52 protein-coding genes and 1 pseudogene (1 of these 53 cut by a window edge) are annotated in these 55,531 nt (G+C 75.6%); 36 read left to right on the top strand and 17 right to left on the bottom strand.

All coding sequences use genetic code 11. The features are described from left to right. A protein-coding gene (locus AB0L25_RS35320; RefSeq protein ID WP_500177265.1) for a hypothetical protein crosses the window boundary here: on the bottom strand, positions 1-775 show its 5' portion. Its footprint begins 191 nt before the window's first position; the window shows 775 of its 966 coding nt (coding positions 1-775); it begins with the start codon at positions 773-775; its stop codon lies beyond the left edge, outside the window. A 389-nt stretch (positions 776-1,164) separates the two neighbouring features. On the opposite strand from AB0L25_RS35320, the gene AB0L25_RS35315 reads away from it, so the two are divergent. Then, positions 1,165-2,328: an alkaline phosphatase PhoX gene (locus tag AB0L25_RS35315; protein WP_500177263.1), complete on the top strand. Its 1,164-nt coding sequence runs from the start codon at positions 1,165-1,167 to the stop codon at positions 2,326-2,328. A gap of 6 nt (positions 2,329-2,334) precedes the next feature. Here AB0L25_RS35315 and AB0L25_RS35310 read toward each other — a convergent pair whose 3' ends face one another. Both AB0L25_RS35310 and AB0L25_RS35305 read right to left on the bottom strand, forming a co-directional pair. Then, entirely contained in the window at positions 2,335-3,276 is a 942-nt protein-coding gene (locus AB0L25_RS35310; RefSeq protein WP_500177261.1) for an MBL fold metallo-hydrolase, read from the bottom strand. A gap of 83 nt (positions 3,277-3,359) precedes the next feature. Continuing rightward, the gene (locus AB0L25_RS35305; RefSeq protein ID WP_500177268.1) at positions 3,360-4,640 is read right to left on the bottom strand and encodes a DUF1015 family protein; all 1,281 of its coding nucleotides are present in this window, start codon (positions 4,638-4,640) and stop codon (positions 3,360-3,362) included. A 162-nt stretch (positions 4,641-4,802) separates the two neighbouring features. Here AB0L25_RS35305 and AB0L25_RS35300 point away from each other — a divergent pair, with 162 nt between their 5' ends. Beyond that, positions 4,803-5,234, top strand: coding sequence for a tetratricopeptide repeat protein (locus tag AB0L25_RS35300; RefSeq protein ID WP_500177259.1), 432 nt, complete (start codon positions 4,803-4,805; stop codon positions 5,232-5,234). A 59-nt stretch (positions 5,235-5,293) separates the two neighbouring features. Further along, the gene (locus tag AB0L25_RS35295; RefSeq protein ID WP_500177258.1) at positions 5,294-6,298 is read left to right on the top strand and encodes an HAD-IIA family hydrolase; all 1,005 of its coding nucleotides are present in this window, start codon (positions 5,294-5,296) and stop codon (positions 6,296-6,298) included. Here AB0L25_RS35295 and AB0L25_RS35290 read toward each other — a convergent pair. Next, complete coding sequence (locus AB0L25_RS35290) at positions 6,295-6,636, bottom strand: SCP2 sterol-binding domain-containing protein (RefSeq protein ID WP_500177256.1); 342 nt, start codon at positions 6,634-6,636, stop codon at positions 6,295-6,297. The genes AB0L25_RS35295 and AB0L25_RS35290 overlap by 4 nt on opposite strands. 115 nt (positions 6,637-6,751) lie before the next feature. On the opposite strand from AB0L25_RS35290, the gene AB0L25_RS35285 reads away from it, so the two are divergent. The 11 genes and pseudogenes from AB0L25_RS35285 to AB0L25_RS35235 all read left to right on the top strand — a co-directional run bounded on the left by AB0L25_RS35285 (position 6,752) and on the right by AB0L25_RS35235 (position 20,649). Beyond that, entirely contained in the window at positions 6,752-7,054 is a 303-nt protein-coding gene (locus tag AB0L25_RS35285; RefSeq protein ID WP_500177254.1) for a hypothetical protein, read from the top strand. After that, a complete protein-coding gene (locus AB0L25_RS35280; RefSeq protein ID WP_500177252.1) occupies positions 7,051-7,857 on the top strand; it encodes a TlyA family RNA methyltransferase in 807 nt (268 codons plus the stop codon). The genes AB0L25_RS35285 and AB0L25_RS35280 overlap by 4 nt, the downstream gene beginning before the upstream one ends. A 121-nt stretch (positions 7,858-7,978) precedes the next feature. Next, positions 7,979-8,860 (top strand): annotated as a pseudogene (locus AB0L25_RS35275) (NAD kinase); the annotation flags it as partial. Positions 8,861-9,086: 226 nt separating this feature from the next. Continuing rightward, positions 9,087-10,784, top strand: coding sequence for a DNA repair protein RecN (gene recN, locus AB0L25_RS35270; protein WP_500177250.1), 1,698 nt, complete (start codon positions 9,087-9,089; stop codon positions 10,782-10,784). A 203-nt stretch (positions 10,785-10,987) separates the two neighbouring features. Then, the gene (gene steA, locus AB0L25_RS35265) at positions 10,988-12,226 is read left to right on the top strand and encodes a putative cytokinetic ring protein SteA (protein WP_500177247.1); all 1,239 of its coding nucleotides are present in this window, start codon (positions 10,988-10,990) and stop codon (positions 12,224-12,226) included. Then, entirely contained in the window at positions 12,223-13,179 is a 957-nt protein-coding gene (locus tag AB0L25_RS35260) for a copper transporter (RefSeq protein ID WP_500177245.1), read from the top strand. The genes steA and AB0L25_RS35260 overlap by 4 nt, the downstream gene beginning before the upstream one ends. Positions 13,180-13,183: 4 nt before the next feature. Continuing rightward, positions 13,184-14,176 (top strand): hypothetical protein, encoded by a 993-nt coding sequence (locus AB0L25_RS35255; protein ID WP_500177243.1) that lies wholly within the window; start codon positions 13,184-13,186, stop codon positions 14,174-14,176. 52 nt (positions 14,177-14,228) lie between these two features. After that, on the top strand, positions 14,229-15,848 hold the full coding sequence (murJ, locus tag AB0L25_RS35250; protein ID WP_500177241.1) for a murein biosynthesis integral membrane protein MurJ: 1,620 nt from the start codon (positions 14,229-14,231) through the stop codon (positions 15,846-15,848). Then, positions 15,838-17,106 (top strand): glycosyltransferase family 4 protein, encoded by a 1,269-nt coding sequence (locus tag AB0L25_RS35245; protein WP_500177240.1) that lies wholly within the window; start codon positions 15,838-15,840, stop codon positions 17,104-17,106. The genes murJ and AB0L25_RS35245 overlap by 11 nt, the downstream gene beginning before the upstream one ends. Before the next feature lie 235 nt (positions 17,107-17,341). Then, complete coding sequence (locus AB0L25_RS35240) at positions 17,342-18,373, top strand: TerC family protein (RefSeq protein WP_500177238.1); 1,032 nt, start codon at positions 17,342-17,344, stop codon at positions 18,371-18,373. Positions 18,374-18,450: 77 nt separating this feature from the next. Then, positions 18,451-20,649, top strand: coding sequence for an acyl-CoA dehydrogenase family protein (locus AB0L25_RS35235; RefSeq protein ID WP_500177237.1), 2,199 nt, complete (start codon positions 18,451-18,453; stop codon positions 20,647-20,649). 111 nt (positions 20,650-20,760) lie between these two features. Here the strand turns inward: AB0L25_RS35235 and AB0L25_RS35230 are convergent, their stop codons facing one another. Continuing rightward, positions 20,761-21,117 (bottom strand): hypothetical protein, encoded by a 357-nt coding sequence (locus AB0L25_RS35230; RefSeq protein WP_500177235.1) that lies wholly within the window; start codon positions 21,115-21,117, stop codon positions 20,761-20,763. A gap of 204 nt (positions 21,118-21,321) precedes the next feature. Between AB0L25_RS35230 and AB0L25_RS35225 the strand changes: the two genes are divergently transcribed. From AB0L25_RS35225 to AB0L25_RS35215, 3 genes are read left to right on the top strand one after another with little or no spacing between them, the layout of a single operon-like run. Further along, positions 21,322-21,747, top strand: coding sequence for a hypothetical protein (locus AB0L25_RS35225; RefSeq protein ID WP_500177234.1), 426 nt, complete (start codon positions 21,322-21,324; stop codon positions 21,745-21,747). After that, entirely contained in the window at positions 21,744-22,652 is a 909-nt protein-coding gene (locus AB0L25_RS35220; RefSeq protein ID WP_500177232.1) for an AAA family ATPase, read from the top strand. The genes AB0L25_RS35225 and AB0L25_RS35220 overlap by 4 nt, the downstream gene beginning before the upstream one ends. A 1-nt stretch (position 22,653) precedes the next feature. Next, positions 22,654-24,045, top strand: coding sequence for a vWA domain-containing protein (locus tag AB0L25_RS35215; RefSeq protein WP_500177230.1), 1,392 nt, complete (start codon positions 22,654-22,656; stop codon positions 24,043-24,045). Here the strand turns inward: AB0L25_RS35215 and AB0L25_RS35210 are convergent. Then, positions 24,042-25,427, bottom strand: coding sequence for an MFS transporter (locus AB0L25_RS35210; protein WP_500177228.1), 1,386 nt, complete (start codon positions 25,425-25,427; stop codon positions 24,042-24,044). The genes AB0L25_RS35215 and AB0L25_RS35210 overlap by 4 nt on opposite strands. 134 nt (positions 25,428-25,561) lie before the next feature. Here AB0L25_RS35210 and AB0L25_RS35205 point away from each other — a divergent pair, with 134 nt between their 5' ends. Then, a complete protein-coding gene (locus tag AB0L25_RS35205) occupies positions 25,562-26,056 on the top strand; it encodes a winged helix-turn-helix transcriptional regulator (RefSeq protein ID WP_500177226.1) in 495 nt (164 codons plus the stop codon). Positions 26,057-26,083: 27 nt separating this feature from the next. Here AB0L25_RS35205 and AB0L25_RS35200 read toward each other — a convergent pair whose 3' ends face one another. Beyond that, positions 26,084-26,704: a TetR/AcrR family transcriptional regulator gene (locus AB0L25_RS35200; RefSeq protein ID WP_500177224.1), complete on the bottom strand. Its 621-nt coding sequence runs from the start codon at positions 26,702-26,704 to the stop codon at positions 26,084-26,086. 67 nt (positions 26,705-26,771) lie between these two features. Next, complete coding sequence (locus tag AB0L25_RS35195) at positions 26,772-27,110, bottom strand: SPW repeat protein (protein ID WP_500177223.1); 339 nt, start codon at positions 27,108-27,110, stop codon at positions 26,772-26,774. 161 nt (positions 27,111-27,271) lie between these two features. Here AB0L25_RS35195 and AB0L25_RS35190 point away from each other — a divergent pair, with 161 nt between their 5' ends. Next, entirely contained in the window at positions 27,272-28,894 is a 1,623-nt protein-coding gene (locus AB0L25_RS35190) for an adenylate/guanylate cyclase domain-containing protein (RefSeq protein WP_500177221.1), read from the top strand. A gap of 42 nt (positions 28,895-28,936) precedes the next feature. Here the strand turns inward: AB0L25_RS35190 and AB0L25_RS35185 are convergent, their stop codons facing one another. Both AB0L25_RS35185 and AB0L25_RS35180 read right to left on the bottom strand, forming a co-directional pair. Further along, entirely contained in the window at positions 28,937-29,566 is a 630-nt protein-coding gene (locus tag AB0L25_RS35185) for an MBL fold metallo-hydrolase (RefSeq protein ID WP_500177219.1), read from the bottom strand. Next, positions 29,566-30,651 carry an S-(hydroxymethyl)mycothiol dehydrogenase gene (locus AB0L25_RS35180; RefSeq protein WP_500177217.1) on the bottom strand — a complete coding sequence of 362 codons (1,086 nt, stop codon included), beginning with the start codon at positions 30,649-30,651 and terminating at the stop codon, positions 29,566-29,568. The genes AB0L25_RS35185 and AB0L25_RS35180 overlap by 1 nt, the downstream gene beginning before the upstream one ends. A gap of 238 nt (positions 30,652-30,889) precedes the next feature. Between AB0L25_RS35180 and AB0L25_RS35175 the strand changes: the two genes are divergently transcribed. After that, on the top strand, positions 30,890-32,176 hold the full coding sequence (locus AB0L25_RS35175) for a hypothetical protein (RefSeq protein ID WP_500177215.1): 1,287 nt from the start codon (positions 30,890-30,892) through the stop codon (positions 32,174-32,176). Between the two features lie 15 nt (positions 32,177-32,191). Here AB0L25_RS35175 and AB0L25_RS35170 read toward each other — a convergent pair whose 3' ends face one another. Together AB0L25_RS35170 and AB0L25_RS35165 are read right to left on the bottom strand one after the other, a co-directional pair. Continuing rightward, on the bottom strand, positions 32,192-32,764 hold the full coding sequence (locus tag AB0L25_RS35170) for an AAA family ATPase (RefSeq protein ID WP_500177214.1): 573 nt from the start codon (positions 32,762-32,764) through the stop codon (positions 32,192-32,194). Positions 32,765-32,885: 121 nt separating this feature from the next. Beyond that, the gene (locus tag AB0L25_RS35165; protein WP_500177212.1) at positions 32,886-33,551 is read right to left on the bottom strand and encodes an MBL fold metallo-hydrolase; all 666 of its coding nucleotides are present in this window, start codon (positions 33,549-33,551) and stop codon (positions 32,886-32,888) included. 206 nt (positions 33,552-33,757) lie between these two features. Here AB0L25_RS35165 and AB0L25_RS35160 point away from each other — a divergent pair, with 206 nt between their 5' ends. The 3 genes from AB0L25_RS35160 (at position 33,758) to AB0L25_RS35150 (ending at position 38,918) form a co-directional block, all read left to right on the top strand. Beyond that, on the top strand, positions 33,758-34,264 hold the full coding sequence (locus AB0L25_RS35160) for a hypothetical protein (protein WP_500177210.1): 507 nt from the start codon (positions 33,758-33,760) through the stop codon (positions 34,262-34,264). Between the two features lie 3 nt (positions 34,265-34,267). Further along, a complete protein-coding gene (locus AB0L25_RS35155) occupies positions 34,268-38,143 on the top strand; it encodes a tetratricopeptide repeat protein (RefSeq protein ID WP_500177208.1) in 3,876 nt (1,291 codons plus the stop codon). Positions 38,144-38,222: 79 nt separating this feature from the next. After that, positions 38,223-38,918, top strand: coding sequence for a Crp/Fnr family transcriptional regulator (locus tag AB0L25_RS35150; protein WP_500177206.1), 696 nt, complete (start codon positions 38,223-38,225; stop codon positions 38,916-38,918). Here the strand turns inward: AB0L25_RS35150 and AB0L25_RS35145 are convergent. Continuing rightward, positions 38,915-39,667 (bottom strand): maleylpyruvate isomerase family mycothiol-dependent enzyme, encoded by a 753-nt coding sequence (locus tag AB0L25_RS35145; protein WP_500177204.1) that lies wholly within the window; start codon positions 39,665-39,667, stop codon positions 38,915-38,917. The genes AB0L25_RS35150 and AB0L25_RS35145 overlap by 4 nt on opposite strands. Positions 39,668-39,735: 68 nt before the next feature. Here AB0L25_RS35145 and AB0L25_RS35140 point away from each other — a divergent pair, with 68 nt between their 5' ends. Further along, positions 39,736-40,530, top strand: coding sequence for an MBL fold metallo-hydrolase (locus AB0L25_RS35140; protein WP_500177203.1), 795 nt, complete (start codon positions 39,736-39,738; stop codon positions 40,528-40,530). Between the two features lie 144 nt (positions 40,531-40,674). On the opposite strand, the gene AB0L25_RS35135 is transcribed toward AB0L25_RS35140, so the two are convergent. Beyond that, entirely contained in the window at positions 40,675-41,100 is a 426-nt protein-coding gene (locus AB0L25_RS35135) for a PPOX class F420-dependent oxidoreductase (RefSeq protein ID WP_500177201.1), read from the bottom strand. Positions 41,101-41,150: 50 nt separating this feature from the next. Between AB0L25_RS35135 and AB0L25_RS35130 the strand changes: the two genes are divergently transcribed. Beyond that, positions 41,151-41,765, top strand: a complete 615-nt coding sequence (locus tag AB0L25_RS35130) for an alpha/beta hydrolase family protein (protein WP_500177199.1) — start codon at positions 41,151-41,153, stop codon at positions 41,763-41,765. 139 nt (positions 41,766-41,904) lie between these two features. On the opposite strand, the gene AB0L25_RS35125 is transcribed toward AB0L25_RS35130, so the two are convergent. Then, a complete protein-coding gene (locus tag AB0L25_RS35125) occupies positions 41,905-42,108 on the bottom strand; it encodes a DUF5999 family protein (RefSeq protein ID WP_026401870.1) in 204 nt (67 codons plus the stop codon). Between the two features lie 353 nt (positions 42,109-42,461). Here AB0L25_RS35125 and AB0L25_RS35120 point away from each other — a divergent pair, with 353 nt between their 5' ends. Genes AB0L25_RS35120 through AB0L25_RS35110 form a run of 3 tightly spaced genes read left to right on the top strand, consistent with a single transcriptional unit; the run spans position 42,462 to position 45,309 of the window. After that, positions 42,462-43,190 carry a (Fe-S)-binding protein gene (locus AB0L25_RS35120; RefSeq protein ID WP_500177197.1) on the top strand — a complete coding sequence of 243 codons (729 nt, stop codon included), beginning with the start codon at positions 42,462-42,464 and terminating at the stop codon, positions 43,188-43,190. After that, positions 43,187-44,671 (top strand): lactate utilization protein B, encoded by a 1,485-nt coding sequence (locus tag AB0L25_RS35115; protein WP_500177195.1) that lies wholly within the window; start codon positions 43,187-43,189, stop codon positions 44,669-44,671. Before AB0L25_RS35120 ends, AB0L25_RS35115 begins: the two co-directional genes overlap by 4 nt. Then, positions 44,668-45,309, top strand: a complete 642-nt coding sequence (locus tag AB0L25_RS35110) for a LutC/YkgG family protein (protein ID WP_500177194.1) — start codon at positions 44,668-44,670, stop codon at positions 45,307-45,309. Before AB0L25_RS35115 ends, AB0L25_RS35110 begins: the two co-directional genes overlap by 4 nt. 24 nt (positions 45,310-45,333) lie before the next feature. Here the strand turns inward: AB0L25_RS35110 and AB0L25_RS35105 are convergent, their stop codons facing one another. Continuing rightward, entirely contained in the window at positions 45,334-45,903 is a 570-nt protein-coding gene (locus tag AB0L25_RS35105; RefSeq protein ID WP_500177192.1) for a TetR/AcrR family transcriptional regulator, read from the bottom strand. A 215-nt stretch (positions 45,904-46,118) separates the two neighbouring features. On the opposite strand from AB0L25_RS35105, the gene AB0L25_RS35100 reads away from it, so the two are divergent. The 4 genes from AB0L25_RS35100 (at position 46,119) to AB0L25_RS35085 (ending at position 49,434) form a co-directional block, all read left to right on the top strand. Then, on the top strand, positions 46,119-46,535 hold the full coding sequence (locus AB0L25_RS35100; RefSeq protein WP_500177190.1) for a plectin: 417 nt from the start codon (positions 46,119-46,121) through the stop codon (positions 46,533-46,535). Between the two features lie 227 nt (positions 46,536-46,762). Then, positions 46,763-47,509 carry a maleylpyruvate isomerase N-terminal domain-containing protein gene (locus tag AB0L25_RS35095; protein WP_500177188.1) on the top strand — a complete coding sequence of 249 codons (747 nt, stop codon included), beginning with the start codon at positions 46,763-46,765 and terminating at the stop codon, positions 47,507-47,509. A gap of 101 nt (positions 47,510-47,610) precedes the next feature. Beyond that, a complete protein-coding gene (locus AB0L25_RS35090; RefSeq protein ID WP_500177187.1) occupies positions 47,611-49,032 on the top strand; it encodes an MFS transporter in 1,422 nt (473 codons plus the stop codon). 153 nt (positions 49,033-49,185) lie between these two features. Next, the gene (locus AB0L25_RS35085; protein WP_500177185.1) at positions 49,186-49,434 is read left to right on the top strand and encodes a metallothionein; all 249 of its coding nucleotides are present in this window, start codon (positions 49,186-49,188) and stop codon (positions 49,432-49,434) included. A gap of 15 nt (positions 49,435-49,449) precedes the next feature. On the opposite strand, the gene AB0L25_RS35080 is transcribed toward AB0L25_RS35085, so the two are convergent. Continuing rightward, positions 49,450-49,953, bottom strand: a complete 504-nt coding sequence (locus AB0L25_RS35080; protein ID WP_500177184.1) for an NUDIX domain-containing protein — start codon at positions 49,951-49,953, stop codon at positions 49,450-49,452. Positions 49,954-50,246: 293 nt separating this feature from the next. Here AB0L25_RS35080 and AB0L25_RS35075 point away from each other — a divergent pair, with 293 nt between their 5' ends. From AB0L25_RS35075 to AB0L25_RS35060, 4 genes are all read left to right on the top strand, one after another. After that, positions 50,247-52,364, top strand: a complete 2,118-nt coding sequence (locus AB0L25_RS35075; protein ID WP_500177182.1) for a molybdopterin oxidoreductase family protein — start codon at positions 50,247-50,249, stop codon at positions 52,362-52,364. A gap of 101 nt (positions 52,365-52,465) precedes the next feature. Next, the gene (nirD, locus tag AB0L25_RS35070; RefSeq protein ID WP_500177180.1) at positions 52,466-52,942 is read left to right on the top strand and encodes a nitrite reductase small subunit NirD; all 477 of its coding nucleotides are present in this window, start codon (positions 52,466-52,468) and stop codon (positions 52,940-52,942) included. After that, positions 52,926-54,149: a uroporphyrinogen-III synthase gene (locus AB0L25_RS35065; RefSeq protein WP_500177178.1), complete on the top strand. Its 1,224-nt coding sequence runs from the start codon at positions 52,926-52,928 to the stop codon at positions 54,147-54,149. Before nirD ends, AB0L25_RS35065 begins: the two co-directional genes overlap by 17 nt. 165 nt (positions 54,150-54,314) lie before the next feature. Further along, positions 54,315-55,511: an esterase-like activity of phytase family protein gene (locus tag AB0L25_RS35060; protein ID WP_500177177.1), complete on the top strand. Its 1,197-nt coding sequence runs from the start codon at positions 54,315-54,317 to the stop codon at positions 55,509-55,511. Positions 55,512-55,531: the final 20 nt, after the last annotated feature.

Below are 55,531 nucleotides of genomic sequence, written 5' to 3'. Positions count from 1 at the left end.
AGCGGTCCTTCCGGGCGAGCACCGTGCCGGCGGCGGGCTCGGCGGAGCCGCCTCCCAAGAGGTTGTAGACGCCGTGGACGTCCGCCGCGGTGATGTCGCGCACGGGGGTGAGCACGAGCGGCCAGCACGCGGGATCGTCGGAGTCGTCGACGTCCTCGGGCACTTCGGGGGATCGCCCGCCGAGCGCGTTCACCCGCCACTCGCCGATCCCGGTCGCGCGGCTTATCTCGGCCACGGGGACACCGGCGCGGGCCGCGTGCGCGGCCAGCGCCTCCGTCTCGGTGAGACCATCGCGCCCGCGCTCGGCCGCTCTCGCGGCTTCGCCGGCCGTGCGCAGCCAGTGGCCGGGGTCGCAGGTGTCCGGTACCGGGTCGCCGAGGTGGTCGGCGCAGCGGCTCCCGGGGCCGGCGGGCGCCTCGTTGGTACAGAAGGAGTGCCCGCACAGCTCGATGACCCGCTGGGTGCCCAGCTCGGGGTCGAAGCGGGTGCATGCCCGGAACGTCCGTCTGGGCCTGCCGCCCGTGGCGGTGAAGAACCGTATGCGCTCACTCCGCTCGGCGCGCTCGACCTGGAACGTCCTCACCTCCCAGGCGGAGAGGACATGCCCGGCCATGGCGATCGCCAGGGCCGGGAAGGGCCGGAAAGGCAGGGAGCTGGATTCGTCGAGGGTCGGGATCTCGGTGAACGGACGGCGGGTGTCGGCGTCGTCGAGGTGTCGGAGCGCGAGCGCCAGGAGTTGCGCGGCGTCGACGTGCGTGCCGTCGGCTTCGGTCATGCGCTCTCCGTTCAGGGGTACGGCGGCCGGGCCGTGAGCAGGCTGGACCGGAGCGTACTCGGCAGGCCTCCGGTCACCGAAGCGCTTTTCAACGGGGTCCCGGGGCCGTAGGGCTCCGCACTCGGACTGCCCCCAGTCGTCGATGCCCCGGCGCACGGCCAACCGCAGATCGTTGGAGCCCCTGTCCGGGGCGGGCGGACGGTGGCCGTGAGGTCACCGCGCTCGCGTCCACTGAGCCTTCGCGTCGCCCCCGACCCCGGCCCGCGTCCGCGTCCGCTTGAGGCCGGTATTGACGGACGTGATCTTTCATTCGATAGTCACGGGACCGTTGCCGTTCGGGGGGATTCGTCGGGATATGTTCCCGGCGTTTCCGACTCCTTGGGAGCATCATGTCCCTTGATCGACGCAAGTTCCTGTACGTCGCGGCGGCGGCCGGTGGTGCGGCCGCGCTCCCGGGGGCGCTGTGGCGCCGGGCGTTCGCCGACGGTCCCGCGCAGCCCGGCACGAGCCCGTACGGGCCGCTCCGGGCGGCGGACGCGAACGGGCTGCAGCTCCCGGAAGGGTTCAGCAGCCGGGTCGTGGCGCGGTCGCTGCAGCGGGTGGAGGGCACGCGGTACACGTGGCATCCGGCGCCGGACGGGGGCGCGTGCTTCCCCGACGGGGACGGCTGGATCTACGTGAGCAACTCGGAGGTCCCGGTCGTGGGCGGCGCGTCCGCCGTGCGGTTCGAGGCGTCCGGGCGGGTGACGTCGGCGTACCGGATCCTGAACGGGACGACGCTGAACTGCGCGGGCGGCGGGACGCCGTGGAACACGTGGCTGTCGTGCGAGGAGCACGACTGGGGCCTGGTGTTCGAGACCGATCCGCGCGGGGAGGACGACGCGGTGGCGCGGCCCGCGATGGGGCGGTTCAAGCACGAGGCCGCCGCGTGCGACCCGGACCGGCACGTCGTGTACCTCACCGAGGATCAGGGGGACGGCTGCTTCTACCGGTTCGTCCCCGAGACGTGGGGCGACCTGTCGGCCGGGACGCTGCAGGTGCTCGTGGGCTCCGGGCCGGGGGCCGTCCGGTGGGCGGACGTGCCGCGGCCGGAGTTCTGGTGGACGCCGACGCGGGACCAGGTCGAGGGCGCGATGCGGTTCGACGGCGGCGAGGGCTGCCACTACAGCGACGGGACCTGCTACTTCACGACGAAGGGCGACGGGCGCGTGTGGGCCTACCGCGCGGCGGCCGAGCGCCTCGAGATCGTCTACGACGACGACCTGGTGACCGGCGAGGCCCCGCTGACGGGCGTCGACAACGTGACGGCGTCGACGTCCGGCGACCTGTACGTCGCCGAGGACGGCGGCAACATGGAGATCAACATCATCACGCCGGACGGGATCGTCGCGCCGGTGCTGCGGGTCGTCGGGCACGACGAGTCCGAGATCACGGGGCCGGCGTTCAGCCCGGACGGGTCGCGCCTGTACTTCTCGTCGCAGCGCGGAGAGAGCGGGTTCATCGGCGGAACGGACGGGCGGACGTACGAGGTCACCGGCCCGTTCCGCCGCTGACGGACGTCACGCGCGCCGGTCGAGGGCGTGCATGATCCCGGCGACGTTGCTCTCGGCGCTGCTGAGCACCTCGTACTTGGCGGCGATCTCCGGGTCGACGTCCGGGCGGGACACCGCGTAGCGGTCGCGGGTGCGCTCCACGACCATCGCGACGGCGTGGTCGAGGTCGAGCCCCTGGTCCCGGGCGTCCTTGACGTGGTCGACCCAGACGCGCAGCTCCTCGGCGGAGCGCTCGAGCGTGTCCTCGACCTCGGTGACGGGCCCGTAGTGCGCGAACAGGAGCCGCTGCGGGCCCAGCGCCCGGAACTTGCCGAGGGACGCCAGCGTGGTGTCGAGGTCGAAGTCCGGCGGCGGCGTCGCGGGGCGCACGTCGGCCGTCTCGGGGATGTACACGCCCGCGGCGTCGCCGACGTAGAGGTCGCCGGTCTGGGAGTCCATCAGCCCGACGTGGTGCTTCGCGTGGCCGGGCGAGTAGTGCGACTCGAGCCGCCGCCCGCCGCCGAGGTCGATCGTCCCGGTCTCCTCGACGGCGCGGATGCGCGCGGCGTCCGTCGGCTTCAGCTCGCCGAACAGCGTGTCGAGGCTGTCGCCGTACACCATCCGGGCGCTGCGCATGAGCCGCGACGGGTCCGCCAGGTGGCGGGCGCCCTTCTCGTGGACGACGACCTCGGCGCGCGGGTACATCCGGGCGATGTCGCCGACGCCGCCCGCGTGGTCGAGGTGGATGTGCGTGACGACGACGGTCGCGAGGTCGTCCGCGCCGACGCCGAGCTTCCGCAGGGCGGCCTCGACGACCGGGGCGGACCCGGACGTCCCGGGCTCCACCAGGCACGGCCGGTCGCCCAGGATCAGGTACCCGGCGGTGATGCCGCTGTAGCCCGCCATTCGCGTGTCTATCTCGTACACGTCGCCGCCGAGCGGCGTGATCGTGGTCGTGGTGTCCTCCATCCGTCGATCATCGCCCCGCACCCCTGCTCCCCGCCACTTCTCCCCGCGATCACCGGGCGATCACCTCGGACGCGGCGGCCGGGTCAGTGCTCCGTTGCCAGGAGGCGGAGGACGAGGCCGGTGCGGGGTTTCGGGCCGAACGACGTGGACTTGCGGGGGACGCGTTCGCCGCGGTCCGCTACCGCGAGGACGTCCTCCACGCGCAGCGGGTTGAGGACGACCGCGGTGCCGCCCGTCCGGCGGGCGCGGTCGATCGCGGCGGACGGGTCGTCGTGCACGACCTCGATCGCGGTCTCGTTCGCGGGCACGTTCCAGGCGTCCTCGATGAGCAGGTGGTCGAGGACGGCGGTGTCGAGGCGGCGCCACTGGGGGGAGTGGTCGGACGGCATGACGCGGGCGAGCGCGCGCGGGTCGGGGTCGGTGAGCAGGCGCGGGACGTCGCCGCCGCCGAGCAGGAACGCGGGGCGCGGCGCCTCGGCGAGCGCGCGGACGGCGGCGGCCTCGCCGGGCACGTCGGTGACGCGGAAGACCTTGCGGGCGCGTTCGGCGGCGTCGTCGGGGCGGAGGCCGGGCAGGACGCGGTGGATCGCGCCCAGGTGCGGCGGGTAGCGGGTGGAGTCGACGAGGAGGGCGAGGCCGCGGTCCCACGGGCCCGGGCCGTGGCCGGCGGCGCGGTGGCGGGCCTGCAGGGCGCGGTAGGTGGCGTAGCGGTGGTGGCCGTCGGCGATGAGCGCGCGGCGCCCGCGCAGGTCGGCGGCGACGCGGGCGTGCCGGGACGGGTCGGTGACGCGCCAGAGCCGGTGCGTGAGGCCGTCGGCGGCGATCTCCAGGAGGGGATCGGTGAGCGCGGCGTCGTCGACGACGCGCGCGGCGTCCGCGCCGCCCTCGTAGACCAGGAAGATCGGCTCCAGGTTGGCGCCGGTGGCCGCCATCAGGGCGAGGCGGTCGCGGACCGGGCCGGGGAAGACGTTCTCGTGGGGCAGCACGGTCCGGTCGGCCTCCGCGCGGACGCCGAGGCCGCCGATGAGGCCGCGCTGCAGGACCGTCCCGTCCCGGGCGGCCTCGTAGACGTACAGGGCCGGTTCGGGGTCGATCGCGAGCGCGCCGTCGGTGAGCCAGCGGCGGAGGGTGCGGCTCGCGTCGGCGTAGCTCTCCCCGGTGGCGCGCGGCATGTTCAGCCGGACGATGTTGTGCCCGCCGCTCGCCAGCAGCCGCCGGACGGCCGTGTCGTCGATCAGGTCGTAGGGCGGGGTGGTGACGGCGGCGAGGTCGCCGGCGACCTCGGGGACGAACCGGACGCCGCGGAACGGCGCGAGTTCGAGGCCGCCGGACGGGCCGGACGCGAACCCCGCCGAGCCGAACACGCGGGCGCTGAACTCCTCGGGCCCGATGTCGTCCGGGATGCCCGGGATGTCTCCCGGGGGTTCGTCCACGGTGCCGTCCACCGGTTGCATGGTAATCGCCTGGAGGCGGTCTGCATTCCAGTGGGTACGTTCAAAGGGGCGTATGTGCGAGGGGAGGTCCACGTGAGTGTTCAAGGACCGGGCAGGCCGGACGATTCCCCCGGCGAGGAACCCGCCGCCCCGGCGGGCGGCGTCTACGAGTGGTACACCCGAGGGCTGGAGCTGCTGCGGGCGGGCAGTGCGGGCGCGGCCCTGCAGTTGCTGATGCGGGCGGCCGAGGCGGAGCCGGGGTCCCACAGCATCCGGGAGGCGCTCGGACGGGCGCAGTTCGGGGCGCGGCAGTTCGGGGCGGCGGCCGAGAGCTTCCAGAGCATCGTGGAGGAGGAGCCCGCCGAGGACTACGCGCGGTTTGGGCTCGGGCTGTCGCTCAGCCGGATGGGCGACTTCGAGGGCGCGGTGCAGCAGCTGGCGCTGGCCGCGGCGATGCGGCCGGGGAACAAGGACTACGAGCGGGAACTGCGGCACGCCCGGGCCACCTTGAAGGCCAGACGCTGACTACCGGTGAGTAGCCCCGCACCGTACGATCGTCCGGGTGTGCGACCGGAGGGAGTGCGATGAAGGGCAGTGACCGGCCCCTGTGCGAGGTGTACGACGTCGCCCTGCTGGACCTGGACGGCGTCGTCTACATCGGCCGCCGTCCCGTCCCGGCGGCGGCCGAGGCGGTGGCGAAGGCCCGCGCGGCGGGACAGCGCGCGGCGTTCGTCACCAACAACGCGTCCCGGACGCCGTCGGCGGTGGCGGCGCTGCTCACCGAGGTCGGCGTCCCGGCCGCGCCGGAGGACGTGGTGACGTCGGCGCAGGCGGCGGCGCGGCTGCTGGCCGAACGGCTCCCGGCGGGCGCGGAGGTGCTCGTCGTCGGCGGCATGGGGCTGCGGCACGCCCTGTACGGCGAGGGCCTGCGCCCGGTGTCGGTCGCCTCGGAGCGGACCGCGGCCGTGGTGCAGGGCTACGACCCCGGGCTCGGGTACGGGCTCCTCTCGCAGGGCGCCCAGGCGGTGGCGCGCGGGGCGCTGTTCGTCGGGTCGAACGGCGACCTGACGATCCCGGGCGGCGACGGCCCCCCGCATCCGGGGAACGGGTCGCTGCTGCGGGTGATCGCGGGCGCCACCGGCGTCGCGCCGATCGTCACGGGCAAGCCGGAACGGCCGCTGCACCGCGAGTCGATCCGCCGGACGGGCGCGCGGCGGCCCCTCGTCGTGGGCGACCGGCTCGACACCGACATCGAGGGCGCGCACAACGGCGGCGCCGACAGCATGCTGGTGCTGACCGGGGTGACCGACCCCCTCGGCGTGCTGACCGCGCCGCCGCACCGCCGCCCGTCCTACCTGGCGCCCGACCTGACGGGCCTGCTCGTCCCGCACCCCGAGGCGACGGCGTCCGCGGACGGGCACCGCTGCGGCGGCTGGACCGCGCGGCGGGACGGCGACGCGTTCGCCGTCACCGGCTCCGGCGACCCCTACGACGGCCTCCGCGCGCTGGCGTCCGCCGCCTGGAGCAGCCCGGAGCCCCCGCCCGCGGACGGCCTCACCGGGGCGCTGCGGGCGATCGGCCTCGGCTAGAGCAGCTTGCGGAGCCGCAGCAGGTCGCCGATGCTCGCCTCGATCTTGAGGCGGCCGGTCGCCCACGCCTTCGCGGGGTTCAGTTCGTCGTCCGCGAGCGCGACCAGGTCGTCGCTGCCGACCGTCAGCCTGACCTGGGCGCTCCCCGGGTCGTCGTCCGGCCGGACCGGGTCGAGGCCGTCCGCGTGCAGGCGGGTCCGGTAGGCCAGCCCGAGGTCGGGGACGCGGCAGCTGATCGTCCGCTCGACGACGTGCTCGGCGAGCCGGTCGGCGTCCACCTCCGCGAGCCGCGCGACGATCTTGTCCAGCGCCGCCCGGCAGTCCTCGTCGTTCGCCATGGTCAGGCCGTTCCCCGTTTCCGTCCGCAACGATCCGTTCAGTGGGACGGTAGCGTTCTGAGCGAGCCCGAGGCGACTCGAGGCGCGCCGGGGAAGTTGCAGGGAGGTAAAGGTGATGTCCGACGAGGCCGCGGAGGCCGTCGAGGCGGCGGAGCGGCCGCCGGAGCCGGAGTTCCCGGCGGTGCCGCCGCCCGAGCCCACCGGCGACCCGCGCGTGGACGCCGTTCTCGCCCGGCTCGGCGACCTGGCCGGACGGCCCGTCCCCGAGCACGTCGAGGTGTTCGAGGACGTCCACCGGAGCCTCCAGGAGCTGCTCATCTCCGCCGAGAGCGCCCCGGAGGGCGGGGCCGGCGACGCGGGACGCCCCGTGCCGCCGCCCCGTGCCGCGTTCCCCGACGCGCTGCGCCCCCGCGCATGAGCGCACGCCGGCGGCTGGACGCCGAGCTGGTGCGGCGCGGCCTCGCGCGGTCGCGGGAGCACGCGACGGAGCTGATCGGCGACGGGCGGGTCCGGGTCGGCGGGCAGCGGGCCGCCAAGGCCGCGACGCAGGTGGAGACCGGCGCCGCGATCGTGGTGGACGAGGCCGGCGGCGGGCCCGAGTACGTCTCGCGCGGCGGCCACAAGCTCGCGGGCGCGCTGGCGGCGTTTCCCGGCCTCGCGGTCGCGGGCCGCCGCTGCCTGGACGCGGGCGCCTCCACGGGCGGGTTCACCGACGTGCTGCTGCGCGCCGGCGCCGCGCACGTGTTCGCCGTGGACGTCGGGTACGGGCAGATCGCGTGGTCGCTGCGCACCGACGACCGCGTCACCGTGCTCGAGCGGGTGAACATCCGCGACCTGGAGCCGGGGATGCTGGGGGACGGGCCGCCGCCCGACCTCGTGGTCGGCGACCTGTCGTTCATCTCCCTCAAGCTGGTCCTGGACCCGGTGCGGCGCTGCGTCGCGCCCGACGCGGACTACGCCGTCATGGTGAAGCCGCAGTTCGAGGTCGGCAAGGACCGCGTCGGCGCCGGCGGCGTCGTGCGCGACCCCGAACTGCGCGCGGACGCGGTGCGCGGCGTCGCGGCGCACGCGGCGACGCTCGGGCTGGGCGTGCGCGGCGTGACCGCGAGCCCGCTGCCCGGCCCGTCCGGCAACGTCGAGTACTTCCTGTGGCTGCGGGCGGGCGCCCCCGCCCTGGACGAGGACGCCCTCGCGAAGGCCGTCGCGGAGGGCCCGCAGTGAGCGCCCGGTCCGGGCGGGACGTCACGAAATCGGTACGGCCGGCCGTTCCGGGAACGCCCGGCACGGACACGTTCGTCAACACGTCGGTACATCGCGGCGCGGCGGGGAGTGGGGCGAGAGCATGAGCACGAGGTCGGTGCTGGTCGTGGCGCACACCGGACGGCCCGAGGCGGTCCGCAGCGCCCAGCTGGTGATCGAGCGGCTGTCGCAGGCCGGCATCGCGGTGCGGGTGCTGGCGGACGAGGCCGACGACATCGGCTGCCGGGACGTGCAGGTGATGCCGCACGCCACGGCCGCCGAGGGCGCCGAGGTCGTCGTGGTGCTGGGCGGGGACGGGACGCTGCTGCGCGCCGCCGACCTGACCCGCGCGTCCGGGACGCCGCTGCTGGGCGTCAACCTCGGCCACGTGGGCTTCCTCGCGGAGGCCGAGCGCGAGGACCTCGCCGCCACCGTCGACCGGGTGTGCACCCGCCAGTACGAGGTGGAGGAGCGGATGACGATCGACGTCACCGTCCGCCGCAACGGCACGGTGATGGGCACCACGTGGGCGCTGAACGAGGCGAGCATCGAGAAGTCCGAGCGGGAGCGGATGCTGGAGGTCGTCGCCGAGATCGACGGCCGCCCGCTGTCCAACTGGGGCTGCGACGGCGTGGTGTGCGCCACACCCACCGGGTCGACCGCGTACGCGTTCTCGGCGGGCGGGCCCGTCGTGTGGCCCGAGGTCGAGGCGATGCTCGTCGTGCCGATCAGCGCGCACTCGCTGTTCGCCCGCCCGCTGGTGGTGTCGCCCCGCTCGTCGGTCGCCGTGGAGGTGCTGGCCGACACGCCGGGCGCGGTCTTGTGGTGCGACGGGCGCCGCACCCTCGACCTGCCGCCGGGCGCGCGCGTGGAGGTGCGGCGCGGCGCCGAGCCGGTGCGGCTGGCCCGCCTCCACCTGACCCCCTTCACCGACCGGCTGGTCACCAAGTTCGGCCTGCCGGTGACGGGCTGGCGCGGCCGCGTCCGGCAGCCCGCGCACCCGACGCCCCCGACCGAGGATCGGCAGGTCATGCGGGTCCCGGACGGGTGCGGCGACGGCCCGTCCGGCGAACCCGGCGACGCGCCGGGCGGCGGTCGTCCGGACGGCGCCGCCGGAGCGCCCGGGGAGGCGGCGGGGGAGCAGAAGGGATAATCTCCACAGGCGCCGATCGGGGAATCGTTTGCGGAGGGTTGTGACGCTGGTGCGTCCGATGGTCGATGAGGTGCGGATTCAGGGCCTCGGGGTGATCGACGAGGCCGTGCTCGATCTGTCGCCGGGTTTCAACGTCGTCACCGGTGAGACCGGGGCCGGCAAGACGATGGTGGTGACCAGCCTGGGGCTGCTGTTCGGGGGCCGGGCCGACCCGCAGCGGGTCCGGCCGGGCGCCGACCGGGCCACCATCGAGGGCCGGATCGTCGTCGACCCCGGCGGCCGGGTCGTCGAGCGCGTCGAGGAGGCCGGCGGCGAGCTGGACGACGACGCGCTGATCGTCACCCGGTCGGTGTCGGCGGAGGGCCGCTCCCGGGCGTTCCTCGGCGGCCGGTCCGTCCCGGTCAGCCTGCTGATCAACCTCGCCGACGACCTGGTCGCCGTGCACGGGCAGTCCGACCAGCAGCGGCTGCTGCAGACCGCGCGGCAGCGCGCCGCCCTGGACCGGTACGCGGGCGGGTCGCTCACCAAGCCGATGCGCGCCTACACGAAGACCTATCAGCGGCACCGGAAGGTCGCGGCGCTGCTCGAGGAGATCACGACGCGGGCGCGGGAGCGCGCGCAGGAGGCCGAGATGCTCCGGTTCGGCCTGGAGGAGATCGAGAAGGCCGACCCCCGCGAGGGCGAGGACGTCGAGCTGGCCGCCGAGGAGGAGCGCCTCGGGCACGCCGACGCGCTGCGCGGCGCCGCCGACACCGCCCACGAGGCGCTGCTCGGCGACCCGGCGGCCGCGTTCGAGGCCGCGAACGTCACGAGCCTGCTCGGGCAGGCCCGCAACGCGCTGGACGCCGTCCGCGAGCACGACCCGGAGCTGGCGGCGCTCGCCGACCGGCTCGCCGAGGCCGGCTACCTGATCTCCGACGTCGGCACCGACCTCGCCGCCTACGCCGAGTCCGTCGACGCCGACCCGGCGCGGCTCGCGATAGTCCAGGAGCGGCGCGCCGAGCTGACCGCGCTGACCCGCAAGTACGGGGAGAACCTAGCCGAGGTGCTGGAGTGGTCGCGGCGGTCGGCGGCGCGGCTCACCGAGCTGGAGGGCGACGACGACCGGATCGAGGAGCTGACGGCCGAGCACGCCGAGCTCACCGAGCGGCTCGCCGCCGAGGCCGCCGAGCTGACCGCCGTCCGGACCCGCGCCGCCGAGCGGTTCTCCGCCGCCGTCACCGACGAGCTGACCGCCCTGGCCATGCCGCACGCCCGCGTCGAGGTGACCGTCGCCGCGACCGGCGACTACGGCCCGCACGGCGTGGACGAGGTCGAGGTGCGGCTCGCGCCGCACCCGGGATCGCGGCCGCTGCCGCTGCACAAGGGCGCCTCCGGCGGTGAGCTGTCGCGGGTCATGCTCGCGATCGAGGTGGTGTTCGCGGGCGCCGACCCCGTCCCCACGTTCGTGTTCGACGAGGTCGACGCCGGCGTCGGCGGCAAGGCCGCCGTGGAGATCGGCCGCCGGCTCGCCCGGCTGGCCCGCAACGCGCAGGTGATAGTCGTCACGCACCTGCCGCAGGTCGCCGCGTTCGCCGACCAGCACCTGCTGGTGGAGAAGTCCGACGACGGCACCGTCACCAGCAGCGGCGTCACCGCCCTGGACCGCGAGGGCCGGGTGCGGGAGCTGTCGCGGATGCTCGCCGGGCTGGAGGACTCCGAGCTCGGCCGCGCCCACGCCGAGGAGCTTCTGGCGATGGCCGCGGACGAACGGTGACGGCGCGCGCCCCCGCCGGCGGGACGGGCGAACGGTGACCGAACGATGATCGAACCCGGGCGTCCCGGGCGGCGTCAAAGACATCGGGGGCGCGGTACGCGCCTCGACGAAGCCCCAAAGACTACAGAGGGTGCGGGAACGGACACGCCTGGACACTCGTCCTTACCGTCGTTCGCGCCCGTGCTCTGGCAGGATGGCAAGCGATGAACGACCCGTCACCCACCACCGAGCGTCGCGCCGGTCTCGCCCAGCGGCTGCCGCGCCGCGTGCTCGCGCTGGGCCGCGGCCGCGACGACGGCCGGCAGGGGGTCAGCGCCACCGTCCGGCTCGACCGCCGCACCAAGAACCTCACCAAGCGGCTCCAGGCCGGCGACGTCGCCGTCATCGACCACGTCGACCTCGACCGGGTCAGCGCCGAGGCGCTGGTGTCCTGCCAGGTCGGCGCCGTCGTCAACGTCGCGCCGAGCATCTCCGGCCGCTATCCCAACCTCGGCCCGCAGATCCTGGTCGAGGCCGGGATCCCGCTGATCGACGACGTCGGCCCGGACATCTTCACCAAGCTGCAGGAGGGCGACCAGGTCCGCGTCGAGGACTGCACCGTCTTCCGCGGCGACGAGGTCGTCACCAAGGGCATGGCGCAGACCGCCGAGACCGTCGAGGCGGCGCTCGTCGAGGCCAAGGCGGGGCTGTCCACCCAGCTCGAGGCGTTCGTCGCCAACACGATGGAGTACGTCAAGCGCGAGCGCGACCTGCTCATCGACGGCGTCGGCGTCCCCGAGGTGCGGACGAAGCTGAACGGGCGGCACGCGCTGATCGTCGTCCGCGGCTACCACTACCGCGAGGACATCGCCACCCTGCGGCCCTACATCCGCGAGTACCGGCCGGTGCTGATCGGCGTGGACGGCGGCGCCGACGCGCTGCTGGAGGCCGGCTACCGCCCCGACATGATCGTCGGGGACATGGACTCGGTCTCCGACGACGCGCTGACCTGCGGCGCCGAGATCGTCGTGCACGCCTACCGGGACGGCCGCGCGCCCGGCCTCAAGCGGGTGCAGGAGCTCGGGCAGGACGCGATCACCTTCCCGGCCACGGCCACCAGCGAGGACTGCGCGATGCTGCTCGCCGACGAGAAGGGCGCCTCGCTCATCGTCGCGGTCGGCACGCACGCCAACATGGAGGAGTTCCTCGACAAGGGCCGTGCGGGCATGGCGAGCACGTTCCTCACCCGGCTGCGGGTCGGCAGCAAGCTCGTCGACGCCAAGGGCGTCAGCCGGCTCTACCGCAGCCGCATCTCCACCTGGTCGCTGCTGTTCCTCGTCCTCGGCGCGCTCGTCGCCATCGTCACCGCCGTCGCCACGTCGCCGGCGGGAGGCGTCATCGGCCCCCTGCTGGCCGATCGCTGGCACGCCTTCGTCTTCTGGCTCACCGGACTCTTCTCGTGATCGATTTCCGATACCACCTCGTCTCCATCGTCGCGATCTTCCTCGCGCTCGCGCTCGGCATCGTGCTGGGCTCCACCACCCTGTCGAACTCGGTCAGCGAGACCCTGCGCGAACAGGCCAACTCCGCCGCCGACAGCGCCCAGCAGGCCCGGGAGGCGCAGCGCGACCTGCAGCACCGGGTCAACGGCGAAGAGCAGTTCGCCGGGGTGCTCGCCCCGCAGATCGTCGAGAACCGCCTCAAGGGCCAGTCCGTGGTCTTGGTCGAGACCCCCGGCGCGGGCGACGACAGCATCGAGCGGGTCGGCGAGCTGGTGAAGAACGCCGGCGCCGCCGTCACCGGCCGCGTCACCGTCCAGAAGAAGCTCCTGGACGACGACCAGCGCGCCACCGTCGACGCGCTCGCCGGGCGGCTGAAGGCCGAGGGGGTCGAGTTCCCCGCGGACGCCGGCACCTACGACAAGGCGGGCACCGTGCTCGCGAGCGCGCTCGTCACCCGCGACCCGGCCGAGGCCGGCCGCGAGGACGCCGCGACCGGCGCCGTCCTCGGCGCGTTCACCGAGGCCGGGTACGTGACCACGACCGGCGAGCCGGGCCGCCGCGCGACCCTGGCCGTCATGGTCGCCCCGGCCGCCGCCTACGCCTACGAGGGCGGCGACGACGACAACGAGGCGCTGATCTCGCTGGCGTCCGCCCTCGACGCCGCCGGAAGCGGTACCGTCGTGGGCGGCCCGCCGCCCGCCGCGAGCGACGGCGGGCTGATCGCGGCGCTGCGCGACGCCGACGCCGCCGAGTCGGTCTCCACCGTCGACATCGTGGACACCGCCTCCGGGCAGGTCGTGGCGATCCTGGCGCTGCAGAAGGAGCTGGGCGGCGAGTCCGGGCAGTACGGGACGGGCGCCGGAGTGAGCGGCTACCTGCCCTCGCCCGCGCCCACGGCGGGGAAGAGCGGGTGACCTGATGAGCGGTACGGCGGGCAGGGCGGGACGCGCGCGGGCGGGCTCCCGCGCCCTGCGGACGGCGGCCGGCGCGGCGCTCGGCGCCGTCGCGGCCCGCGCCGCCTACACGGCGCTGACGCGCCGCCCGCCGGGCCTGAACGGCGCCCCGGGCGAGGAGGTCTGGGGCCGCACGAACCACCGCGGCGAGCCCGTCACCCTGCTGGAGGGCCCCGCGTTCGTCGCGGGCGCCGCCGTGGGCGGCCTGCTCGCCCCCGGCCTCGGCGCCGGGCCGGGCGCCCGGCTGCGGGCCGCCGCGCTGCTCGCGGGCGCCGGTTCGGGCGTCCTCGGCGGCTACGACGACCTGACCGGCTCGGGCGCGTCCCGCGGCTTCAAGGGGCACCTCGGCGCCCTCGCCCGCGGCGAGGTCACCAGCGGCGCCGTGAAGATCCTCGGGATCGGCGCGACCGGGCTGGCCGCCGCCGCGATCGCCGGGTCCCCGGCGCCGACCCGCACCGGCCGCGCGTTCGACACCCTGGTCAACGGCGCGCTCATCGCCGGGAGCGCCAACCTGATGAACCTGTTCGACCTGCGCCCCGGCCGTGCCGTGAAGGTCGGGCTGATCACCGGGGCGCCGCTGGCGCTGACGTCCGCCGGGTCCGCGGTGGTCGCCGCGCCGCTCGGCGCCGCCGCCGCGCTCCTCACCGAGGACCTCGCCGAACGGGCGATGCTCGGCGACACCGGCGCCAACGCCCTCGGCGCGCTGCTCGGCCTGGCCGCCGCCCGCCTCGGCCGGGGCCCGCGCCTCGCCGTGCTCGCCGCCGTCGCCGGGCTGAACGCCGCCAGTGAGAAGGTCAGCTTCACCAAGGTCATCCGCGACACGCCGGTGCTGCACCGCATCGACATGCTCGGCCGCCGCCCCGTCCCCGAGCCCGCCCCCGGAGCCGCCGCGGGCGCGGCCGTGCCGCCGCAGGCCGGTTCCGTGGAGGACGGCGCGTCGGCCCCCGACCCCGTGTAGGCGGGGCGTCCCCCCTGCATCCCAACGTGATCCCTTCCAGAGAACGCCGAGCATGCCCCCGTCCCTGCGCCGCCTGACCGGCGGCATCGCCGGGGCCGCCCTCGTCATCGCGATCATCACGGTCCTGTCCCGGCTCGCCGGGTTCGGCCGCACCTACGCCTTCTCGCAGACGGTCACCACGTCCTGCCTCAGCCAGGCGTACTTCACCTCGACGCAGCTCCCGCTCATCGTGTACGAGATCGTCGCGGGCGGCGCTCTGACGAGCATGGTGGTCCCGGTGCTCGCCGCCGCGGCCGACCGCGGCGACCGCGCCGAGGTGCGCCGCATCGGGTCGGCGCTGCTGACCTGGGTCGTCCTGCTGATGGTGCCGCTGTCGGCGCTGATGGCGCTGGCGTCCGGGCCCATCGTGGAGCTGATGGTGGGCCGCGACCTGCACGGGTGCGAGCGCGGGCCGATCGTCGACGTCGCCTCCACCATGCTCGCGATCATGGCGCCGCAGATGCTGATGTACGGCATCGCGGTCGTGCTGTACGGGCTGCTGCAGTCGCACCGCCGGTTCGTCGCGCCCGCGCTGGCGCCGCTGATGTCGAGCCTGGTGGTGATCGGCGCCTACGTCGCGTACGCGCCCCTCGGCCGGGGGTACGAGAACGACCTGGCGGGGCTGCCGCGCCCGGCCGAGCTGACCCTCGCCGTCGGCACCGCGCTCGGCGGCGTCGCGATGGCCGTCACGGCCGGGATCGCCGCCTGGCGGCTGCGGCTCGGGCTGAGGCCCACCCTGCGCTTCCCCGACGGGGTGGCGCGGCGGGTCCGGCGGCTGGCCCTCGCGGGCATCGCGACCGTCGCCGCGCAGCAGGTCGCGGCGCTGCTCGTCGTGCGGCTCAGCTACCGGGGCACCGGCGGCGCCCTCGCCAACTACCAGTACGCCTGGGCGCTGTACCTGCTGCCGTGGGCGATCCTCGCGGTGCCGATCGCCACCAGCGCGTTCCCGATGCTGTCGGCCCGCGCCGGGGAGGAGGACCGGGAACGGTTCGACCGGATCACCGCCGCGACGACCCGCGCGGTGATCCTCGTGACGTGCGCCGGCGCCGCCGTGCTGCTCGCCGTCGCGCTCCCGGTGTCGGTGGTGTTCAATCCCGGCGCCCCCGCGCAGCAGGACGTGCTGTCCCTCGCCGTCCTGGCGTTCGCGCCGGGGCTGCTCGGCTACGGGCTCGTCGCCCACCTCGGCCAGCGCGTCCTGTACGCCTGCCACCGGGGCCGGGCGGCCGCGCTGGCGGTCGTGGCCGGGTGGGTGACGGTGATGGCCGCCGACCTGGTCCTGGTCGCGCTCGTGGACCGCGAGTCGGTCGTCGCCGCGCTCGGCGCGGGCAACGCGATCGGGATGACGGTGGCGGGGACGCTGCTGCTGGCGGTGCTGCTGAGGGCGCGCGGGCGGGCCGCGCTGGAGGGCGTCCCGCGGGTGCTGGCGGCGGGCCTGGCGGGCGGTGCCGGGGGAGGCGCCGCCGGGTACGCCGTGTCGTCGCTGGTCGGCGCGGACGGCCAGGCGGCGGCCATCGGCACCGGGATCCTGGCGGCCGGTGTCGCCGCCGCCGTGTTCGTGATCATCGTGTACGTCATCGACGGCCGGGACCTGCGGGCCGTCCTCACCAGGAAGGTCGCGCGGGATGCCGGATGAACCGGAGCCGAACGGGCTGGCAGAGCATGGGGATCTGGACGGGCTGCGGGTAGCGCTCGTCCTCGGGACGGCCGCGGGCGGCGTCGGCCGGCACGTGCGGTCGGTCGCGGCCGGGCTGGCCGAGCGGGGCGCGCGGGTGGTGGTGTGCGGGCCCGCCGACACCGACGACCGGTTCGGGTTCGCGCGGCCGGGCGTCCGGTTCGCGGCCGTGGACCTCGCCGACCGGCCCCGCCCGCTGCGGGACGCGAAGGCCGTCGGGCGGCTGCGGACGCTGCTGCGCGGCGCGGACGTCGTGCACGCGCACGGGCTGCGGGCGGGCGCGTTCGCGGTGGCGGCGTGCGCGCGGCCCGCGCCGGGGCCGCTGCGGATCGCGCGCGGCGGGCCGCCGCTGGCGGTCACCCTGCACAACGCCGTCATCACCGGGGGCCGGACCGCCGTGATCTACGGGGCGCTGGAGCGGGTCGTGGCGCGCGGCGCCGACGTCGTGCTCGGGGTGTCGCCGGACCTGGAGGAGCGGATGCGCGACCTCGGCGCCCGCTCGACGGGCCACGCGCTCGTCCCGTCGCCCGCGCCGCGCGCCCAGCCCGGCCCGGCCGCCCGCGCCGACCGGCGCGCGGAGCTGGGGGTGGGGGAGCGGCCGCTGATCCTCACGGTGGGGCGCCTCGCCGACCAGAAGGGCTACCCGACGCTGCTGGACGCCGCCCGCGGCTGGGCGGCGCGGGAGCCGCGGCCGCTCGTCGCGATCGCGGGGGACGGGCCGCTGGAGGACGAGCTGCGCGACCGCGTCGACCGCGAGGGGCTGCCGGTGGTGCTGCTGGGCCGCCGCCGGGACGTGCCCGAGCTGCTGGCGGCCGCCGACGTCGCGGCCGTCCCGAGCGTGTGGGAGGGGCAGCCGCTGATCGTGCAGGAGATCCTGCGGGCGGGGCGGCCGCTGGTCGCGACGCGGGTCGGCGGGATCCCGGGGCTGGTGGGCGCGGCCGACCGGAGCGGCGGCGGGCTGCTGCAGGGGCCCGAGAGCGAGGCGGCGCTGCTCGTCCCGCCGGGGGACGCCGGGGCGCTGGAACGCGCGGTGAGCCGGGTGCTGGACGACCCGGCGCTCGCGGCGCGGCTGGCCTCGGCCGCCGCCGCGCGGGCGGCGCTGCTGCCGGGCGAGGACGACGCCGTCGACCAGCTCGCCCGCCTCTACCGGGAACTGCGGGACGGCCGCGGCGGGCGCGGCGGGCGCGGCGGGCGCGGCGGGCGCGGGAGCGGCGGGTGACTGGACCTTAGACGCCTCCTCGCGGGCGCGAGTTCCGAAGAACGTCAAAAAATTTTGGTGGAACGGGAACCGGCCGATGGGGCACCGCGTTTAAGGGGGCAGTGGAGGGGAGTATCCCTGCGCGCGGTTCTCGTCAGCACGGCCGGTCCATACCGTCCCGGGTTCCGCGGCCCGTTCCCTGCAGGGCGGGAGAGACCTCCGGCGCTCGAACGTGTCCGCCGGAGGAGAGTTCACCTTGTCCGTTGCCCCCTGGGTCTGGGTCCTGACGCTCGTCGGGATCCTCGCCGTCATCCTCGCCGACCTGTTCCTCATCCACCGGAACGACACCCGGGAGTTCAGTACCCGGCGTGCCGCGTTCTGGTCGTCGGTCTACATCGGCCTCGCCGTGGCGTTCGGCCTCGGCGTCTGGGCCTTCTCCGGAGGCGAGTACGCCGCGCAGTACTTCGGCGGCTTCGTCACCGAGAAGAGCCTCAGCGTCGACAACCTCTTCGTGTTCATGGTGATCCTGGCGCGGTTCGCCGTGCCGAAGCGGTCCGAGCACACCGTGCTGATGGCCGGGATCATCATCGCGCTGGTGCTGCGCGGCATCTTCATCGCGGTCGGCGCGGCGGCCCTGGCCGCCTTCACCTGGGTGTTCTTCATCTTCGGCGCGATCCTCATCTGGACGGCCTTCGGGCTCGTCCGCGGCGAGGACGACGACGAGGTCGGGGAGAACGGCATCCTGCGCTGGGCCAAGCGGGTCATCCCGACGGCCGACCACTACGACGGCAACCGGTTCTTCACCCGGGAGAACGGCCGCCGCCTCGCCACCCCGCTGCTCATCGTCATGATCGCGATCGGCACCACCGACGTGCTGTTCGCGCTGGACTCCATCCCGGCGATCTTCGGTCTGACCACCGAGCCGTACCTGGTGTTCACCGCCAACGCGTTCGCCCTGATGGGCCTGGTGCAGCTGTACTTCCTGCTGGGCGGACTCGCCGACCGGCTCGCCTACCTCAGCCACGGGCTGGCGTTCATCCTCGGGTTCATCGGCGTCAAGCTGATGCTGCACGCGCTGCACGAGTACGGCTTCCACTGGGCCCCGGACATCCCGATCTGGCTGTCGCTCTCGGTCATCGCCGGCACCCTCGTCGCGGTCACCGTGGTCAGCCTCGTCGCCCCGCCGAAGAAGAATGCCGCGCCGAAGGCCGCGAAGGCCGAGGACGGGCAGGTCGAGGGCGACGCGGCGGCCGGCGAGGAGCGGGACGCGCGCGCGGCTCTCGACTGAGACCGGGGTCACCGTCCCGCCCGAACAGAACTCTGTTCTAGAATCGCGCCAACAGCGGTCTCAGAAGGGTTGGACGCATGGCCATCGGGCTGACCGAGGAGCACGAGGCGCTCGCCGAATCGGTGCGCGGCTTCGCCGAGCGCAACATCCCGGCGACGGTCGTACGGGCCGCGCTGGACGCGGACGAAGAGACGAGGCCCGCCTTCTGGTCGGCCCTGGCCGAGCAGGGCCTGCTGGGCCTGCATCTCGACGAGAAGCACGGCGGGCAGGGCTACGGCCTGCTCGAGCTGGCGATCGTGGTGGAGGAGCTGGGCCGGGCCGCCGCGCCCGGTCCGTTCCTCCCCACGGTGCTCGCCGCCGCGGTGATCGACGCCTCCGGCAACGCCAAGGCGTGCGCGGAGCTGCTGCCGGTCCTGGCGGACGGCTCCCGCACGGCGGCGGTCGCCCTCGAGGGCGCGCTGACCGCGCGCCGCGACGGCGACGCGCTCGTCGTGTCCGGGGAGGCCGCCACGGTGCTCGGCGCGTCCCTCGCGGACGTGCTGGTCCTGCCGGTGACGGCGGAGGACGGCGCCGAGCACTGGGTCGCGGTGGACGCGGCCGACGTCACCGTGACCTCGGTCGAGAGCCTGGACCGGGTCCGGCGGGTCGCGAAGGTCGAGGCGTCCGGCGTCACGATCACCGCCGACCGGCTGCTGGACGACGTCACCGCCGGCCGGGTCCGGAACCTGGCGGCGGCGCTGTTCGGCGCCGAGGCGGCGGGCGCGGCCGGCTGGCTGGTCACCACCGCCGCCGAGTACGCGAAGGTTCGCGAGCAGTTCGGCCGCCCGATCGGGCAGTTCCAGGGCGTCAAGCACAAGGCCGCCCGGATGCTCATCGCGCTCGAGCAGGCCCGCGCCGCCGCCTGGGACGCGGCCCGCGCGATCGACGACGCGTCCCCCGACGCCGGCTTCGCCGCCGCGGTCGCCGCGGTGATCGCCCCCGACGCGGGCGTCCAGACGGCCCGCGACGCCATCCAGATCCTCGGCGGCATCGGGTTCACGTGGGAGCACGACGCGCACGTGTACCTGCGCCGCGCGCTCACGCTGCGCGCGCTGCTCGGCCCCGCGAAGGACTGGGCCGCCGCGGTCGCCGCGACGGCCCTCGCCGGCGGCCGCCGCGAGGTCGTCCTGGAGCTCGACGAGGACGCGCAGCCGACCCGCGAGCGGATCCAGGCCGAGATCGCCGAGCTGGCGAAGATCGAGGACAAGGCCGAGCGCAACGCCCGGATGGGCGACGAGGGCTGGACCGTCCCGCACTTCCCGAAGCCGTGGGGCCGCGCCGCCGGGCCGGTCGAGCAGGTCCTCATCCAGCAGGAGCTGAAGGCCGCCGGGGTCAAGGCCCCGAACCTGGTGATCGGCGCGTGGCTGGTGCCCTCGCTCGTCCGCTACGGGACCGAGGAGCAGAAGGAGCGGTTCCTGCGCCCGACGCTGCGCGGGCAGATGATCTGGTGCCAGCTGTTCTCCGAGCCCGGCGCCGGCTCCGACCTGGCCTCCCTGTCGATGAAGGCCGAGCGGGTCGAGGGCGGCTGGAAGCTCACCGGCCAGAAGATCTGGACGTCGATGGCGCAGCACGCCCAGTGGGGCTTCTGCATCGCCCGCACCGACCCCGACGCCGCCAAGCACGACGGGATCACGTACTTCCTCGTCGACATGAAGGCCGAGGGCGTGGACGTCCGCCCGCTCCGCGAGCTGACCGGTGACGCCCTGTTCAACGAGGTCTTCCTCGACGGCGTGTTCGTCCCCGACGAGCAGGTCGTCGGCGAGGTGAACAAGGGCTGGCAGGTCGCCCGCAACACCCTGTCCAACGAGCGGGTGTCGCTGTCGACCGGCGGCGGCCTCGGCATGGGCGTCCCCGAGCTGCTGAAGTTCTTCCAGGGCAAGGAGCTGGACGCCGTCGCGACCAGCGAGGTCGGCAAGCTCATCGCGCAGGGCCAGTCGATCGACCTGCTCGGCCTGCGCACCACGCTCAAGCAGCTCAACGGCGTGGAGCCGGGCGCGGAGGCGAGCGTCCGCAAGCTCCTCGGCGTCCAGTTCAACCAGGACGTCGCCGACTACTGCTGGGCGTCGCAGGGCGCGGCCGCCACCACCGAGGTCCCGATGACCGAGGGCGGCATCGTGGCCCGCGCGATGCTGTTCAGCCGCTCGATGACGATCTACGGCGGCACCACCGAGGTGCAGCTGAACATCATCGGCGAGCGGCTCCTCGGCCTGCCCCGCGACCCCGAGCCCGGCAAGTAGCGCGAGTCCCGCGATCCCTGCGGGGGAAACCGTGCGCGGACATCGGCCACCGGGCACGCTTCGCGCGGCCTCGGGCGTCTCGCGCGTCCGGGGCCGTGCGGCGGTGCCCGGTCAACGCCGCGGGCGGAAGGTGTAGGTGACGTTCAGCAGGACGATCGCCGCCAGGGCGAACACCAGCCCGGGGAGCCCGGCGTTGATCGCCGTGATCGCGCTCAGCGGGATCGCGGCGAGCAGCGACAGCACCGCGAGGGCCAGGCTGTGGTCCCGCTCGGACGTCACCGCCGCGGGCGCCCGGACGGGCCGGGCCCGCGGCGCGGGCGCCGGGGCGTGCGCGGCGCGGGCGTCGAGCGTCTCCTCGATGCGGTCCACGACCGTCTCGATGAAGGCGTCGTCGTACTCGGGACCCAGTTCCCGCCGGGCGGCCAGCGCCGCGGTCAGGTCCTCGCGGGGCAGGCGTGGGGTCGTCATGCTCCGGTTATACGCGGGTCCGCCCCGCCGAAGCGTCACCCCGGGGAGGTAACCTCCGGGTCCCCCGCAGGTGGCGGACGGGTGCCCGGCGGGCGGGCCCGTCCGCCGGGGCCGGCCCCGGCCGCCGCGTGCCGCTACTCGCCGGTACACTGCCGCTTTCGCCGCCGAGACGCTCCGGAGGTTCCCGTGGGACTGCGGGCCCGAATGACCGCCCTGGCCGGGTGCGCGGCCGCCGCGCTCGTCCTCACCGGATGCGGCGGCGGGGGCGGGGAGGGCGGGGAGGGCGGCCACGGAGGGACGGGCGCCGCCGGGTCCGCGCCGCCCACCGCGATGGCGCCGCTGCCGCGGGTTTCCCCGGCGGCGGTGAAGCCGCTGGTGGGGCGCTGGGTCGGCAAGGCCAAGGACTACTTCCAGTTCACGGCGGACGGCAAGGGCGTGTGGATGAAGGGCCGGCACGAGCTGTGGAGCGGAAGCGTGATACCCGAGGGCGGGCGCGAGTTCCGCTTCTCCTGGAAGGGCGGCGACCCGAAGACCGCGTCCTACTGGGGTGTCACCCTCGGTGAGAAGGGCGACGAGTTGACGTTCGCCGGGACGAACCAGACGTACACGAAGGTCAAGGACAAGGGATGAGCGAGAGCACGGTGTCCGAGGTCGCGTCCGGCGAGCCGGCGGGGGACGGCGCGTTCGCCTCGCCCGCCGACGCGGCCGCGAGGCTGGCGGCCGTCCGGTACCTGACCGACGAGGCGATCGCCACGACCGTCTTCCTCGCGCAGGCGCTCGGCAAGCCGCTGCTGGTGGAGGGGCCCGCGGGCGTCGGGAAGACCGAGCTGGCGAAGGCCGTCGCGGCCGCCACCGGATCCGAGCTGATCCGGCTGCAGTGCTACGAGGGCCTGGACGAGGCCCGCGCCCTGTACGAGTTCAACTACAAGAAGCAGCTCCTCGCCATCCAGGCGGCGCCGGAGGACCGGGCCTGGCAGGAGACCCACGACGACATCTTCTCCGAGGAGTTCCTCCTCGAACGGCCGCTGCTGGCGGCGATCCGCCGCACCGGCCCGACCGTCCTGCTCATCGATGAGGCCGACAAGGCCGACGTCGAGGTGGAGGGGATGCTGCTGGAGGTCCTGTCGGACTTCCAGGTCACGATCCCCGAGCTCGGCACCGTCGAGGCCGTCCGGCGCCCGTTCGTGCTGATCACCTCGAACGCCGCCCGGGAGCTGTCGGAGGCGCTCAAGCGCCGCTGCCTCTACCTGCACCTCGACTACCCGGCGCCCGAACGGGAACGCGACATCGTCCTCGCGCAGGTCCCCGGCATCGAGGCGGAGCTCGCCGAGCAGCTCGTCCGGACGGTCGGGACGCTGCGGGCGCTCGAGGTCAAGAAGGCCCCGTCGATCGCCGAGACCGTCGACTGGGCGCGCACCCTGCTCGCCCTCGGGCTGGACGACCTGGACGAGGCGGCCGTCGCCCGCACCCTCGGCGTGGTGCTCAAGCACGCGTCCGACCAGGAGCGCGCGACGAAGGAACTGGGGCTGGGCTGACATGGCGTCGCTCGTCGACCGGCACACCGGGTTCGTGGCGGCGCTGCGCGAGGCCGGGCTGCCGGTGTCGGTCGCCGAGGGCCTGGACGCGGTCCGCGCCATGCAGGCCGTCGACCTGCTCGACCGGGCGGCGCTGCGCGCCGCGTACGCCGCCACGGTGGTCAAGCGGCCCGCGCACCGGCTCGCGTTCGACCGGCTGTTCGACCTGTGGTTCCCGGCCGCCGTGGGGGACGGCGCGGGCGCACCGCCCGGGCGTCCCGCGCGGACGCTCGGGGCCGACGGGCGGCCCGTGCCCGCGCCGCTGGACCCGCGGGTGCGGCTGCGCCGGGAGGAGCTGGCGGACCTGCTGCTGACCGGGGACGACGCGGGCCTGCGGCAGTTCGCCCGCACGGCCGTCGCCGAGTACGGGCGCCCCGAGGGCCAGGACGCCTGGTTCTCCTCGGGCGTCCTGCGCGCTCTGTCGCCCGAGACGCTCATGGCGGGGCTGCTGAACGCCGTCCTGCAGGGGCGGGAGCGGGGCGGGATGGCGGAGCGGATCGCGCGGCGCACCCTCCGCGACCGCATCGCCCGGTTCGAGGACCTCGTCGCGGGTGAGGTGCGGCGCCGCATCGCCGAGGACACCGGCGTCGAGCGGACCGCCCGGCTGACCGTCCGGCCGCCGCTGGAGCGCCTCGACTTCTCCAGCGCGGGCCGCGCCGAGCTGGACGCGCTGCGCCGCGAGGTGTACCCGCTGGCGCGGCGCCTCGCCACCCGGCTCGTCCAGAAGCAGCGGCGCGGCGACCGCGGGCGGCTCGACTTCCGCCGCACCGTCCGCGCGTCCCTGGGCAGCGGGGGAGTGCCGCTGACCACGCACTACCGGCCGCGCCGCCCGCACAAGCCGGAGCTGGTCGTGCTGTGCGACGCCAGCGACTCGGTGTCGGCGTTCGCGCACTTCACGCTGCTGCTGACGTTCGCGCTGCGCGAGCAGTTCACCAAGGTGCGGGCGTTCGCGTTCATCGACGCGACGGACGAGATCACCAAGTACTTCCAGCCGGGCGCGGACGTCGCCGACGCGATGACCCGGATGGCGGCCGAGGCGGACCTCGTCTGGATCACCGGGCGCTCCAACTACGGGCACGCGATCAAGGTGTTCGCCGACCGGTACGGGGACGCGGTGGGCCCGAAGACGTCGCTGCTGATCCTCGGCGACGCCCGGTCCAACTACGGGGAGCTGTCCCTGCCGATCCTGCGGGAGCTGGTGGACCGCGCCCGCCACGCGCACTGGCTGAACCCCGAGCCGCGCCGGCTGTGGGACACCGGCGACTCCGCCGCGTCCCGGTACGGCGAGATCGTGGAGATGCACGAGTGCCGCAACCTCGCCCAGCTCGCCGCCTTCGTCGAGGACCTGGCCTAGCGCTCCCGGATGGCGAGGGCCAGGGCGGCGTACGCGAGCGCCGCGACGGCCGAGACGACGAGCGCGACGTTCGTCCCGTGCGCCAGCGCGGACGGGTCGTGCCCGGAGCCGGTCGCGACCGCCCCGACGATCGCGACGCCGACGGACGCGCCGATGTAGCGGGCGGTGTTGTTCGCGCCCGACCCCATGCTCGCGCGGTCGGCGGGCACGCTGTCGACGGCGAGCCGCGCGAGCATCGCGTTCGTCAGCCCGCTCGCGACGCCCGCGACGGCGAGGCCCGGCGCGAGGTGCCACCACGGCGCCCCCGGCGCGAACACCGCCATCGCCAGCTCGCTCACCCCGGCAAGTGCGAACCCGGCCGCCAGCAGCCGGCGGACGGGCAGCCGGGCCGGGAGGCGGTGCGCCTGCAGCGCCACGAGGAACGACAGCCCCGACCAGATCGCGAGGACGAGCGCCGCCGCGAGCGGCGACATGCCCATGACCAGGCTCATCATCGTCGCCGCGTACGTCATGACGCCGATGACCGCGAGCCCGGTGACCAGCGCGCCCGTCACCGACAGCAGGAACGCGGGGCGCCGGAACAGCGCGAGGTCGACCATCGGGTCGCGGCGCCGCGCCTGGAGCGCGACGAACGCGGCCAGCAGCACGGCCGCCGCGGCGGACAGGGCGAGGACGCCGGGGCTCGTCCAGCCGGTGCGGCCCCAGGTGATCGCCGCGACCAGCGCCCCCACGCCGAGGCTCATCGTGACCAGGCCGGGGAGGTCCAGCCCGCGCGGGCGCTCGGCGCGGGACTCCTCCAGCGCGCGGGACGCCACCACGGCGAGCAGCGCCGCCGCGGCGACCGTCGCCCAGTACCAGAGCCGCCAGCCGCCCAGCACGGTCAGCCCGGCGGCGGCGATCGGGCCGAGGGCGATGCCGAGGCCGACCATCGCGCCCCACGTGCCGGTGGCGCGGGCGCGGCGCGGTCCCTGCTCGAAGGACGCGGCGACGATGCCGAGGCCGGTCGCCAGCAGCGCGGCGCTCGCGGCGCCCTGCACGACCCGGCCGGCGACGAAGGTGAGGGCGTCCGGCGCGAGGGCGCACGCGACGCTGGAGACGGCGAGGACGGCCGCGCCGAGCACGAACGTCCGCTTGCGCCCGTGGTCGTCGGCGAGGCTGCCCACGGCGAGCAGCGCCGCCGCCAGCCCCAGGCTGATCGAGCTCATCAGCCAGATCTGCGCGGTCGCCCCCGCGTGCAGGCCGCGGGCGGTGTCGGCGAGCGTCGCCGCCGGGGCGCAGTAGTTCATGAGCGCCAGCAGGGTGGCGGCGGCGGGCAGCGCGAGCGCCGCGGAGGGGCCTTCCGCGCGGCGCCCGCGCGCCGCCGGTGTCGCCAGGGTCGTCATGCGCACTCCCAAGGTGGTCCGGCGAACGGCCGGCCCGGGCGACGGGCGGCCCCGGGGCGGTTCGTTCAATGAACTCGGCGACCGTAGCACGGCTTGGTTCGTTCAATGAACCCCTGCTGGGTTAGTGTGGGCGCATGGCACTCGGCAAGGACTACGCGGCGCAGGACTGCTCGCTGGCCCGCGCCCTGGAGGTCGTGGGGGAGCGCTGGACGCTGCTGATCGTCCGTGACGCCATGTACGGCGTCCGGCGGTTCAGCGACTTCCTCGTCCATCTGGACATCCCGCGCGCGGTGCTGTCGGCGCGGTTGCAGTCCCTCGTCGAGGCGGGCGTGCTCGCCAAGGACGGGCACGACTACGTGCTCACCGGGATGGGCCGCGACCTGTGGCCGGTCGTGCACGGCCTCGCCCGGTGGAGCGAGGAGCACATGTCCGCCGAGCCGTGCCGCCTGTTCGTCCACATCGGCTGCGGCGCCCGCGTGCGGCCCGACGGGACGTGCCCGTCCTGCGGCGAGGTCGTCCCGATGGAGGACCTGGAGATCCACGCCGGGCCGGGCGTCCGGCACCGCGACGACCCCGTCAGCCGGGTCCTGCGCTCCCCGCACCGGCTGCTGGAGCCCATCCGGACCTGACCGCCGCCCCTCGGGCCGCTCGGGCCCTCAGGTCCCCAGGGCGCGCGCGATGAGCTCGGCGACGGCGTCCGGGTCGAGGTGCTGGCCGGTCACGCTCGCCAGGTTCTCCTGGTAGATCAGCACCGCCGTGAACGTCGCGGCCGCGACCTCCAGCCGCGCCTGGTCGCCGCGCGCGCCGGGCAGCGCGAGCTCCAGCGCGTGCCGCGCCCGCAGGAACACCTCGCCGTTCAGCCGCCCGAGCCGTTCCCGGACGGACGTGTGCGTGTCGGCCTCGCGGAACAGGATGCGGCGCATCGCGGGGGACGCCCGCAGCGGCAGCTTGCGGGCCAGCCGCGACAGGGTGCCCGCCGGATCGCCCGGCACCGCGTCGTCCAGGCCGCCGCCGGACGCGTCGAGCTCCTCGACGAACGTGCGCTCGTCGATCAGCGCCACCAGGACGTCCATCTTCTGCGGGAAGTAGTGGAACACGAGCCCCTTCGGGACCTTCGCGCGGCGCGCGATGCGCGCCGTCGACGTGGCCTCGTAGCCGCGCTCGGCGAACAGCGCCTCGGCCGCGTCCAGGATCCGGGTACGGGACGAGACCTCCCCGGCGCCGCCCGCCGCCGGCTCGAGGTCGGGCTCGTGCTTCCCGGACGACCGCGTTCTCATCGGCGCTCCCCCCACATGCCGGACGGCCCCGGACGCGCGGGCGTCCGGGACCGCATCGGGTTCAGGTTCAGGTCGCGGCCGGGGTGCGGCCGCGCGCCTGGGTGGCTCCCCACAGGCCGACGATAGTCGCCACGGCGCCGACGATCCATGCCGTCCAGGCCGCCGCGTCGGCGCCGGTGAAGCCGAACGCCCACGGCGACACGAAGATCAGCAGCGCGAACGCGGTCGCCGTCCACGCCGACGGGCCGGCCGCGCCGAGCAGCGCGTACAGGCCCGCGAGCGCCAGCAGGGCGCCGAGCACCATGAGCGGCTGCTCGCCCGCGTCGTCGGCCCACAGGTTGGGGGCCAGCAGCGCGACGAGCCCGGCCACGAAGGCCACCCCGTCCTGCCACGCGAACTTGTCCATGTGCACCTCCGGGGGGTCGTGTTCCAGCCAAGTTCGGTACCGGAGAGGGTGCCCTGATTGACCGACCGGTCAATCTGACCGAAAGGACTGATCCATCCCTCTTTCGGGTGACATGGCCGGTACCGGCGGACAGCCGGGCCGACCGGCTACCCTGCACGCCCATGGAGACCGATACGGCGGACGATCCGGCCCCGGGGCCCGGCGCGGCGCTCGCCCCCGCGCCCGCGCCGCGGGCCCGGCGGACCCTGCTCGGCCCCCTGTGGCGGCTGATCGACGGGCGCCCCGGCGACTCGCGGGCCACCGTCGCGCGGCGCGCCCGGGTCCTGGTCACGATCGCCACCGGCCTGGCCAACCTCGGCGGCGCGCTCGTCGTGCTGCTGTTCGCCGTTGTCGTCCCCGACCCGGTCGGCGACGTCTCCGACCGCATCAAGCTGATCAACCTGGTCGTGTTCACCGTCTACGTGGCCGCCGCGGTCCCCGTCGGGCTCGTCCTCGGCGAACGGTTCTTCCGCCGCGTCCACCGCCTGGTCGAACGGCACGACGAGCCGCGGCGCCGCGAACGCTCCCTCCTGCTGTACGGGCCGCTGCGGCTGATGGCCCTGCACCTCACCCTGTGGGGCATCGGGACGGTCGGCTGGGTCCTGATCAACCTGCCGTTCTCCTGGCTGCTCGCCGTGAAGCTCGGCCTGACCAGCCTGCTCGGCGGCCTCACCACCTGCACGATCGTCTACCTGCTCACCGAGCGGCTGCTCCGCCGCGCGGTGACCACCGCGCTGCGCAGCGAGCTGCCGCGCCGCACCGGCCTGCCCGGCGTCGTCGCCCGGTCCGTCCTCGCGTGGGCGCTCGGCACCGCCGTCCCGATCCTCGGCCTGATCACCCTGGCCGTCGGCTCGTTCCTCATCGCGCGGATCACCGTCCGGGACTTCGCCGTCGCGGTCCTCACCCTCGGCGGCATCGCGCTGGTCGTCGGCTTCCTCGTCACCTACGGGGCGGCCCGCGCGATCGCCGACCCGGTCGAGTCCGTCCGGCACGGCCTCGCCCGCGTCCAGCACGGCGACCTCGACGTCGAGGTGCCCGTCTACGACGCGAGCGAGGTCGGCCTCCTGCAGGCCGGGTTCAACCACATGGCCGCCGGCCTGCGCGAGCACGAGCGCCTCCGGGACCTGTTCGGCCGGCAGGTCGGCGCGGACGCCGCCCGCGTCGCCGTCGAGCGCGGCGTCGACCTCGGCGGCGAGCTGCGCGAGGTCGCGGTGCTGTTCGTCGACATCATCGGGTCCACCCGGCTCGCCGTGGACCGCCCGCCCGCCGAGGTCGTCAAGCTCCTCAACGACTTCTTCGCCGTCGTCGTCGAGGTCGTCGGCGCGCACGGCGGCTGGATCAACAAGTTCGAGGGCGACGCCGCCCTGGCGATCTTCGGGGCGCCGGTCGACCTGCCGGACGCGCCCGCCCGCGCGCTCGCGGCGGGCCGCGAGCTGGCCGCCCGGCTGCGCGCCGAGGTCCACGGGGTCGAGGCGGCCGTCGGGGTCTCCGCCGGGGAGGCCGTCGCCGGGCACATCGGCGCCGAGGAACGCTTCGAGTACACCGTGATCGGCGACCCGGTGAACGAGGCCGCGCGGCTCACCGACCTCGCGAAGACCACGCCCGCGCGCGTCCTCGCCGCCGGATCGCTCCTCGACGCCGCCGGTCCGGACGAGGCCGCGCGCTGGGCCCTCGGCGACGAGGTCGTCCTGCGCGGCCGCACCAGCCCCACCCGCCTCGCCGCGCCCGCCGCCGACCCGTCCTAGGGGACGGGACCGGGCGGGCGCGGCGGGGCGGTGCGAGCCGTGTCAGTGGCCGCGGGCGATCCACTCCTCGAGGTGCGGTGCCTCGGCGCCGATCGTGGTCGCGTCGCCGTGGCCGGTGTAGACGACGGTGCCCTCCGGGAGCGTCAGCAGCCGCTCCCGGATGGACGCGATGATCGTCGGGAAGTCGGAGAACGACCGCCCGGTCGCCCCGGGACCGCCCTGGAACAGGGTGTCGCCCGAGAACACCGCGCCCAGCTCGGGCGCGTGCAGGCAGACGGCGCCGGGGCTGTGACCGGGAGTGTGCAGGACGGTCAGGTCCGTGCCGGCGACCGTGACGACCTGGCCGTCCGCCAGGACGCCGTCCGGGTCGCGGTCGGGGTGCCGCTGCTTCCACAGCATCAGGTCGTCCGGGTGCAGCAGGACGGGAGCCCCCGTGGCGTCGGCGAGGGCGGGCGCCGCGTCGATGTGGTCGTCGTGCCCGTGCGTCGACACGATCGCCACCAGCCTGCGGCCGTCCAGCGCCCGGTGGATCGCCCCGTCGTCGTGCGCCGCGTCGATGACGATCGCCTCGTCGTCGTCGCCCACGATCCACACGTTGTTGTCGACGTCCCAGGTGCCGCCGTCCAGCGAGAACGTCCCGGACGTGATCAGGTGGTCGATGCGGGCCGCCATCAGAGCATCACCACCGAGCGCAGGACGTCGCCGCGGTGCATCTTGTCGAACGCCGCCTCGACGTCGCCGATCCCGATCGTCTCGGTGACGAACGCGTCGAGGTCGAGGCGCCCCTGCAGGTACAGGTCGATCAGCATCGGGAAGTCGCGCGAGGGCAGGCAGTCGCCGTACCAGGACGACTTCAGCGACCCGCCGCGGCCGAACACGTCCAGCAGCGGCAGTTCGAGCTTCATCTCGGGCGTCGGCACGCCGACCAGCACGACCGTCCCGGCGAGGTCGCGGGCGTAGAACGCCTGCTCGTAGGTCTCCGGGCGGCCGACCGCCTCGATCACGACGTCCGCGCCGAACCCGCCGGTCAGCTCCCGCACGGACTCGACGACGTCGGCGTCCTTCGCGTGGATCGTGTGCGTGGCCCCGAGGGACGTCGCGGTGGCGAGCTTGCGCTCGTCCAGGTCGATCGCGATGATCTTCGCGGCGCCGGCCAGCCGCGCGCCGAGCACCGACGCCGCGCCGACCCCGCCGCAGCCGATGACCGCGACCGAGTCGCCCCGGCCGACGTTGCCGGTGTTGATCGCCGCGCCGAGGCCCGCCATCACGCCGCAGCCGAGCAGCCCCGCGACCTCCGGCTTCGCCGCCGGGTCGACCTTCGTGCACTGCCCGGCGGCCACCAGCGTCTTGTCGGCGAACGCGCCGATGCCGAGCGCGGGCGTCAGCTCCGTGCCGTCGGCGAGGGTCATCTTCTGCGAGGCGTTGTGGGTGTCGAAGCAGTACCACGGGCGTCCCCGCAGGCACGCCCGGCACTGCCCGCACACGGCCCGCCAGTTCAGCACCACGAAGTCGCCCGGCGCGACCTCGGTGACGCCCTCGCCGACGGACTCGACCACCCCGGCGGCCTCGTGACCGAGCAGGAACGGGAACTCGTCGTTGATCCCGCCCTCCCGGTAGTGCAGGTCGGTGTGGCAGACCCCGCACGCCTGGACGTCCACCACCGCCTCCCCCGGGCCGGGGTCGGGGATCGTGATCGTCTCGATCCGCACCGGCTCCCCCTTGCCGGGTGCGACGACCCCGCGTACCTGCTGCGCCATGCTCGTGTCTCCTCGTCGTTGCGGTGTCCGACGACCCTATAAACCCTTGCCCCGCACGTCCCACGCCACTTTCATCAACCGGAAAAATTGCTCCCGGCCGGGGCGGGAGGCGGCGGTGCACGACCACGGAGGGACACCGGACCCGCTCAGGTAGCGGTCCGGAGATCGCCAATGCGGGTGTGGAGCGCGCGGCGGCGGCGCCTGAAGGCTGTGGGGACCGATCACGGAAGGGGATCCCATGATCCGTCCCACCGCCCGCATGACCGCCCGCGTCACCGCCGGTCTCGCCGCGGGAGCCATCGTCTCGGGCGCCGTCACCGCCGGCGCGCTGGCCGCCGACGCCCCGCCCCGCGCGGGCGCCGCCGCCGAGGCCGCCGGGCCCGGGCACGGCGACGCCCGGCGGGGCAGCCCGGTGTCGGCGCGGCACCTCGGCGGCATGACCGCCGCCGAGATCCGCCCGTGGCTGGCGGGCGCCGACTTCGACACCGCGTCCGTCCGGTACGGCGTGGACGTCCACCGGCTCGTCTACCGGACGATCGACGCGCACGGCCGGCCGACCACCGCGAGCGGCCTGCTGGTGCTTCCGCGGACCGCCGAGCGGCGGCTGCGCACGGTCTCGTACACGCACGGGACGACCAGCTACAAGCCGGACGCCCCCTCGGTCGCGGACGACGCGTGGGCGCGCGGCCCGGCCGTCGCCTTCGGCGCCGCCGGGTTCGCCGCCGTCGCCCCCGACTACCTGGGCCTCGGCGAGGGACCGGGCGTCCACCCGTGGAAGCACGTGCCGTCCGAGACGTCGGCGGCGCTGGACATGCTGCGGGCGGCCCGCGCGTTCGCGCCGCGCCGCGGCCGCGTGCTCGAGCGGGACGTCATGGTCACCGGGTTCTCGCAGGGCGCGTCGTCCGCGCTGGGGCTGGCGCGGGCGCTGCAGGAGGGCGCCGACCGCCGGTTCCGGGTCCGCGCGGTCGCGCCGATCAGCGGCGCCTACGACTTCCGCGGCTCGGAACTGCCCGCGCTGCTGAGCGGCGAGATCGATCCCAGGATGGGCGTCGCCTACGCGGCGTACCTGCTCACGTCCTGGAACCGGGTCTACGGCGGCGTCTACCGGGAGCCGTCGGAGCTGTTCCGGGAACCGTACGCCGCCCGCGTCGAGAAGTACTTCGACGGCACCACGCCCGGCCCCGTCATGCTGCGGGGCCTTCCCGGGACGCTCGGCGAGCTGCTCACCCCGCGCGGCCTGGACCTCCTGCGTAACCCGGCGGGGACGTTCGCCGAGGGGCTCCGCGTGGACGCCGAGGTCTGCACGGCCTGGACGCCGCGCGCGCCCGTCCGGCTGTACCGGATGGACGGCGACGAGCAGGCGGTCACCGCGAACACCGCGGCCTGCGCGGCGTCCTTCCGGGAGCGCGGCGCGCCGGTGTCCGTCGTCGACCTGGACGACCGGCTCCACGAGGGGTCGCGGCACCTCGGGTCGAACGTGGCGGCGACGGGCCTGGCGGTCCGCTGGTTCGCCGGGCTGCGCTGACCCCCGGCCGCGCGCTCAGTGGAAGCGGATGACCTGCAGCTTGTCGGCGGTGTTCCGGTCCAGGACGGTGACCCCGGCGGCGGGCGGGACGGCGCCGCCGCGGGCGCTGTCGAGCAGCGGCCGCCAGCGGCGGCAGTGCCGCTGGAACGTCGTGCGGGTGACCACGCGGCCGCGGGCGAACTGCCCGGCCCGCGCCGTCTCGGGATCGACGTCGATCAGGATCAGGTGCACTCCGCCGCCGTGCAGCCGCGCCATCCACGCGAAGAGGTGCAGGATGTGCGGCCAGGTGCCGCGGGTGTGCGCGACGACGCCGCGGCCGCGCAGCACGGCCCGGCCGATCCGCCACACGTGCGTGGTGTGGATCAGCGGGGTGCGCAGGACCGCGGGCAGCGGGCGCAGCCGCCGCGCCCACCAGTTGCGGGACTGCCCCGAGTCGATCACCAGCACGTCGCCCGCGGGCACCGGTGCGATCTCGTCTCCCCGCAGGCCGTACAGCCGGTTCAGCAGCGTGCTCTTGCCGGCGCCGGGCAGGCCGGCGACGAGCACGAGGGAGCCGGCCGGGTAGTGCAGCGCCGGGCCCGGATCCACCTCGTCGATGTCGTGGATGTCGTTCTCCTGGCCGCCGGATGTGTGCTTGGAGAAACGAACACCCCCCGCCGGTTGTTCCGGAGGGGGCGGCGGCCGGGTGCGGCCGGGCCCGCGCGGCCGGTCACCAGCCGCGGGCGCGCCACTCCGGCAGGGCCGGACGCTCGCGGCCGAGCGTCGAGTCCTTGCCGTGCCCGGGGTAGAACCAGGTGGCGTCCGGGAGCCGCGCGAACACGCGTTCCTCCACGTCGGCGAGGAGCTGCTTGAACAGCGTCGGGTCGCCCCAGGTGTTGCCGATGCCGCCGGGGAACAGGCTGTCCCCGGTGAACAGGTGCGGCCGGTCGGCGAGCTCCCCGCCCGCGTCGTACAGCAGCGCGATCGAGCCGGGCGTGTGCCCGCGCAGGTGGATCACCTCGAGCGCGGCGCGCCCGACCCGGACGGTGTCGCCGTCCTCGACGGGCTCGGCGACCGGCTCGGGCAGCGCCTCGGCGTCGCGGGGGTGCGCGACGACGGGCGCGCCGGTCGCCCGCGCCACCTCGCTCAGCGCCATCCAGTGGTCCTGGTGCCGGTGGGTGGTGACGATCCGGGCGAGCGGGCCGTCGCCGACCAGCTCCAGCAGCCGGGACGCCTCGTTGGCCGCGTCGACCAGGAGCTGCTCGCCCGTGGCGGTGCAGCGCAGGAGGTAGGCGTTGTTGTCGTACGGGCCCACCGAGACCTTCGTGACCGCCAGGCCCGGCAGTTCCCGGACGTCGGGCCGCCCGCCGGGCTCGACGTTCCCCGTGTAGGTCATGGGTCCTCCTCGAAGGCCGCGTTCGATGCCGGACGACCATCTTCCCCCATCGGGCGCGGCGGGCACGGTCCGGCCGGGCCGTGCGGGCGCGGCGGAATTGCGTCACGTGACTCAGCCGCAACGTGCACTGGTGGGCGGAAAACTTCCGGCCGCGGCCGCACCATGGGCATTGGCAGATCAGGTTCGACCGTGAGGACGGTGGGACGATGCAGGTGGATCGGCGGGTCACCGCGTCACGTCCCGGACCGCGCCCGGAGCCGCCCGAGGACCTCCTCGGGCAGGCGTGCGCGCTGGTCCGGCTCTGCGGGCAGGACGCCGCGATCGCGGCGGTGCTGCTCACCCTGGTGCTGGTCGGCACCGTCACGCGCCTGGCGGCCGGGCTGCCCGGCCTCACCGCGCTGGCGCTGCTCCCCGTGCTCGCCGCGTCGTTCGCGACGTCGGCGGCCCTCGCCGTCCGGTCGCGCCGGACGCTGGTGGCGGTGCTCGGCGAGGTCCGCGGCCGCACCGGCGCGCCGGTCGACCCGTCGGTGCCGTGGACGACGTTCGCGTCGGCCGTCGCGCTCGACGAGGCGGTCCGCGACCGGGAGCTGCGGCGGCTGCTGTCGGCCGCGCACCGCTGCGGCGAGCTGTCCTGGCGGGCGGTCGCGTGGGCCGTGACGACCGCGGTGCTGTTCCTGTTCTGGACGCTCGCGGCGGCGGCGGGCGGCGGGTGACCCGTGCTGGACCACCCTCTCGAGCATCCGCTCGCACCCGACCCGGATCACGGCGCCGACCATGATCAGGGCCACGGCGTGCGCCCGGGCAGCTTCTGGGCGCGGCTCGCGCCCGCGGACCGGCAGGCGCTGCGGGCGATGGGCCGCACCGCCACGATCCCGCCGCGGGGGACGCTGTGCCACCAGGGCGTGGCGGCCCCCGCGGTCTACGTCCTGTTCAAGGAGGTGCCGCGGGCGGCGGGCAACGCCGTCGCCAAGGAGTTCGTGGACTCCAGCGAGGGCGACCAGTCGATCATCGACCTGTTCGGGCCCGGCGACCTCGTCGGCGTCCTCGGCCCGTGGGGGCATCCCCAGCGCGGGACGGTCGCCGCGCTCGACCACGTCGTGGCGCTCCGGGTGGAGCGCCGCAAGTTCCGCAGCCTGCTGGCGGCCAACCCGCGGGTCGCCGAGGCGATGATGCACGCCGTCTCCCAGACCGTCACCTACGGCGGCCGCCGGCACGCCGTGCGCGCCGCCGACCATCCGCAGCGGCTCGCCTACCACCTGCTGGAGCTGGTCCACCGGTTCGGGGAGCGCACGTCGCGCGGCCTGGAGGTGCCGCTGCGGCTCAGCCAGGCCGAACTGGCGAACTGGGCGGGGATCTCCCGCGAGACGCTCGTCCGCTGGTTCCGGCTGTGGCGCGCCAAGGGCATCCTGGACCGGCGTCCCCGCCCGCTGATCATCCTCGATCCGGAGCGGCTGCGCCGCGCCGCGAGCCCCTGGGGGGACGAGTGGCCGGCCGTCGAGCACGCTCCGGTGCCGCCGGAGCCGGGCGGGCTCGCCGCGCGCGAGCCCGTGCGGCTGGAGCCGTCCGGTGCGCGGCCCGACGTGTCGAAACTCCCCGCGGACAACCCCTTCTTCACCGGACGCGACGTCAGCCTGCGCAAGCTCGACATGCTCGTCGCGCAGGCCGAGTGGCCGCGCGCGGTCGTCGTCCAGGGCATGGCGGGGGTCGGCAAGACGGCGCTGGCGCTGCACTGGGCGCACCGGACGGCCGGGCGGTTCCCCGACGGGATCCTGTTCACCGACCTGCGCGGGACGTCCCGCGCCCCCGCCACGCCCGGCGAGGCGATGGGGCAGGTGCTGCGCGCGGCGGGGGTCCCCGGCGACCAGCTGCCGCGCACCGAGGCGGGCCTGGCGGCGCAGTGCCGGTCGCTGCTGGCCGACCGCCGGATGCTGCTGATCCTCGACAACGCCGCCGGGCCCGAGCAGGTGGGGCCGCTGCTGTCGGCGGCCGCGTCCGGCCTGGTGATCGTGACGAGCCGCCGCCGGCTCTCGCCGCTGCTGCGCCGCGTGGACGTCCGCACGCTGGAGCTGCGGGAGCTGGCGGCGCAGGAGGCCGAGGACCTGATCGCGGGCGTGCTCGGGCCGGACGACCCGCGGGTGCCGGGGGAGCGGCGGCAGCTCGCCCGGCTCGCCCGCGAGTGCGGCCGGCTGCCGCTGGCGCTGGCGGTGATGGCGGGCCGGCTCGCCGAGAACCCGGACGAGTCGATCGCGGAGACGGTCCGGGAGCTGACGGCGCACGACGAGGAGACCGCGCCCGGCACGTCCGGCGCGGGCGCCCGGGACGGCGTCCGGGGCCCGGCGGCGCCGGGCGGCGCGCTGCAGGGCGTGCTGAGCCCGACCTTCGAGGTGGCCTACCGGGGGCTGGGCCTCGACCAGCGGGAGTCGTTCCGCAGGCTCGGGCTCGTCGCCGGGCCCGACTTCACCGCCGCGGCCCTCGCCGCCCTCCTGGACCGGACGGAGGACGAGGCGCGCGACTGCCTGGAGGGACTGCGGCAGGCGTACCTGGTCCAGGACACGGCGCCCGGCCGCTACCGGATGCACGACCTGCTCCGCGAGTTCGCGCGCGGGCGCGCGCTCGTCGAGGACGACGACAGCGACCTGCAGGCCGCGCAGCGGCGGCTGCTGGCCGCGTACCTGGCGGGGGCGCGGGCGGCGGGGGAGCGGCTCGGGGCCCCCGCGCGCCCCACCGTGGCTCCGGGCGCGGGCCCGGGACCGGCCGCGGGCGTCCGGGGGAGGGCGTCCCGCCCGGGTCCCGGCCAGGACGCGCGGGCCGCCGGGCTGGCCTGGTTCGAGGCCGAGCGGCGCAACCTCGTCGCGGCCGTGCACCAGGCGGCCCGGCTCGGCCTGCACCGGACGTGCTGGGAGCTGGCCGACGCCCTGTTCGACTTCCAGCGCCTCCGGCGGTACGGCGAGGACAACGTCGCGGTCCTGCAGGCCGGCCTGCGCGCGGCGCGCGCCGAGGAGGACTGGGCGGCCGCCGCCGTCATGCTGCACGACCTCGCCGTCGCGCACGTCGAGCTCGACCGCTCCCAGCAGGCCGTCGGGTACGGGGAGGACGCGCGGCGCGGGTTCCGGGCCGTCGATCCGCCCGACCGGTACGGGGAGGCCGCGACCCTGGCGACGCTCGCCGACGTGCACGCCGCCCTGGGCCGCTACCCGACCGCCATCGACCACGCGCGCCGCGCCCTCGCCGCCCACGGCGAGCTGGGGGACGACGGGGGCGTCGCCCAGGCGCACGACACGCTCGCCCGCGCCCACGTGGGGCTCTCCGACCATGAACGGGCGCTCGAGCACGCGGACCGGGCGCTCGCCATACGCCGCCGGATCGGCGACATGCCCGGCGTGGCGGGAACCCTGTTCACCCTGGCGAGGGTCCACCGCCGCTGGGGGAACGTCCGGGACGCCGTCCTGCACGCCCTGGAGGCCCTTTACATCCGCCAGGAGCAGGCCGACCAGCTCGGTGCGGCGCAGGCGCTGACCCTTCTGGCGCGCATGCACGCCTCCCTCGGCCAGCGCGACCTGGCCATGCAGGACGCCGAACAGGCCCTGCGCACCTACCGCGCACTGGGCGCGCGCCACGGGGAGGCGCGCGCGCTGACCACCCTCGGGATGCTGACGTGCGACGCGGCGCGGTTCGCGGAGGCGTTCACCTACTGCGGGGACGCCCTGCGCCTGCACCGCGACGTCGGCGACCGGCACGGCGAGGCCGAGACGCTCGCGCAGATCGGCGTCGTCCACCTGCGGCTCGGCCGCCACCGGGAGGCCCGCGAGCACCTGCTGCACGCGCTGGAGGTGCGCCGGGAGATCGGCGACCGGCACGGCGAGGCCAGCGACCTCGAGCACCTGTCGGTGGTCATGCGCCGCCTCGGGCGCCCGCAGGAGGCGTTCGTCCTCGGCCTGGAGGCCCTCGACCTGTGGCACCGGCTCGGCGCCCGCGGCAGGCTGGCCGGCACGCTCGGCAGCCTCGCCCGCACCTACCTGCGGCTCGGGCTGCCGGAGGACGCCGAGCGGGCCGCGCAGCAGGCGCTGGGCATCCGCCGCGCCGCCGGCGACCGGCACGGGCTCGGCGTCGGCACCGACACCCTCGCGATGGTGCTGCGCCGCAGCGGCCGCCCGCACGACGCCCTGCGGGTCGGCCTGGAGGCGCTGCGGCTCATCGGCGAGGCGGGCGACCGGTACGCCGAGGGCACCGCGCTGGTGCACCTCGCCGCCGTCCACATGGACCTGGGCCGCGCCGACGACGCGCTGGAGACCGCGCGGCGCGCGCTGGACCTCGCGGCCGAGCTCGGGGACGCCCGCGAGCAGGCGTACGCGCTGCACGTGATGGCGCGCGCGTCCCAGCTGCGCGGCGAGCACGCGCGGGCGGCCGCGCACTTCGACGCCGAGATCGCCATCCGCCGCGACATGGACGACCATCCGGGGCGGCGCGAGGCCCTCCGCCTGCAGGCCGCGTCGTACCGGGCGCTCGGCGACGCGGACGCCGCCGCCGACTGCGCCCGCCGCGTCCGCGCCCTCGACAAGTGGCTCGAATCGGACCGATCGCTGGAGATGTGACGGAAGACGCTGACCCGTGCCTCCCCGCGGCGTTGACTGGACGGGGGCCGGGCCCCGCCGGGCCCCGCGAGGAGGCGACATGGAGCTCACCCGGTTCTGGGACGCGCTGCCCGACCGCGCCCGGGAGGCGCTGCGGCGCGAGGGGACGACCGTGCTGATGAAGCCGGGGGCGTTCCTCACGCGCGAGCACACCCACACGTCCCAGGTCTTCGTCCTGCACCGCGGCGCCGTGAAGGTGTGGGTCGACCGCGCCGGCGACGCCGCGATCCTGGACGTGCTCGGGCCCGGCGACCTCGTCGGCGAGCTGGAGGCCGTCGACGGCGGCGTCCGGCACGCCAACGTCGAGGCGCTCACCGCGGTGGAGGCGACCAGGCTGACCGCCGACCGGTTCCGCCGCGTCCTGGACGCCCACCCCGGCGCGGTCTGGACGGTCGCGGCCGTCCTCGCCGAACGGCTCCGGGACGCCAACGAGCTCCGCGTCGCGCACTTCCCCGACGACCCCGAGCGCCGCCTCGCGGGCCGGCTGCTGCGGCTGTCGTCGCGCTTCGGGTCCCCGCTCGCCGAGGACGGCGGGCCCGGGAACGGCGCCGCCGCGGGCGTCGAGGTGCGGCTCCCCGTCTCCCAGCAGGACCTCGGGCGGTGGGCCGGGATGGGCCGCCGCAAGGTCGCGCAGATCCTCACCGCCGAGTCCGTCCGCGGCGGACTCGACGTCGCCCGCAACGTGATCGTCGTCCGGTCGGCCGACGCCCTGCGCCGGCTCGCGAACCGCGACTAGGCGAAACCGGCGGGGGCGTGCGGCCACGGCGGAGGCTCCGGGAGCGCCCCGCTGACGGTCACGCCCGCGCCGTCCGACCGTCCGCTCAGCCAGCCCAGCAGCGCGCGGGCCGTCCCGGACGCCTCGGCGCCCGTCGCCTCGCCGAGCACCGCCTCCGCGCCGAGGTCGGTCACGACGATCCGGTGCCCGGCCACGCCGAGCAGCTGCTCGGCGGGCAGCGCCGCCATGTCGGCCAGCGTGCTGCGCAGCGCCCAGTCGACGTACCGGTCGGGCCAGTCGGCGGGCTCGTACCCGGCGGCGAGGTCGGCGTGGTGGGCCTCGACCTCGTGCCAGCGCCGCAGGATCGTGTACCAGGCCGGATGCTCGTAGCCCGCCATCGCCCGCACGCGCACGTCCCAGGCGTCCTCCGGGAGCGCGCGGGCCAGCTCGGCGAACCGCGCCGCGCCGGCGCGCACGTCCTCGACCAGCTCGTCGCGCCCCCGCCCGGCACCCGCCTCGATGTCGGCGTTGCGCCGCTCGATGCTCGGGTACTGCGGGACCTCCGTGCCGGTGCGCGCCCATTCCAGCAGGTTGCACAGCGAGTCGGCGTTCCGGGCGATGTGCGTGGCGACGTGCGCGCGGCTCCACCCCGGCAGCGCCGAGGGCGCGCGCAGGCCGGCGTCGTCCAGCGCGGACAGGGTGGCGGCCAGGCGCGCCACGCCCGAGTCGAGGTCGTCGATGACGTCGCGGGAGAACTTCGAGGTGCTCACGACCGTCCATCCTGACCCACCCGCACGCCGCGTTGCACCCCCGCCGCCTCCCGTTCACAATGCCGATCATGGAATTTCCGATCTGCGTCACCTGCGGCGTCCAGTACGGGGCTCCCCGCCCCGACTGCCCCATCTGCGAGGACGAGCGGCAGTACGTCGGGTGGGACGGCCAGCGCTGGACGAGCCTGGAGGAACTGCGGGCCGCCGGGCACCGCGCGCGGATCGAGGACGAGGGCCTGGACGTCGTCGGCATCGGCACCGAGCCGTCCATCGCGATCGGCCAGCGGGCGCTGCTGCTGCGCACGCCCGCCGGCAACGTGCTCTGGGACATGATCACCCACATCGACAACGACCTGGTCCGCGAGGTGGACGCCCTCGGCGGCATCGACGCGATCGCGATCAGCCACCCGCACTACTACGGCACGATGATCGAGTGGGCGCACGCCTTCGACGCCCCCGTGTACGTCCACGAGGCCGACCGCCGCTGGGTCGCCCGTCCCGACGACTCCGTCGTCTTCTGGACGGGCGACACACGCGAGATCGCCGACGGCGTCACCCTGATCAACGCGGGCGTGCACTTCGACGGCGGCCAGGTCCTGCACTGGCGGGACGCCCGCGCGCTGTTCTCCGGCGACATCCTGCAGGTCGTCAACGACCGCGACTGGGTGAGCTTCATGTACAGCTACCCGAACTTCATCCCCGAACGTCCCCGGACCGTCCGCCGCGCGCTCCGCCTCCTCGAGCCCTACGACTTCGACCGCGTCTACGGTGCCTGGTGGCGCAAGATCGTCTACGCCGACGGCAAGAACGCCGTGCGCCGCTCCGCCGACCGCTACCTCGAGTACGCCCTCGACGACGAGTGACCCCGGGCGGCGGCCCTGGGCGGCGAAGGCCCGGGCCATGGTCTCGACGTCCTGGTACTCGCGCCAGTGCACGACCCGCCCGTCGTCCTCGGCGATGATCGCGTCCGGATCGGCGGTCTCGTGCACGACCACCCGCCGGAACGGTCAGTGGGCGACGTCGCGTTCGGCGATCACGTTGGTGATCCGGGCGCGCACGAGGTACTCGCCGGGGACGGCGTTGCGGGCGCCGAACTCCTCGGCGCGGTCGGCGCCCATGTAGCGGGCGCCGATCGCGGTGGCCCAGCGGCGCATCTCGTCCAGGTCCTCGACGAGGGTCGCCTCGGCCCGCAGCAGCACGAACGAGTACGGCGGCTCCTGGTCGTCGACGCACACCGACAGGCGCGGGTCGCGGGCGAGCGCGCGCCCCTTGACGGTGTCCGCGCCGGTGTTGAACAGCAGGTCGTCGCCGTCGAGGACGAACCAGATCGGCGTCACGTGCGGGGCGCCGTCCTTGCGGGTGACGGCGCACTTGCCCGTGCGGGTGCCCGCGGTGACGAACGCGCGCCACTCGTCGTCGGTCATCTTCTCCATGCCCCCAGTCTGCCTCACAAGATCATCGTGGCGGTCGCTACGGTGGCGGCATGCAGCTCACGACCGCGCACGGGCCCGCGGAGGCCGCTCTCGACGAGCCCGCGGACCCCGCGTTCCTGCTGGTCCTGACGCACGGGTCGAACGGGGGAGTGGACGCCCCGGACCTGCTGGCGGTCCGGGACGCGGCGCTGGGGCTCGGCGGCGCGGTGGCGCGGGTGATGCAGCCGTTCCGGCTGGCGGGGCGCCGGGCGCCCGGGTCGCCGGTGAAGCAGGACGAGGCGTGGCTGGAGATCGTCACGGCGCTGCGGGAGCGGTTCGGGGACGTCCCGCTGGTGCAGGGCGGCCGCAGCAACGGCGCCCGGGTGGCGTGCCGGACGGCGCGGGCCGCCGGGGCGGCCGGGGTGCTGGCGCTCGCGTTCCCGCTGCACCCGCCGCGCAGGCCGGAACGGTCGCGGGCGGACGAGCTGCGCTCGGCGGGCGTGGAGGTGCTCGTGGTGAACGGCGACCGGGACCCGTTCGGCGTCCCGGACCCGGCCGACGCGGCGCGGGTGGTGGTGCTGCCGGGGGAGCGGCACGAGCTGGCGAAGGATCCCGCCGCGGTCGCGGCGGCGGCGGTCCCGTGGCTGCGGCGCTGGGCGGCGTCCCGGACCGCCGTCTCCCCGTGAACGGAATCGGTGTTCGGGCGGATGCGAGGGTTCCCTCTGGGCCCGGAGGGCGGGCCCAGAGGTCCGTGCGGTGGCGCGTGCCCCCGCGGAGCGATCATCGGTGCGGCCGGTCTCCCCGTGGCGACCGGCCCCGGACGGCCTAGGCCGCGGGCGACGCCTGCAGGTCCGTCGGCCGGTGCGGTGCGATGACTCCCCCGTCGGGCAGCAGCTCACCGGTGTCCTCGAAGAGCACGACGCCGTTGCACAGCAGGCTCCACCCCTGCTCGGGGTGCGCGGCCAGCGTGCGGGCGGCGTCGCGGTCGGGTGCGTCGTGCGAGGGACAGGGCGGCTGGTGCGGGCACATGGCGTGCCTCCGGTCTCAACTACTGGTCGGTGGACTTTCCTTAATTGACGCACCCCAGTGTGGAACGGTTCGCCCTCGCCGCCTATAGCCCGTTGGGACGATTGTCCTCTGGTACCGCGGCAGGGGCATTTTGTGACCCGCCTCACCCTGAGGTGCAGTACATAGCGTCCCCCGCGCTCGATAACGGATGAAGAACGACACGCCGAAGATCGGCAAACGTTTCAAAAGGTCCGGCGCCCGTTACCGGGCCGCCCGGTTCCGGCCACCGGATGCGATCGTTTCAGCCGGAGGCGGCCTCCGGGCGCCCTACGATGTCCCCCGGGGGAGCGGGCCGAAGGAGGGGGAGGCCGGTTATGCGCGTCGCGCTGTTCGTCGCGTGCTATGACGACGCGTGGTTCCCCGACACGGGGAAGGCCGTGACGGTGCTGCTCGAGCGGCTCGGCCACGAGGTCGTCCACCCGCCGGGGCAGACCTGCTGCGGGCAGTTCCACTGGACGACCGGGTACCGGCGGGAGGCCGCCGACCTCGCCCGCGCCTTCACCCGGGTCTTCGCCGGCGCGGACGCGATCGTCGCGCCGTCGGCGTCGTGCGCGGCGGCCGTCCGGGACGCCTACCCCCGGATCGCGCGGACCGTCCGCGACCCGGGCCTGGCGGGCGCCGCCGAGGCCCTCGCCGTGTACGAGCTGACCGAGTTCCTGGTGGACGTCCTGGACGTCACCGACGTCGGCGCCTACTACCCGCACCGGGTCACCTACCACCCGACGTGCCAGTCCGCGCGGGCCCTCGGCGTCGCCGACCGCCCGGAGCGTCTCCTGCGCGCCGTGCGCGGCCTGGAACTGGTCGACCTGCCCGCCGCCGGCGAGTGCTGCGGGTTCGGGGGCGCGTTCGCCATGAAGAACGCCGACGTGTCCGTCGCGATGGTCGCCGACAAGATCCGGCACATCCGCGACACCGGCGCCGACGTCGTGTGCGCCGTCGACAACTCCTGCCTCGCGCACATCGGCGGGGCCCTGTCGCGGCTGCGGGGCGGCGTCCGCGTCGCCCACCTGGCCGAGATCCTCGCCGGGACGGGGCCCGCGTGACGGCCCCCGGCAGCGAGCCGCCGGACGCCCTGGCGTCGGCGATCGCGCCCGGCGCGGCGCCCGCCGCCGGGGCGCGGGCGTCGCGGTTCGCCGACGCGGCGCGGCCCGCGCTCGCCGACACCCGGCTGCGCCGCAACCTGGGCGTGGCGGTCGCCGCCGCCCGCGACCGCGCCGCCGCGGCCGCCGCGGAGCCCGCCGACTGGGAGGAGCTGCGCGACGCCGGGCGCGCCCTGCGGGACGCGGCGCTCCTCGACCTCGACACGCACCTGGAACGCCTCGAACGCGCCGTCACCGAGGCGGGTGGCACGGTCCACTGGGCCGTGGACGCCGCCGAGGCACGCCGGATCGTCACCGGGCTGGTGCGGGCCGCGGGCGCCCGCGAGGTGCTGCAGGCCCCGTCGGCGACCGTCCGGGAGGCGGGCCTGCCCGACGCGCTCGCCCGCGCCGGCGTCACCGTCCGCGCGACCGGCCTCGGCGACCTGATCGTCCGGCTGGGGGAGGAGGCGCCGACGCACCTGGCGTCCCCGGCGCTGCACCGCGACCGCGCCCAGGTGCGGGAGCTGTTCCTGCGGGCGCTGCCGGGCGCCCCGCCGGAGCTGTCCGACGACCCGGCGGCCCTCGCGGCCGCCGCCCGCGCGCACCTGCGCGACCGGTTCGCCGGCGCCCGCGTCGCCGTCACGGGCGCGGCGTTCCTCGCGGCCGACACCGGGACGGCCGTGCTCGTGGAGTCGGGCGGCGAGGGACGGATGTGCGTCACCCTCCCGGACACGCTGATCACCGTCGCGGGCATCGACAAGGTCGTCCCGTCCTGGACCGACCTCGAGGTACTGCTGCAGCTCCTGCCGCGCGCCTCGGCGGGCGACCGCATGACCCCGTACGTGTCGGCGTGGACGGGCGTGCACCCGGGCGACGGGCCCCGCGCGTTCCACCTCGTCCTGCTCGACAACGGGCGCACCGGCGCGCTCGCCGACGAGGTCGGCCGGGCGGCGCTGCGCTGCATCCGCTGCTCGGCCTGCCTGAACGTGTGCCCCGTCTACGAGCGGACCGGGGGCGGCCCGTACGGGCCGGTGTATCCGGGGCCCGTCGGCGCGATGCTCACCCCGCAGCTGCGCGGCGTCGAGAGCGCCGCGAACGCGTCGCTGCCCTTCGCGTCCACGCTCTGCGGCGCCTGCACCGACGTGTGCCCCGTGAAGATCGACATCCCGGAGGTACTGGTGCACCTGCGCGGCGTGGTGGTGGAGTCGCGCCGCGCCCGTCCCGTCCCCACGCCGGAGCTGGTGCTGATGCGGGGCCTGGCCTGGACGATGGCGGACGCCCGCCGCCACCGCCTCGCGGTCCGCCGCGGCACCCGGTGGGCGCGGCTGCTGTCGCGCGGCGGCCGGATCCGGCGGCTGCCCGGCCTGCTCGGCAAGTGGACCGAGGCCCGGGACGTGCCCGCGCCGCCCGCGCAGAGCTTCCGCGACTGGTGGGGGCGCCGGTGAGCGCCCGCGACGAGATCCTGCGGCGGGTCCGCGACGCCCTCGGCGGGGAGCGCGGCACCGCCCCGCCCGTACCGCGCGGCTACGCCCGGCGGCTCACGGCGGAGGAGGCGGCGTCCCGCGCGGACGTCCTCGCGCTGTTCACCGAGCGGGTCGCGGAGAACCGCGCGGCGGTCCGGCACGTCGCCGCCGACGACGTCGGCACCGCCGTCGCCGCCGCGCTGTGGGGGCGGGAGGCGAAGCAGATCGTCGTCCCGGCCGACCTGCCGTTCGGGTGGCTGGCGGAGCTGGAGGGGGTGCGGGCGCTGGCCGACGCGCCCGCCCTGGACGCCGAGGCGCTCGCGGCGGCCGACGGCGTGGTGACGGGCTGCGCGGCGGCCGTCGCGCGGACCGGGACGGTCGTGCTGGACGGCGGCCGCGCGCAGGGACGGCGCGCGCTCACCCTCGTGCCCGACTACCACCTGTGCGTCGTCCACGCCGACCAGATCGCCGGGACGGTCCCGGAGGTCGTCGCGCGGCTCGACCCGGCGCGCCCGCTGACCTGGATCAGCGGCCCGTCGGCGACCCGCGACGTCGAGTCGGTGCGGGTGCCGGGGCCGCACGGCCCCCGGCACCTGGAGATCCTCGTCGTCGAGGACTGATCCGGCGGGCCGGACCCCCGGCCGCTACCGGACGCCGGTCAGGACGACGTCGAGGCCCGCGTCGAAGCGGGCGTCCCAGTTCACCGCGCGGTCGGCGCCGTCCTCGGCGGTGCCGCGCACCTCGAGCGCGGCGTGCCCGATGACGTAGCCGAGCAGGGTGTGCGCGGTGACGGCGGCGGCCTCCTCGGCCGCGCCGCCGAGCCGCAGCATCTCCCGCAGGGACGCGATCGTCGCGGTCAGCGCGGCGGGATTGCGGCGCGTGACGACCAGGGGCAGGACGCCGGCGTGCTCGAGCAGCCGGGCGCGGTAGTCGCGCGCCCAGCCGCGCAGGGCGTCCCCGGCGCGCCCGTCCGGGACGTCCGCCGAGACGGGCGCGGCGGCGACGTGCGCGACGAGGCCGTCGAGGAGCTGCTCCTTGCCGCGGGGGAGGTGGTGGTAGATCGCCATGGCCTCCACCTCGAGCGCGTCGCCGAGGCGGCGCATGGTGAGGCGGCCGAGCCCCTGCCCGTCGACGATCTGCAGGGCGGCCTCGATGATGCGCTCGGTGGACAGCGGCGCGCGGTTCCGCGCGTTGATCGCAGGTTGCCGGACCATGACCAGACCTTACTGCGTAAAGGTCCGGTCCGGCGGCGAAACGCGCCGGAGGCGTCGGAAGCCGGCCTGACCTTACTGCGTAAAGGGCCGAACTTCGGTGTCCCCCGTCACAATGAGCGCGCCACCCGCGTACGCTTGCCTCGATCGGACGCGCCGGGTCGGGGGACCGAACGGCCGGACCGATCGAGAAGACCGTGAGCTTGAGGGAGTGCACCATGCCGCTGGGCCGCCGGGTGAGCAAGGACGTCGCGGAGTCGCACGAGGCCGACCGGGAGCTGGCCGCCGGGTACGCCGAGCGGCTCGCCGCGGCCAACGAGGCGGAGCGGGCGCTGCGCGAGGCGCAGGGCGGCGCGGTGACGCCGGAGGAGCTGCAGGAGCTGACGATCGCGTTCGACGTGGCGCTGACCGAGGCGCTCGCCGCCGCGGAGGCCGCCGAGCGCGCCGCGATGGGCCCGAAGGCGTACCCGACCGACGCGCAGGACGCGAAGGCCCAGCGCGCCGCCGAGATCGCCGCGCGGAAGGCGAAGGCGACCGCGGCCGTCCGCCCGTGGACCGACGAGGTCGACCGGCTGCGCACGGCGCGCGAGGCGCACCGGCTGAGCTTCCGCACGCGGCCGACCGCCGCGGTCTGACGGTCGCCGGTCGGCCCGCGTCCGCGGACGTCCGCCCCGGGGGAGGGGCGGACGACGGGGCCCGGACGTGGGGCGACACAGCGTCACCGGGTGGCAGCGGCCACCGAACTTTGAGAGTCTGCCCTCTCGGGGAGCACCGGGGCGCCCCGCCCGCCGCCGCGCGTTCGCGGGCGGGAGGACGTCCCGGTGGAGAGGGCACAGGTGCTCTGGACGCGGGGGGAAGTCACGTGGAGCGCACGCCGCCGGACCGGTGCCGCGTACTCGAGTCCTACCAGGACGGGGTGCGGGCGATCCGGGAGCTGGCGGGCCGGGCCGGCGACTGGGACGTCCCGACGCCGTGCTCGGACTGGCAGCTGATCGATCTCGCCGGCCATCTGCGGTGCGTCGCCGAAAACTTCCTGGAGTACCTGCAGGACGCGCCGGACAGCCGGCTCGCGAAGCTGTTCGCCCAGGAGGCCGCGACGGCCGTGCTGATCCGGCAGCAGGCCCGGCAGAACGCGGCGGAGCTGGCGGTGCTGCCGCCCGAGACGGGCCCCGACCGGATCATGGCGTTCGGCGTGTCCGCGGGCGCGTACGCCGACCTGATGCCGGACATGTGGGACCGCACCCATCTGATCTACCGGGGCACCAAGTACACCGTGGGCGACCACGCGGGCGCCGCGTGCGTGGAGTGGCACCTGCACGCGTGGGACATGGCCCGCGCCCTCGGCACCGACTACCGGCCGCGCGACCCCGACCTGCTGGTGTCGGCGTGGCACTGGGGCGTCCCGCACCTGCCGCTGGCCTCGGGCGAGGGGTGGGAGGCGGTGCTGCGCGCGTCGGGCCGGTCGCCGCGCTGGCCGGAGCCCGACGCCGCCCCGGACGGCCGCTCCGCCGGGACGTCCGGTGCTTCGGCGGGGCGGGCGCGCACGGGCCGGCAGGCGCCGGGCCGGACGCGGCGCGTCCGTTCGCCCCGCGGGCCCGGCTCCGGGTGAGCCGCCCTCACAGCGTCCTCGGCGGGGTTGTGCGGAGGATGTTGCAGCGCGTGCACGCGCCGCGCCGTCCGGTGTAATCCGCCGTCCCTACCGTCCTTCGGGTGTCCACGAGACGTCTGGAGGAACCGAGCATGACGGCGCTGACCGACGAGTCCGCCGCGCGGCCGGAGGCCGTGCGGCGGGGCGGCCGGTGGATCGATCACTGGGATCCGGAGGACGCGGAGTTCTGGGAGCGCACGGGGCGGCGGGTCGCCACCCGCAACCTGGTGTTCTCGATCTTCACGGAGCATCTCGGGTTCTGCGTCTGGCTGCTGTGGAGCATCGCGGTCCTGCACCTGGCGGACAACGGCACGGCGCTGTCGGTGGGGCAGACCCTCTGGCTGACGACGCTGCCGAACCTGGTGGGCGCGCTGCTGCGGATCCCGTACACGTTCGGTCCGGCGAAGTTCGGCGGGCGCAACTGGACGGTCGTCAGCGGGTTGCTGCTGCTGATCCCGTGCGGGCTGTTCGTGTTCGCGATCGCCAACCCCGGGCTGCCGTTCTGGGCGCTGCTGCTGATCGCCGCGACGACCGGGCTCGGCGGCGGGAACTTCGCCTCCTCGATGTCGAACATCGCGCACTTCTACCCGACGGCGAAGCAGGGGCTGCCGCTGGGGCTCAACGCGGCGGGCGGCAACGTGGGGGTGAGCGTCACGCAGCTGACGATGCCGCCGCTGATCGTCGCCTTCGGCCTGATCGCGGTCGGCTGGGTGTGGATGCCGCTGATCCTGCTGGCGGCCGCCGGGGCCTACCTCTTCATGGACAACCTGACGGGGGCGAGCCGGTCCTACACGATGGCGGAGATGGGGCGGATCGCCGCCCGGCCGCACACGATCGTCATGTCGGTGCTGTACATCGCGACGTTCGGCTCCTTCATCGGGTACTCGTTCTCCTTCGGCGTGCTGATCGGCAACCAGTTCCCCGAGGTGGACGCGTCCAACTACATCTGGATCGGCGCCCTGGTCGGGTCGGCGGCGCGGCCCCTCGGCGGCTGGCTGGCCGACCGGTTCGGCGGGACGACCGTCACGTTCTGGAACTTCCTAGGGATGGGGCTGGGCGTCGTCGCGGTCTGGGGCGGCGTGAACACGGGGTCGTGGGGCCTGTTCCTCGGCGCCTTCCTGTGGGTGTTCGCCTCCACCGGCATCGGGAACGGCTCGACCTACAAGATGATCCCGTCGATCTTCCGTACGCGGGCGGCGGCGCGCACCGCCGGGGACGGCCGGGAGGCCCGGGAGCGCGCGCTGGCGGTGGCGCGGCGGGAGGCAGCGGCGGCCATCGGGCTGATCTCCGCGGTGGGCGCGCTCGGCGGCGCGCTCATCCAGCAGACCTTCCGGATCTCGGTGGAGCGGACCGGGGGGATCGCCCCCGCGCTGGTCGCGCTGGCGGTGTTCTACGGCCTGTGCCTGGTGCTGACCTGGGCCGCGTACATGCGCCGGGTGCGGCTCGGTGACCGGCGCGTGAGCCTGGCGGAGGCCGGGGTGTGACCGGGCCGGGGCCGCGCGCGGCCCGTTGAGAGCCCGCCGGGGGCCGCCACCAGGGGTGGGGGGCGGCCCCCGGCGTTTCCGCGGGTACGGGCGGTGTTCGCGGGTAGGGCGGGGGGTGACGTCACGCGACGCGACGGGGGAAAGGGAACGGCAATGGCGGTCTGCGAGGTCTGCGGGAACGACTACGACATGGCGTTCGAGGTCCACGCGCAGGGGCAGGTGCACACGTTCGACTCGTTCGAGTGCGCCGTGAGCCGGATGGCGCCGGTGTGCGAGAACTGCGAGTGCCGCATCATGGGGCACGGCGTCGACGTGGACGGGCACTGGTACTGCTGCGCCCACTGTGCGCGCGTCGCCGATCCGGAGCGCGGCGTGCAGATCAAGGACGCCGTTCCGGCCTGACGCCGGAACGGCGGTTCAGCGGCGGCCGAGGGCGGGGGTGCCGAACGGCTGCTCGACGCCGTCCTCGAGGTAGACGGCGCGGCCCTCGGCCATGGCGCGCAGCGCCGGCGCCATCCGGCGGGCGACGTGCGGCGGCGCCAGCTCGGGGATCTTCTCCGGCGCGACCAGGACGTGGTCGGACAGCTCGTCGGGCGGCAGCCGGATCGCGTCGGCCTCCGCGCCGGTGATGGAGCCGCCGAAGACGAAGACGTTGACCGAGTCGACGCCGTCCGAGCGCGGTGAGCCCCAGTCGACGCAGGCCAGGCCGTCCAGGCGCGGGACGAGGCCGAGTTCCTCCTCGCATTCGCGCAGGCAGGCCGACAGGGGGGACTCGTCCGCCTCGATGACGCCGCCGGGGAGGAACCAGCCCTCGCTGTAGGTCGGCTTGACCAGCAGGACCCGCCCGAGGTCGTCCAGGAGCAGGGCCGCCGCGGCGCCGCGGGAGCGCGGCAGTGAGGCGTAGTAGGCAAGGTCGGGCATGTACCGAGGTTAGGCGCGATCTTGGTGGGACGGCAGGACGGGGTCGGCGGCCGGGGCCGCATCGTTCCGGGGCGCCGCGGGGTCACCGCGAATCCGTTCGGTAATCGGGTGAAAGGCGACGAAACGGCCATGACAGCGTTCGACAACGCTTGACACGAGATCGTCAGACGCTGAGATTCTCATGCCCCGGACCGGCGCCGGACGACGGCCGTGCGCGCTGCGTGAACGCCTTTTAACACGGCGGTCATCCGCGGGAATCGGCCGCGAAACGGCCACCGGGCAGGCTCGCGGGCATGATCGGGACACCCACGCACTGCCCGTACTGCGCCCTGCAGTGCGGCATGACCCTCCGCCTCGCGGCCCCCGGAGCGCCGCCCGCGTCGCCGCCCGTCGAGGTCACGCCGCGCGACGACGTCCCCGCCAACCAGGGCGGGCTGTGCCGCAAGGGCTGGACGTCGGCGGAGCTGCTCACCGTCCCGGACCGGCTCACGGCGCCGCTGATGCGGGCGCGCCGGGACGCGCCGCTGAGGCCGTGCACGTGGGAGGAGGCGCTCGACCGCGTCGCGGGGGAGCTGCGCGGGCTGCGGGCCGCGCACGGGCCGGACGCCGTCGCGGTGTTCGGCGGCGGGTCCCTGACGAACGAGAAGGCGTACACGCTCGGGAAGTTCGCCCGCGTCGCGCTCGGCACGTCGCAGATCGACTACAACGGGCGGTTCTGCATGTCGTCGGCCGCGGCGGCGTCCGGCCGCGCGTTCGGCATGGACCGCGGCCTGCCCGGCCCCGTCACCGACCTCGCCGAGTCCGGCGCGGTGCTGCTGGCCGGCGGGAACGTCGCCGAGACCATGCCGCCGTTCATGCGGCACCTCACCGCCATGCGCGACCGCGGCGGCGCCCTCGTCGTGATCGACCCGCGCCGCAGCGCCACCGCCCGGCAGGCCGACCTGCACCTGCAGCCGCTCCCCGGCACCGACCTGGCGCTCGCCAACGGGCTGCTGCACCTGGTCCTCGCCGAGAACCTCGCCGACCACGCCTACATCGCGGCCCGCACCACCGGCTTCGACGCCGCCCGCACCGCCGTCAACTCCTACTGGCCGGACCGCGTCGAGCGGATCACCGGCGTGCCCGTCCCGGCGATGCGCGAGGCCGTCCGGCTCCTCGCGGGCGCCGAACGCGCGCACGTCCTCACCGGTCGGGGCGCCGAGCAGCACGCCCACGGCACCGACACCGTCACCGCGTTCATCAACCTCGCGCTGGCGCTCGGCCTGCCGGGACGCGCCGGGTCGGGGTACGGGTGCCTCACCGGGCAGGGCAACGGGCAGGGCGGCCGCGAGCACGGGCAGAAGGCCGACCAGCTCCCCGGCTACCGGCGCATCGACGACCCCGCCGCACGGGAGCACGTCGCGCGGGTCTGGGGCGTCGACCCCGACTCCCTGCCCGGACCCGGACGGTCCGCGCACGAGCTGCTGTCGGCGCTCGGCGGGCCCGCCGGTCCGCGCGCGCTGCTGCTGTTCGGCTCGAACCCGGTGGTGTCGGCCCCGGACGCCGCCGCCGTCGAGGAGCGCCTCGCCGCGCTCGACCTGCTGGTCGTCGCCGACTTCGTCCCGTCGGAGACGGCCGCGCGCGCCGACGTGGTGCTCCCGGCGGCGCAGTGGGCCGAGGAGTCCGGCACGATGACGAACCTCGAGGGCCGGGTGCTGCGCCGCAGGCGGGCGCTCGCCCCGCCGGACGGCGTCCGCACCGACCTGGCCGTCCTCGCGGACCTCGCGCGGCGGCTGGACGCCCCGGGGGACTGGACGGACGACCCGGCGGAGGTGTTCGCCGAGCTGCGCCGCGCGAGCGCGGGCGGCCCCGCCGACTACTCCGGCATCGACTACGGGCGGATCGAGCGGGAGGGCGGCGTCTTCTGGCCGTGCCCGTCCCCCGACCACCCCGGCACCCCCCGCCCGTTCCTGGACCGGTTCCCGACGCCCGACGGGCGTGCCCGGTTCGTCCCGGTCGGGCACCGCGGCCCCGCGGAGGAGGTCGACGCCGACTACCCCGTGTACCTGACGACCGGGCGGGTCCTCGCCCAGTACCAGTCGGGCGCGCAGACCCGGCGCGTCCCGGCGCTGGCCGAGGCCGAACCGGGCCCGTTCGTCGAACTGCACCCCGACCTGGCCGGACGCCTGGGCGTCGAGGACGGCGACCCGGTGCGGGTCCGCAGCCGCCGCGGCGCGGCGCTCGCGACCGCACGGCTCACCGAGGCGATCCGCGCCGACACGGTGTTCATGCCGTTCCACTGGGCGGGGGAGGGGCGCGCGAACCTGCTCACCAACCCGGCCCTCGACCCGGTGTCCAGGATGCCCGAGTTCAAGGTGTGCGCGGTGCGGCTGGAGCCCGCCGCCCGCCCGGCCCCCGTGAGCGTCTTTTAACACGCCGGTGACAGAAGGGACCCAATCGCGAAACCGCCCCTGCCGAGGATCGAAGCGATCACGAGCCAGGAAGTGGTCGAGAGCCAGGAGGTTGCCGCACGATGAGCACGACCGAAGCGACCCTCGCACCCGAGGCCCGCGCTCCCCAGTCCGTCCGCACGGCACAGCACGGAACGGCACAGAACGGAACGGCACAGAACGGATCGCCGCAGAACGCAACGGCGCAGACCCGAACGGAACGGCGATGGGTCGACGTGTGCGCCTACGCCGACCTCATCCCCGAGCGCGGCGTCTGCGCGATGATCGGCGGGACGCAGGTGGCGGTGTTCCGCACCTTCGACGGGGACCTGTACGCGCTGTCCAACCTGGACCCGTTCAGCGGCGCGCACGTGCTGTCGCGCGGCATCCTCGGGACCCGCGACGGGATCCCCACCGTGGCCTCGCCGATGTACAAGCAGGTCTTCGACCTGCGCACCGGCGTCTGCCTGGACGACCCGCGGGTGGCGCTGCCCGCGTACGGCGTCCGGCGCGCGGGCGGCCGGGTGGAGGTGGCGGTCCCCGATGAGCACCGTCGGTGACGCACTGGCCGGGTTCGCCGTCGGGGTGACCGCGGCCCGCCGCCAGGAGGAGCTCGCGACGCTGCTGGAGCGGCGCGGGGCCCGGGTGGTGCTCGCGCCGGCGATCCGGCTGGTCCCGCTCGCCGACGACACGGGCCTGCTGGAGGCGACCCGCGCGTGCCTGGCCGCGCCGCTCGACCACGTCGTCGTCACCACCGGGATCGGGTTCCGCGCGTGGCTGGAGACCGCCGACGGGTGGGGGATGCGCGACGAGCTCGTCGCCCGCCTCGGCGGCGCCGCCCTGCTGACGCGCGGGCCGAAGGCGCGCGGCGCCGTCCGGTCGGCGGGGCTGCGGGAACGGTGGTCGCCGGAGTCGGAGGGGACGGCCGAGGTCCTGCGGCACCTGCTGGCCGAGGACCTGGCGGGCTCCCGCGTCGCCGTGCAGCTGTACGGCGAGCCGCAGCCGGAGCTGACCGGGGCGCTGCGCGCCGCCGGCGCCGAGGTCGTCGAGGTCCCGGTGTACCGGTGGGCGCCCGCCGACGACCCGACGCCGCTGCACCGGCTCGTCGGGCAGGCCGTCGCCGGGACGGTCGACGCGATCACCTTCACCAGCGCCCCGGCGGTCGCCGCGACGCTGGCCGCGGCCGCCGCGGACGGGCTCGCCGAGCCGCTGCTGGAGGCGATGCGCGGGCCGCTGGTCGCGGCGTGCGTCGGCCCGGTCACGGCGGCGGAGCTGACCGCCCGCGGCGTCCCGACCGTCCAGCCCGAACGCGGCCGGCTCGGCGCGCTGGTGCGGACCCTGGCCGCCGACCTGCCCCGCCGGCGGGCGCGCCGGCTGCGGGTCCGCGGGCTGGCGCTGGAACTGCGCGGCCACGCGGTCGTCCTGGACGGCCAGCTGCGCCCGATCGCGCCCGCGCCGATGGCGATCCTGCGGGCGCTCGCGCGGCGCCCGGGGCACGTGGTGTCGCGGGCGGAGCTGTCCGGGGCGCTGCCCGGACGGCCGATCCGTGCCGCCGACGCCTCGGGGGCGGGCGGCACGGCCGGCGTCCCCGGCCTCGGCGGCGCGGGCGTCCTGGCCCGCCCGCAGGCGGACGAGCACGCGGTGGAGATGGCGGTCGCGCGGCTCCGGCGCGGCCTGGGCCGTCCCGGGATCGTGGAGACGGTGGTCAAGCGCGGCTACCGGCTCGCCTGCGACCCCCGCCAGGGCGCCTCGGTGCCCGCGGGCTGACCCGCCCGCGAACGCCCGTCCCCGCGCACCGACCGGCGTTCCGTCCCGCGTTCCCTCCCGTCTCCGGCCGACACCTCGCGGAAAAGCCGCCGCCGGCCCGGAAGTTGGGCGATACTGACCGTCGCGAAGAGTGTCCGAACGGATGCACATGGTGACGGAGGTCGGGTGGACGACAAGAAGGTTCTTCGGGGCGGCGCCGTGCTGGCGGCCGCGCTGCTCGTGGCGGGGCCCGCTCCCGCGGCCGCGGCGGCGTCCCCGGCCGCGGGACCGGGGCCGCGGCCGGCGGCGGGCGCGCAGCACGCGGACGCGGCGTCGGGCGTGCGGATCTCGCGGTTCCTCGGCGAGCGGCGGCTGCCGCACAAGATGGAGTTCGAGGGGACGACCGTCGGCGGGATCTCGGGCATGGACCGCGACCCGCGCACCGGCACCTGGTACTTCATCTCCGACGACCGGTGGCGCTACGACCCGGCGCGCTTCTACACCGGGCACGTCGACATCGACCTGCGCACCGGCGTGTTCTCCGGCGTGCGGATCAGCGGCGTCCGCACGCTGAAGCGGCCCGACGGCAGCCCCTACCCCGGATTCGGCAAGCCAGGGTCGGCCGATCCGGAGGCGATCCGGTTCGACCCGCGCGGGAACCGGCTGCTGTGGGGCAACGAGGGCGACCGCCCCGACGCCGCCCATCCCGACATCGCGCTGTCGCCGCTGACGGTCCAGTGGGCGGGGCCGGACGGGGAGCACCGCGGCGCCCTCCCGCTCCCGGCGAACCTCGAGCAGACCACCGAGGACCGCGGGCCGCGCCGCAACTACGGCTTCGAGGCCGTCGCCGTCGCGCCGCACCGCATCGCCGCGATGGCCGAGGGCCCGCGGCACGAGGACGGCGCGCCGCCGACCGCCGAGCGGGGCGCGTCCGTCCGGCTGACCCTGTGGAACCGCGACGGCGACCTGCGCGCCCAGCACGCCTACCGGGTGGAGCCGCTCCCGGCCGCGCCGGTGCCGGCCGATGGGGACGCCGACAGCGGCGTGTCGGAGATCCTCGCGATCGACGACCACCGGTACCTGGCGCTGGAGCGCTCCTGGATGGAAGGCGTCGGGTACCGCGTGCGGCTGTACGCGTTCGACGTCCGGGGCGCCACCGACGTCCTGCGGCGCGACCGCCTCGACGACGCCCCGTACCGGCCGGTGGCCAAGCGGCTGGTCGCCGACCTCGGCCGGTACGCCGACCCGATGCAGAACCTGGAGGCGATGGCGTGGGGGCCGCGCCTGCGGACGGGGGAGCGGACGCTGCTGATCGGCTCCGACGACAACTTCGACGACCGCGAGGTCACGCAGTTCCTCGCGTTCGCCGTGCGGGAGCGCTGAACCGCCCGCCCACCGGGCCC

The organism is Spirillospora sp. NPDC052242, assembly GCF_040679555.1.
Classification (GTDB): domain Bacteria; phylum Actinomycetota; class Actinomycetes; order Streptosporangiales; family Streptosporangiaceae; genus Spirillospora.
The sequence above is the reverse complement of the archived record's forward strand: the minus strand, read 5'-3'. Positions and strand labels throughout refer to the sequence as shown.

Bases quoted from the DNA above. Each gene is read 5' to 3' on its own strand.
- AB0L25_RS35130 (WP_500177199.1), top strand. From the start codon at position 41,151: ATGCAGCTCACGACCGCGCACGGGCCCGCGGAGGCCGCTCTCGACGAG.
- AB0L25_RS35290 (WP_500177256.1), bottom strand. From the start codon at position 6,636: ATGGCGAACGACGAGGACTGCCGGGCGGCGCTGGACAAGATCGTCGCG.
- AB0L25_RS35085 (WP_500177185.1), top strand. From the start codon at position 49,186: ATGGCGGTCTGCGAGGTCTGCGGGAACGACTACGACATGGCGTTCGAG.
- AB0L25_RS35190 (WP_500177221.1), top strand. From the start codon at position 27,272: ATGGAGACCGATACGGCGGACGATCCGGCCCCGGGGCCCGGCGCGGCG.
- AB0L25_RS35255 (WP_500177243.1), top strand. From the start codon at position 13,184: ATGAGCGGTACGGCGGGCAGGGCGGGACGCGCGCGGGCGGGCTCCCGC.
- nirD (WP_500177180.1), top strand. From the start codon at position 52,466: ATGAGCACGACCGAAGCGACCCTCGCACCCGAGGCCCGCGCTCCCCAG.
- AB0L25_RS35285 (WP_500177254.1), top strand. From the start codon at position 6,752: ATGTCCGACGAGGCCGCGGAGGCCGTCGAGGCGGCGGAGCGGCCGCCG.
- AB0L25_RS35205 (WP_500177226.1), top strand. From the start codon at position 25,562: ATGGCACTCGGCAAGGACTACGCGGCGCAGGACTGCTCGCTGGCCCGC.
- AB0L25_RS35230 (WP_500177235.1), bottom strand. From the start codon at position 21,117: ATGACGACCCCACGCCTGCCCCGCGAGGACCTGACCGCGGCGCTGGCC.
- AB0L25_RS35210 (WP_500177228.1), bottom strand. From the start codon at position 25,427: ATGACGACCCTGGCGACACCGGCGGCGCGCGGGCGCCGCGCGGAAGGC.
- AB0L25_RS35105 (WP_500177192.1), bottom strand. From the start codon at position 45,903: ATGGTCCGGCAACCTGCGATCAACGCGCGGAACCGCGCGCCGCTGTCC.
- AB0L25_RS35135 (WP_500177201.1), bottom strand. From the start codon at position 41,100: ATGGAGAAGATGACCGACGACGAGTGGCGCGCGTTCGTCACCGCGGGC.
- AB0L25_RS35180 (WP_500177217.1), bottom strand. From the start codon at position 30,651: ATGGCGCAGCAGGTACGCGGGGTCGTCGCACCCGGCAAGGGGGAGCCG.
- AB0L25_RS35160 (WP_500177210.1), top strand. From the start codon at position 33,758: ATGCAGGTGGATCGGCGGGTCACCGCGTCACGTCCCGGACCGCGCCCG.
- AB0L25_RS35125 (WP_026401870.1), bottom strand. From the start codon at position 42,108: ATGTGCCCGCACCAGCCGCCCTGTCCCTCGCACGACGCACCCGACCGC.
- AB0L25_RS35075 (WP_500177182.1), top strand. From the start codon at position 50,247: ATGATCGGGACACCCACGCACTGCCCGTACTGCGCCCTGCAGTGCGGC.
- AB0L25_RS35245 (WP_500177240.1), top strand. From the start codon at position 15,838: ATGCCGGATGAACCGGAGCCGAACGGGCTGGCAGAGCATGGGGATCTG.
- AB0L25_RS35140 (WP_500177203.1), top strand. From the start codon at position 39,736: ATGGAATTTCCGATCTGCGTCACCTGCGGCGTCCAGTACGGGGCTCCC.
- AB0L25_RS35225 (WP_500177234.1), top strand. From the start codon at position 21,322: ATGACCGCCCTGGCCGGGTGCGCGGCCGCCGCGCTCGTCCTCACCGGA.
- AB0L25_RS35065 (WP_500177178.1), top strand. From the start codon at position 52,926: ATGAGCACCGTCGGTGACGCACTGGCCGGGTTCGCCGTCGGGGTGACC.
- AB0L25_RS35195 (WP_500177223.1), bottom strand. From the start codon at position 27,110: ATGGACAAGTTCGCGTGGCAGGACGGGGTGGCCTTCGTGGCCGGGCTC.
- AB0L25_RS35315 (WP_500177263.1), top strand. From the start codon at position 1,165: ATGTCCCTTGATCGACGCAAGTTCCTGTACGTCGCGGCGGCGGCCGGT.
- AB0L25_RS35165 (WP_500177212.1), bottom strand. From the start codon at position 33,551: ATGACCTACACGGGGAACGTCGAGCCCGGCGGGCGGCCCGACGTCCGG.
- AB0L25_RS35175 (WP_500177215.1), top strand. From the start codon at position 30,890: ATGATCCGTCCCACCGCCCGCATGACCGCCCGCGTCACCGCCGGTCTC.
- AB0L25_RS35295 (WP_500177258.1), top strand. From the start codon at position 5,294: ATGAAGGGCAGTGACCGGCCCCTGTGCGAGGTGTACGACGTCGCCCTG.
- recN (WP_500177250.1), top strand. From the start codon at position 9,087: ATGGTCGATGAGGTGCGGATTCAGGGCCTCGGGGTGATCGACGAGGCC.
- AB0L25_RS35235 (WP_500177237.1), top strand. From the start codon at position 18,451: ATGGCCATCGGGCTGACCGAGGAGCACGAGGCGCTCGCCGAATCGGTG.
- AB0L25_RS35200 (WP_500177224.1), bottom strand. From the start codon at position 26,704: ATGAGAACGCGGTCGTCCGGGAAGCACGAGCCCGACCTCGAGCCGGCG.
- AB0L25_RS35185 (WP_500177219.1), bottom strand. From the start codon at position 29,566: ATGGCGGCCCGCATCGACCACCTGATCACGTCCGGGACGTTCTCGCTG.
- AB0L25_RS35120 (WP_500177197.1), top strand. From the start codon at position 42,462: ATGCGCGTCGCGCTGTTCGTCGCGTGCTATGACGACGCGTGGTTCCCC.
- AB0L25_RS35220 (WP_500177232.1), top strand. From the start codon at position 21,744: ATGAGCGAGAGCACGGTGTCCGAGGTCGCGTCCGGCGAGCCGGCGGGG.
- AB0L25_RS35080 (WP_500177184.1), bottom strand. From the start codon at position 49,953: ATGCCCGACCTTGCCTACTACGCCTCACTGCCGCGCTCCCGCGGCGCC.
- AB0L25_RS35100 (WP_500177190.1), top strand. From the start codon at position 46,119: ATGCCGCTGGGCCGCCGGGTGAGCAAGGACGTCGCGGAGTCGCACGAG.
- AB0L25_RS35280 (WP_500177252.1), top strand. From the start codon at position 7,051: ATGAGCGCACGCCGGCGGCTGGACGCCGAGCTGGTGCGGCGCGGCCTC.
- AB0L25_RS35215 (WP_500177230.1), top strand. From the start codon at position 22,654: ATGGCGTCGCTCGTCGACCGGCACACCGGGTTCGTGGCGGCGCTGCGC.
- AB0L25_RS35150 (WP_500177206.1), top strand. From the start codon at position 38,223: ATGGAGCTCACCCGGTTCTGGGACGCGCTGCCCGACCGCGCCCGGGAG.
- murJ (WP_500177241.1), top strand. From the start codon at position 14,229: ATGCCCCCGTCCCTGCGCCGCCTGACCGGCGGCATCGCCGGGGCCGCC.
- steA (WP_500177247.1), top strand. From the start codon at position 10,988: ATGAACGACCCGTCACCCACCACCGAGCGTCGCGCCGGTCTCGCCCAG.
- AB0L25_RS35310 (WP_500177261.1), bottom strand. From the start codon at position 3,276: ATGGAGGACACCACGACCACGATCACGCCGCTCGGCGGCGACGTGTAC.